Origin of the sequence: Gottfriedia sp. NPDC058432 (assembly GCF_042721555.1) — a bacterium.
In the GTDB taxonomy this organism is placed as follows: Bacteria; Bacillota; Bacilli; order Bacillales; family Bacillaceae_G; genus Gottfriedia.
This window is the reverse complement of sequence record NZ_JBHXLC010000012.1, coordinates 57672-115342: the sequence shown is the minus strand read 5'-3', so window position 1 is coordinate 115342 and position 57671 is coordinate 57672. Positions and strand designations below refer to the sequence as shown.

Below are 57671 nucleotides of genomic sequence, written 5' to 3'. Positions count from 1 at the left end.
TAGCTGTCGGATTTTGCATTAAATAATTTTTCTTTACAAATCCCATATCTGTCGCATCCACTTTTCCATCAAAGTTAATATCTGCTTCACGCTTACTTGTGCCCCAATAAGTTTGGATATAAAGTGCATCAAGAACATCGATTGCGTCATCTTTATTTACATCTCCAGCAATTGCAGGACTATAGTTAAGCTTCATGCGTTGCCCTATTAAACTACCGTTATCATTATCACTAATGTTAAAAGGTTTTCTTACTGTAAAATGTCCAGGAATATCCATAACAATTGTGAATGGCTTATTCGTAATTGGTAGTTTCGTTAAAGTAAAAGATGGCTGTTTTGAAATGACGCCATTATAAGTAATTCCATTCACATCAACCGCTTTAAGTGTTCCACCAACTGTAGTATGGTCAATTCCAAAATACGCTGCGCCATCTCTCATTAGCCCTTCTGCTAATACATCGCCAAACGTTTCAGAATAAGTTGGAATCATCGATACATAAAAATCTGCAGACTTTACTTGTACTACATTATTTGCTGTATCAGTATAATTTGTATTTGTACTTACAAGTGCAGTAGGTTCTTTAATGAATTTATCATCTCGAACTTTTAACGTAATATCCACTAATGGAATATTCCCCGACACCTTAGTCTGCTCAGGTAAAGTTGCAGTGATTTTCATATTTCTTTGTGAACCAGTTAATGAAAATTCTTGATTAATATTAACCTCCCCATATTTACTTGCTTCTGGATTTGGCTTTACATCAATCAGATCAAAATAAGTCATTAAATATTTAAAAGCAAACTCAGCTTTGTGAAGATCCTTTACATTATTTAGAGATAATGTATATTTAAACGTCTCACCCATTTTGACATCTTGTTTTTCCGGTTTCGATATTGCATATGGAGTCCCTTTTTTCGCAAAGAAGAATTGTTTAACGCTACGGAAATCCTTGTTTGTTGCTGCATCTAGACCATACATTTGCACCGCTAAAAGAGAATTTGATTCAATCATGGGAACATCAACTGAGAAAGATCCATCTTCGGCTACTGGCATAGACTTATATGTTCCCGCATTATATCCGTACATCAGCTTGTTAGATGCTTGAGTAAGATTGATTCCATTTGCATTCATATCATCATACTCTTTATCAAAGATTGATCCTTTTAACTGAATTGTCTGCTGGCCAGGTTCGTATTCGTAAACTCCATCAGGCTTATCCATTTTGACTGTTGGCTTTTCATTATCGATATAGACTGGGCTTTCAGTTTCGTACGTTGTTCCATCATCTTCAGTTGCGATTAACCTGATTTTATATGCTCCTTGAGGTGCCATTACTTTTTCATCTGCAATTGGATTTTTCTCGTCACCAGTAAGTGGGTAGTACGATCCATCAAATGCTCTTTGTAAATAATAAGTTACATTATCCATTAAAGGGATCCCGTCAATTTGACCAATATATCCTATTTCTTTATTAGTTTTAGAATCTTCTAAAACTAAATCGACATATCTCATATGAGATTTAAATTCAAACATCACGCTCGCATTATTAATTTGTGCTAAGTGGAAGCTATCGGTTTCTGTTGTAAAGACATTCGGTGATACAATCATCCCGTAAATTCCTTTTTCAACTGTTCGAACTGCGAATGGCACTTGATAGACTTCATCTGGATTCGATTGATTCGTGTAAGTAATATACCCTTCATAAGTACCTAAAGAAGCGCTTTTTGGGATAAAAATAGAAACGACAGATTGCTTTTTGGAAGCTGCATTTACTTTAATCGATTTATCGGTTACAATTCCTACTCCATTTGCATCAGCATCCTTCGAACCTAATCGATCCTTTTGAAACGCTACTTTTACATCAAATGTTTTAGCTTGTTTACTATTGTTATAGATTGTAAGTGTTCGCTTGTCTCCTATATTTTGTCCATTAGGTGCCATCGTACCAAAGCTAATTGCCCCAGTCTTTTCTTTAATTTGCTTTTCCTTACCATTTCGAATCATTGGTGTTTCATCAGAAACTTGAACTTCAACATCAGAATGAATTGCTTCATATGGATCCACTCGACCAGAACCAACTTCATAAACGCTGTATGGATCTTTTAATGGATCTGCTGTATTCATTAAAATTGTTTTGATATCAGCTGGTGTATAGTTCGGATTTTTTTGAAGTAATAAAGCTGCAATACCTGAAACATGCGGTGTTGCCATTGATGTTCCTGATAGTTGTTGGTATGCGTAATTATAGTTTCCAATATAATTCGGACCATTTATATAAGATGGTACTGTGGAAAGTATTTGTACACCTGGTGCGGTAATTTCTGGCTTAATATCATACGTTACTTTTGTTGGGCCTTTTGAGCTGAAAGATGCTAAATGATCTCCCTCTGATGAAACCACTTCCTTAACATCATCAAAAGTAAATGATGCCTCTCCATTTTTTAATTGATTATAAATTGCATTCCCTTCCTGTTTTGGTATGAAAAATGTAGGTAGATAATTAGGACTTTTCCCTAAAGATCCTAAAGAGCTGTAAGTTTGATCTGGATCATAGAGAATAACAGCTTTTGCTCCGTATTTTTTTGCAGTAGCTATTTTTGTACTTACATTTGCATAATAAATATTCGTCACGACGATCTTTCCAGCTACATTTTTGTTAGCAAAATCTGCTTCAAGGCCTTTACCCACATCAACAATTGGTAGTGATTGTCCTTTAAAACTAGATATAGGATTGTCGAAATTCTCTGCGTTTATTTCCATCTGAGATGCAGGCAAATCCCCTATACTAGTATGAAGTGTTCCTTTAGGTTGCAATACTGTTGTACGAACATCACTTGCTCCAACAGTTAAAGCAAGAGCTGCAGCTCCAGGAGAACCGACTGTATATGAATTTGGGCCTGCATTTCCCGCAGCAACAACTGCTGTTACACCTTGAAGTACTGCATTATTAATCGCAACACTTGTTACAAAAAGTGGATCGTTGTAATTTGTTCCTAACGAAAGGTTAATGACATCCATTCCGTCTTGAACTGCCTTATCAATTCCTGCCAAAATAGCATCTAATGTTCCTGAACCATATGCTCCTAATGCACGATACATATATAAGTCTGCATCGGGTGCTACTCCTACAAGCGCATTTGGTGAGTTATTTTTCCCTCTTGCCGCAATTGTCCCAGATACGTGAGTACCATGTTCCGTATAATAAGCATTGCCGCCATTTGCTGCCGGTTTTCCTGCCTTCACCCAGTCATCGTATGTAGTTTCCATAGGATCTGAATCGTTATCTACAAAATCATAGCCGCCCTTATAAGAGTCTTTTAAGTCAGGATGATTATAATCGATACCTGTATCAATTATTCCTACTTTAACTCCTTTACCTGTATAGCCTTCTTCATGAAGCTTATCAATTCCTAAAAATGGCATACTACTTGGCATATTTGAAGAATCATTAGAAACATTAGTAGTATTAGCTTTCATTTCTATAGGTGGATCGATATGTACTTCACTATCGCTCCAAACTGCTTTTACAGTAGTTGATTTCAACAATGATTTAACTTGATTCGATGGAAGAGTCATCGAAACACCGTTAAAGGCTGTTTTGTATGTACGCTTAATTTTATATTGCTTTTGTTTTAAGATCTTACTTGCATCATTTTTAAAGTTTTCATGTGAGGCTTCAACTAATTGATTAGCACTTGATGTAGATAAGCTTTCACCTTGAAGCTGAGATTCAAGCATCGCAATCTTGGATGGTTTTGTTTTAAATTCAACGATGACTGAGATTGGTTTATCAGTTTCTAGATTGACATCCGATGAAATTTGCAAACCAGTTTGATCACTTGTTTGAAGTTGCTTTAATGCTTGTCTCTGAGCTGGAGTAAGCTTTGATAGTACTTGCTCAACTAATGAAGTAGTTTGAGCATGTACATTTGATACAGCAGATATTGGTGCAAATGTACTACAAATTAGCCCCATACTTAGCGTCAATGGAGTGATACGATTTTTAATCTTTCTCATCTTTCTCATCTTTCTCATCCTTCTCTTCCCTTCAATGAAATAGTCCTACTCGTTTTATTATAAAAAGACTTTATGGAATTTTACTATTTTGAAAATTCTGTCAAATTAATTTTTTTATAAAAAAAGAACGATAACAAAAATTGTCATCGTTCTCATTTATATTTGAAATTAGTTACCTACCAAGTATTTGTAAATATTTTCGTTCATGCTCTGAATTAATCTTATCTCTATATTTCCAAAACATTACGAAAGCCTTACTATACGATTTAGCAACCCCTAGTTCAATTGCTGAGATAACAACATCTAAAATTTCATGCACGCCTTCGGTAAATTTATTTTTTGCACACTGATATAAAGCATGTGTATAGCAGAGCTGCAAATGCATTTGCTGCTTGAACGGTTCATTACTTAGAGCGTTTTCCTCAAAAATATGAATATATTGCTTTAACAAAACCTCAACATCGTCGATCCGCCCAAGTTTTAAATAGACTTCTAAAATTCTAGGTAATCCAGCAAACATGTCATCTCTTCCCTCCAACCAATTGAGGTAACGATCAACATATTCATAATAGCCAAATTCTAAATAAACGACAAACCGATTCCCTATAGCTAATTCCGCATAACATCTATTTACTTTTGAATATCGGTCTATTATACTCAAAACCTCTTCCAATGAGCCACCTAAACGAAGCGATGCGAATCCTTGATAAAGGAGTGCCCTTCCATAATATTCTTCCTCCTTAGCAATTTTCTCCAAGGCCTTAGCGTAACACATTACCTTTTCCCAATTCTGACGTATATAACAAGTTGCCATTATCCACAAATAAGTAGATAATTGCAATTCCTGTGGCAAATTATGAAAATGCCTTAAAACAAGTACTTCAGCATCAGGTCCCTGTTCCGTCAACCGAACTATGTAATATTTCCTATAGTAACTTTTAGCTAGTTGTGCTGAATGATGATCGGGTGTACTCTCAATAACACACTCATATAGTGGTAACGCCAGCAGCACATTTTTCTCTTCAAAAAGCTTTTCTGCGACTAAAAAAATATAATTTAAGTTCTTCTTAAGTATCTGTTTCGACCTTTCATCTAAAACTCTATTAAACATATTTTGAAGCAAATCTTCGTACCCAAGTGATGCGCACTTATATAAAAATTCCATACTTCTTCGTTTATCCATAAACTTATTTTCATTAAAACACTCTTCAATATAATCTGAATAAAAAGTACCTTCCTCCAGATTGAGGCCCGCAGTAATTGCATCCAAATTACGTAATGAAAGAGACTGTTTATGATTTAGAATTCGGCTTATTTCAGTCAAATGCATATTAGAATTTTTAGCGAGTCGAGTTATATTCCAGCTTTTTTCATTCATATGATCCATAATCGTGTGAAACAATTTTAAATTCAACTTACTTAGCTTCCTTCCATCATTTATTTTGAAAATCTATTTAAATTTGCCGAAACTTTCATATTATTAAATTTCTTCTCTATTAATTAGAAAGCTCTAATGAAAAACTGTCAAGGTGGCTTATGGACTAAGTATTTTTTTAAAATGACATTAATCACAGAAGCTCAAAGTCATTAATTTTTTCTTAACATACCTTAAAAAAAATAAAACGACTGTTCTATCAATAGGACAGCCGTTTTTTTTAATTCATTCTAGAACTCATTTTTACTTAACTAATTAATTGATAAATTTTAAAAATTACCCAAATAAAAATCACTAGCCAAACCATTAAAATTAATGATCCGACTATCCAATTTTTAGGTTTACCATTTTTCATCATTTCTTCTGCTTTCATTTCACAGTCTACTATTACATTGTCTGGTATCAGCTTTAAAGAAATATAAATACCTATTGGAATGAGAATTACATCGTCTAAATAGCCTAAAATTGGAATAAAATCAGGGATTAAATCAATCGGACTAAAAGCATATGCTACTACACAAACTATGAATACTTTTGCATACCACGGAACACGTTCATCCCTACAAGCAAAATAAAGTGTGAAGATTTGGCACTTTAATTTCTTCGCCCATATTTTTATTTTTTTTAGCATTTTATCTCCTATAAATTAGCGTTTATTTTGAATAATTATATCAAAAATTATTTATCAAAATTGTAAAAAGTCGGAAAATCTACTCTTAAATTAAAACAAATGTTTTACTACTAAATCTTGGGCAAAAATATAAACAAGCCATCCTAAAATTCCAAGCCCGATTGAACTAATTAAGTGCATTGAATGCTGAAGAGCCAATCCAATAATTAACAGCATCACGACCGTACCTGGGATTCCTAATACGACTCCATAAGCAAATTTACTTAATGTTTGCACTTGTTCGCCTTGAACATTGAGCCATATTAGACTTAATAAACTAACAATAGGTAATGCCGCAATCAATCCACCCTGTGAAGGGAATCGACGTGCAATTTCGGTTATAACCCCGATTATAATTGCTGAAGTAAATATTTTAATAATCGCGTACATTTTGAGCCCTCTCTTTCATTAAATTAAAGGCTTTTAAAATCGTTTCTCTTTCTTGTTCGGTCATCTGTTCAAAAAGAAGCTGTTGAAGTTTTTCTTCATTTAAACTTGAATTTTGTAACAAAACTTCTTTCCCTAAATCAGTAAGCATTAGGATTACTTTTCGTTGATCAATCTCACCACGAGTTTTATAAACGTATTCTTTTTCTAGTAAACGTTTAACATGTTCTGATGCTGTATTTTGAGAGACTGTAATCCCTTCAGCAATGTCCTTTATCCCAACTTCATCTTCTTTATCGATAATTTGTAAAATCCTCACGCTTTGGTGAGTAATATTTTCTTTATGCTTATATCGTAAAAGATAGTAAATATCTGTCCATAATTGGTTCAATTGTTTAATTTCTTTATCCATATTAGTTCTCCTTATATCGTATAATACGATTATATCTTATAATACGATATATGTAAATAATAGAGTTCAGGAAAGTCAGTGAAAAACGATAGACTGCAATTAAAAACTGAGAATGGCAATTAAAAATAGAGAATCGCAATTAAAACAAGAAATTACCCATACTAGTTAAGGTATTATGGAATTAAAATTGTTCAATCATTACTACTTTTAAATGGAAAACTAGCAAATATGCTCTCATTCTTTTCATATCGAATAAAAATTGATATTAATCTAATAATATTTTTTAAAAAATTTTAACTTATCAATTGAAATACCTCCCACTATGTATATCAACCTAGTTCAGAACTTTATAAAAATGTTCACAAATAAAAAAAGGGCGTCCCTGTGTCAGTTAACCTGACTTTTTGGACAGCCCCTTTTAATATAAAATGATTCTTAAATAGAAATTGGTGGCAATGTATTCCCTGTTTCAAGTAAGCTTTTTAAGTTACTTAAAATTGCTGGCCAGCCATTGTTTAATCCTTCAAACGTATCATCACGATCTACTAAGTCAGTAGGTTCAAGATTTTCATGTTTCAACGTTAATCTAACTGTTGACTCTAATTCTTTCAACACAAATGTAACGATTGATGGTTCTTTACGGTTCGTCGGATCATTTGTATGATTCCACGTGAAAGAAAGTAAACGAAATGGCTCACATTTTAAAATGGTTCCATAATCTGTAACTTCATCATTTCGTAAGTAAGAAACCGTTGAACCTACTTGCCAATCTGATTTAATTGCAGTTCCGAAAAAGTATTTTTCAGTATATCGAGAGTCCGTTAAAGCTTCCCATAGTTTTTCAGGTGTAGTTGCGATGTATGAGACATAAACAAATTGTGGTTTATTCATTGTTATAATCCTCCTCAAGTCCATTTTTTTAATACACGTGTTAGTATTGTACACGACTACTAATTCAGAAGCGTTATATTCTATTTTACATCATTGATTTATAACCCGGGTTTACTTTTCTCGCGAATTAATAAAGCACTTGCTAATGATCCAATAAGCAAAAAGATGGCAATGAACAAATCTACATCTTTGATACCAGCGTTGAAAGCACTAAAAACAATATTCTTAATGTGTTCATAAGCTGGCATTTGTTTGAATACTTCAGCTTGTTTACTCTCAAAAATTAGCGATCCAGCAAAAGCTCCAGATTTATGAAAAACTTCTAGCATTTGATGTTTAAATCCTGAATCAATATTTTGAATCGCCATAATATGTTTATCCAATGAATTGTTATATCCTTCTGTCAACTTAATTCCCAGCATTACTACACCAAATGAAATGCCGACTTGTCGGAATACGTTTAAAATACCGGAAGCCATACCAACCTGTTTTTTATCAACTGAACTCATTGCAGCATTAGATATTGGCGGATTTACTAAAGCATTACTAATTCCTAAAAGGACAAATCCAGGCATTAAATAGCTCCATTCAAAAGGAACTTTGATCATCTGACGCATAACAAGTATTCCAATTGCTCCAATAAATAGTGCACCACTAATCAACCAACGATTGCCGATTTTTCCAGAAATAATCCCAGCCAAAGGGCCTAATATGATGGTAAACCCACTAATAAGTAGCATTTTAACTCCAGTTTCAAACGCAGAGTAACCCATATAATTTTGCATAAGAATAGCTAAATAGGTGAATCCACCATATAGACCAGCTCCTAAAACAAAAGCCGCAATGTTGGCACCGTTAAATGACCAATTTCTAAAAATTGATAATTCGATCATAGGTTGTTTTACAATTCTTTCAGTAATAATAAATGCAATTAATAAAATTATCGATAAACCTAATAAAGTTAAAATATGCCAATCTGTCCACAAATAATTTTCATGCATTTCTTTTTGAATTAGAGCTAATACCGTCGTAAAAATCAATGCAGTGCTTAAAACAAATCCTAAAAAATCAATTTTTTCATTACTGTTCTTATTGCTTTCCTGAATGAAGAATAACCCTAATAGAATAGCTAAAATACCAAAAGGAATATTTACTAGGAAGATTGATCGCCATCCAAAACTATCAACTAAGGCACCGCCAATAAGTGGACCACCTGAGATAGCAACACCAACAACACTACTCCAGATACCTAATGCAAGACCTCTTTGTTTTTCAGGAAATGAAGCAGTAACAATAGTTAGTGATAAGGACATCATAGCTGCTCCACTAATTCCTTGAAAGCCTCGGAAAATGTTCAACCAAAGATCACTACTTGCTAAACCACTAGTAAGGGAACCTATCACAAAGATGGCTAATCCCAATAAAAAAACTTTTTTACGTCCAATGATGTCTCCTAATTTCGAGATTGGCAATAACATCGCAGCATATACTAAAGTATAAGCATTCAAAACCCATTGTAAATTTGAAAAATCAGATGAAAAATTTTTTTGAATCTCAGGTAATGCTACATTCACAATTGTAATATCAAGCATTGCCATTAATACAGCTAAACTAACCGTAATTAAAACCCACCATTTTCTATTCGTTTTTTCCAAAATAAAAACCCCTTTCGTGTTTTTGTGCACACAAATGCATATATTAAACAAAATGAAAAGCACCCTACTTTTCCAAATTCATGAGTGCTTTTATATTATTCGTTGTCTCTTCAAAAGTATCGACAATAAATTCTTTATTTGCTTTGTAGTAAATCTCCCGACCTTCTTTCCTTCTCTGTACAGAATTAAATCGATTCATTAAATCTAGATGACGTGAAATCACTGAACGATTTTGAGGAAAATGCTCAGCTATTTCTCCAATAGTCATTTCCCCATAAATAGAGAGGAATATCAACAGTTCGCTTCGGACTGGGTCTAAAATTGCCCTGAAAAATTCAATATTAATATTGTCTTCAATCATTTTTTTACACTTATTTGGATCATGAATTCCCATAATCTCACCACCTAATTTCTATTATATGCATCCGTGCGCACATGTCAACAAATTGATTTTTTGAGAAGATTTCTTCATACCGTGTTTATTAGTTAAGGAATTTAAAGTGGAATGTTTTACTCTGGCACAGAAGAAATTACTTTCAGTTAGTTCCTTGATCATTAATAATATCAATTATTAGTTGAAGCAGTTTGTAAGGTTTTTTCCGCAATATCCTCTTCATTTAAACTAAATAACTTTGAGCTTATGAAAATTAGGCACACCACTCCAAGTACACATCCTGCAAGTAAAAAGTAAAAAGATGCTCCAAAAAATTCTGATAAAACACCTGCAATAGTTGTACCCAACTGAATAGTTACACAAGCAATCATTCTGAATAGACTCGTACACCTACCTAAAAGATGATTGGGAACAATATTCTTTGCACAATAATCTAATTCATGTTTAGCTTCGAGAATTAGGAAGTAAAGTAATCTATTAATTGTCATTATTTTGTAACATTTTTCACAAACTAACATTTAAAAATAATGATATTATTCTTATGAAAAGAATTTGATTACAAATCTTTTCCCCTTTAAACCTTTTAAATCTTTAAGTCCCTTTTAAAATCTTTAAAATCTATAATTTCCCTATTAGCCCTATTGACTTGACACTCTCAAATAGGGCTCTTTTTTTATTTAAACAGATATTTTAACTTGAAAAAGACTATCTTTAAGTAACGCTTTTTCAACTAAAGCATTAGTTAGTTCAATATGAATCTATTTTTCAACCTCAAGTTGTAATCTTTTTAAAGCTGTTTCTCTCGCTTTGTATTCATAATAACCTTTTTTAACATTTAAGCTTCCCAAGTTTTCAATTGCTTCAATGTTTCCAAATCTTCCTAGCCCTTCGATTGTATGACCTCGTACTGTTTCATCTTCTAGACATCGACTAATATCTTATATGCTTCTGGCGTTTTACTTCTAGCTAATGTTCCCATTAACGTCTGTCTTGCACTTCCAAATGTTACGTTTTTACAGATTTCTTTCACCATCTCCATTATTACTAAATTAACCCTTTATTTTTATTCATACTGCCTAATAGAAAACCCACATTTTTGGTTATTTTATATAATTACATTAAATGAAATACCCCATACAATAATCTTGCAAGGTCAAATGAAAGCGCTTAATTAAAGATACACCTCGCAAATTAAAGAGGGGGGAATCACAAACGACAAATCATACATAGCTCCACCATGTTTCGCTTCTTTGCTCACCAATGAACAAATTAGTTTGTCAAATGCGGTCAATCATGAAATTGGTCTAATGAGCCTAAATACAAGGGATACGCCCTCTTGAGATGACTTTTTTATTATTCACCTTTTATTTGCCTAATTGCCCATGTGACTCGTTAACAGTATTTCACTAAAAGGTAAGCTTTTTACTATTGATATCTGCTACATGACCTTAAAAATGGCGTTATTAGGTAAAGTATGCATCAAGTTTTCGTTCCGACTTTCAGCTTTAAAGTACGTATTAAAAAATAGAGTTTTATCCAAATCAGGCTTTTCTCTTGGCCTTGTTATCGGATTGGAGACTCACCAAAAAATTGTTTCACTAGGAGGAAACATTCATGTCAACCAGCGTTGATGAAAAGAAGTTACTGGATCCAGAGTTTGAACACACTCCTGTTCCCAAAGAATACCGCAAAAAATTATCATCCGTTGCAGCTGTTTGGTTTGGTTTTCCAATGGTATTAACCAGTGCAGTAATCGGCGGACTTATCACTGCACAGCTTGGCTTTAAAGCCGGCGCCTTAGCAATGCTGCTTGGTAATCTCCTCCTTTTCGTCATGGTAGGCTTACTAAGCTATGATGCCGGCCGTTCGGGATTGAACTTTTCTCTGACCGCACAAAAGACATTTGGACGCTCGGGTTATTATATTATTTCCGGATTACTTTCTACAGTTGTAATCGGCTGGTTTGCTCTTCAAGTCGGACTTACTGGCGCTACAATGCATGGGTCATTTGGTGCTAATTTGTTAATAATGACCGTCATCGGTGGAATTCTCTATGTTGCAGTAACTTATATCGGTATTAAGGCTTTATCTTTCTTAGGGTGGATTGCAGCACCATTTTATTTTCTAATTGCCATTATTGCAATTGTTATGGCAATGAAAACCGGTAACTCTGATATTTTAAACTATCATCCTCAAGTTTCAAATGCAATGTCATTTGGAGCTGCTGTAACGTTAGTATTCGCCGGGTTTGCCGATTCAGGTACAATGACAGCGGACTTTACTCGTTGGGCAAAAAGTGGCCGTGAAGGGATTTTATCAACCATTTTCGCCTTTCCAATCGGGAACTTGATTGCCGAGCTTGTTGGAGGAATTATTGTAGCAACTGGAGTTATCCCAAATCCAGCTTCAACCGGTGGGGACTTCATGTCAGTATTAGCGGGACATGGTCCATTGCTTACCATCTTGTCTATCCTTTTTGTCTTTATCAATTTGGGTTCTGTCGGTACACATTGCTTATACAATGGCGCTGTAGGCTGGTCACATATGACTGGTAAAAAAATGAGACCTATCACGCTTATAATTGGTATAGTCGGTTTAATCGTTGCAGTTTCTGGAATTTATAATCACTTTTTCAACTGGCTCGTTCTTCTTGGGGTAATCATTCCGCCTATCGGAGCAATTATGATTATGGACCGCTTGGTTCTTCAAAAGAATGATTCGGCAAATTTAGTAAACTGGAGACCACTGGCATTCTTTGTCTGGATTTTGTCTTCGGTCATCGCATTATACTGTAACTTCTACGCACCACATCTTTCAGTAGCTTTTGTTGGCCTTGTATCTGCAGCCATTTTCTATGGGATAGGCAGCAAGTTAGTCAAAGGTCCCGACTCTATCCCTGAAATGAAATAGGTTGTATGAAATAAAAAGATATGAAAAAGCCGTCTCCTTTTTATAAAAGGTGAACTGCCCCCCAATTGTTAGATACGTCGAACAATTGGAGGTGCAGTTTTTTTATGGTGAAATTTTCTCCAGAAAAAAATTGCTAAATCCAGTGATGTTCGTCCTAGTATTCTTCACAATTTCCCAAACCAATTATAAAGAGTTATTCTTACATAAAGAAAGAGCACAATTCTTGCTACAGAATTGCGCCCGATTGTGGAAGATTTCTTTTGGTAATATTCTCACCCTTTGTGACCGCTTAGAAAAGCTCAAACAATTACAAAAATCTCATTTACTTATGATACGGCTCCCAGATATTAATACTAAACTACATCCTTTACAATATGCCCATCTGCCATTTAGGACAATAAAAAAACCTACTATTTAGCAGATTTTTTATTCAACATACGCATGCGTTAGTTTATTAAGATTTATTTCTTTTCATTTTCTTTTGAACTAAAAAAATTAAAGCACCTAGCATTATAAGAAAGACAATTCCTGCTACAATTAAATTAAAGGGACTGTATTTCCATCCGGCATACTCACCTTTTCTAATAGCTTTTATATATTTACCATCAGCTTCAACTGCTATTGCTTTTTTCGTACTAACACCTTTTATTGAATAATATTTTGTACCCCTTTCATAAACATTGGAAAAATTACCATAATAATTACCTTCAACATCTGCATACTTTGTAACTGACCCTATTTCTCTTCCGATTTCTGTTACATACTCATCGCTAATAACATAAGTGTAATCATTAAAAACAACAAACTTATATGCCCACTTCGCTAAAGTATTGTTTGGGTATAAAAATAAAATCATTAATGCCATAAATGTGATAAAGATTGGCAAGTACTTTCCTCTCACACTATCACTCCTAAAATATGTAATCAGTACTTGTTTTTAATTATCTACTCCGATAAATATGGAAATAGCATCCTTATTTCTTATTCAATAATTCACCCGAAATACCTTTAATCTTATTCCAAAAGACTCTAATTATCACAAAAAAAAACGACTATACAGTCGATCATGTTGTACAACTAACGCATCCGTTATAATAAGATTGATTTAATAAGCTTCATCCTTTTTCAGTAGAACGATTTTTTATAGCGACTAAGCATTCGCACGTATATTCAACTAACGCGCCAGTTAATATGGTTGAACCCGATAACATAACCACCAACTACATTAGCGATATTCTTAGGAACGCCTAAATCAATCAATTTATCAGTATCAGTTTTAGCTTCTTTTTGGCATCCACCAAGTATTAAATTAAACAACAAGATGTGAAAATTACTCTTTATAATATACTGCATAGTGAATAGGTTCTTCAAACCCTAACTTTTCTGCTAATCGTATTGAGCCAAAATTATCAATATCACATTCCCAACGAGGAGCTAAACCTTTATTTATACAATCTTGTATATACATTTTTGCAGCAATAAAGGCCAAACCCTTCCCTCTATATTCTTCTTTAGTTGCAATGTCTATTTCGGAGAATAATTCATTAGCAAATACAGATGTACACTCACATACAGACACTTCTTTATGTAAAACACAAATTCCAAAACCATTTTCTAAATAATTTGAAACAGAATCCCAGTAATGCTTATAGTAAATTGGTTTAAATCCAACATTTGACTGAAGTACATTTTCATCAATTTTTTTTAATGAGTAGTCTTGAGGTAATTCATAATTATCTAGTATTCCTTCTTTAAATTTAAACGTAAAAGAATATCGATCCAACTTAGTTAATTTGTTATTTAAAAGGTCATTAATTAATTGATTCCAAGAACCTGATGAAGAAAATAAAATAAAAGGTAATTTCTTCTCTTCTACTCTATCAATATAAAATTCCTTTAACCAATAGTTAAAAGAAATATTTGAAGTTTCTCCAATTACACAGTAGAATCCTGATTTCGTACCAATAAAAATGGAATTTGGAGTTTCGATATGATCAACAAATACCTCACCATCTACTATCTCTTGCAAAACTGAATAAACAAACGTAGGTATATAATTTATTGAAATAATTAATGGAAAAATATTTTTATATTCTTTATTATTTAGTTTAATCATTGATTCACCTTTCTTTATCGTCGTTTTTAAATTTCATTCATGCCAACAGTTGCTTTATGCCCATGCCATTAGTTTTGTTATCCTATTCGGCTAACAGAGTAAAATAATTCTTCCATTCTATTTCATTAATGATATCGTTACTACTTTTTTTCAAACTCTTTTTATAAGTAGTAAGATTAGAAATACCATTGTTCATGGCTTTAGCATAAAATGCATCTAAAATCTTGTCATCAATATACAGTTGCCCTTTTTTAATTTCTATTTTTTCTCCAGGTAATCCTACAACCCTTGCAACATTCTTGTTACCATTTTTAGGTGAAACATAATAAACAACTTCACCACGCTGAAATTTATTTTGTTTATAATAGGTTGTATCGACTACTAATGTACCTGCATACTCATGATTTCCTCGGTACATTTCATCGTATAAGTGTTCAATTTCTTTAAAACCTTTCGATTCAACAATTGGAACAGTTTCCAAGGTAGTCTTATCTTTAATTGTTTCTATTACAGTAGTCTTATCTTGAGATTGACACCCTACAAGAATGAGACACATTCCGATTATAAAAAGTAAATGCTTGATAATCCCCTCCTCTATTTAGAATATTCAATAAAATGGTATTATTTACCTTTTATTTTTCCTAAGAAGGAAATTTATAAAGCAATTAATCAGTAAATGAACTTAAAAGTGATAATAAAAATAATGATGAAAATTTTCAACTCTTCTAAAGTTCAATATTTCACTTACATTATTCGTGTCTATTATTTAATTTCTTATGCAACTTAACTGCCAAATACTTAAAAAGGAATCGATTTTCATCGATTCCGGAAATTTTGCTATTACTTATGAGTTAAGTGTTAATTACTTCTAAATGATAAAATAAATTTCTCCCCTACATTAATAATTTGTCTAATCGTAGAAAAACGCGGATGAATTTAGGGTTTACAAATATTAAAATACGTACCTGTTTGTGAAGTATATCACTTAAACTATACTGCCATTATGTTGAATAAGAATCTTTTCAGCAATTGATTTATTTCTAACTATTTACGATAAAAAACCAGAAAAGCCTTCTAACAGGTTTTCTGGTTTTTCACTTTTTTACTGAATATTAGTTTACCTGTACAGGATAAACCCGTTGATATGACTTTTTTATTCGGTCATATTAATCTAATATTTAGCCTATCAGTCTATTCAAATACTTGGCGTAGTTCAATCTGTCCTTCACCAAGACCATGTGGATCTGGTGCGCGCATCGCCCACTCAATGGCTTCCTCGCGAGATTTCACATCTATGAACCAGTATCCTGCAATCAACTCATTGACTTCAGCGAAAGGTCCCTCTGTAATGATCGGCGGTTCTCCAGGAACAGGGTATGTTATACGAATACCGTTGGAGCTTGGATGAAGTCCACCGACTGACACCAGAACTCCAGCTTTCTTCAGTTCTTCATTATATTTCTTCATCTCAGCAAACATCAGATCCATCTGCTCACTTGGCATTGTCCCTGCTTCAGAATCCTTTGAGGCCTTCACAACCATCATAAATTTCATTAGTAACTCCTCCTCTGGCTTAGCTCAATAAAAAAATCGACTTTTCAACCGACCAAGTTATTCAACAAACGCATTAGTTAGTTGAATAAGAAAGTCTATCAACACCTATGAAAAAATTAATTTATTGATAATATAAACAATTAATAACAAACTAAAATACTTTATAATTTCTTTGGTTTTCCATTTATCAAAAAAATAAACAGTGATAAAAACATAGAGTACTGACAATATTAACATTATGAAATCGGATAAATGAAAAAAGTATTGTAAACATGAAAAAACTATAATAATTACGAATACATGAAGACCTTCTAAATCTTTTTTACCTTCTTCTTTTACCTTATCACTCATAGCTTTTCACCTCAATTAAAGAGAACAAGATATCGAACTAAAGCATCAGTTAGTTGCATAAGGATTAAATTTAATACTCTACTACATTAAGCCATTGACCATCAGGACCAATTGTAATATGGGAAATTCTATTTATTTCAAACAATTTGTAAATGTGAACATTCTTCTTGTTTATATTTTTTAAAAGTTCTGTTGCATCGGTTTCTGAAAAAACCAGATGGTCCATTGTGGTAGACCGTAGATAAAATTCAAAAATATATTTATTCAGATTGTCTTTTACATAACCTAAATGACCTATTTCCCTTGGAAAAACTCGTGGTAAAGGGAATTTATTTAGTTCATTAAAGTCACTTGCTAATTCCTCTAATAGTTCTTGTTCGTACTCAGGTATAATCGCATAAATATAACATCCTTGCTTGTAGAACTTATTAAATGTATTAACAAACTCTTGTTCATCTATTTCTTCATCGAGTAATATTTCACGTACATTCGGAACATATTCCAAAATGAAATCACCCCTTTTTTATGATTATACAATTTGCTTTGAAATATTTCCTTTTGCAACTATCCTGCCATTTTGTTGAATAAAAAAATCGACTAAACAGCCGATCTTGTTATCCAACTAATGCAGTGCGTTAGTTCAATAAGAAAAACAAAGAACCTTCTATGGTGGACTTACCCCTGTCAAGTAGACACTAATAAAAAAGGTGTTTTAAGCAGCCTTAGCCCTGTATTCAATAGGGCTAAGGCTATTTAATTTCTTTTGAAATCTTTTATTGTTGTAGTACCAAATATATCGCTTTACCGCATGTTCAACCTGGTTCTGATCATTAAACTGATAGCGGTAAAAACACTCGGTTTTAAAATGACTGAAGAAGCTTTAAATGCATGCATTATCCAGACAATTTCCTTTTCTAGACATACTTGCGTTTATATTGTATCTTTTAAGTGTTAGGTTATATCTTTTTGAGGTGTATTGGAATCCTTGATCACTATGTAATAGGAGTCCGCGTACATCTCTTTTTTTTCCTGCTTTTTTTACTGTATCTAAAACTAGCTTTAAATCGTTTCTTTCGCTGATTTGGTAAGAAACGATTTCGTTATTATACAGATCTTGAATAACGGTAAGATATAATCGTTTCCCGTTAAATATAAGGTAAGTTATATCAGTTACCCATTTCTTATTCGGATCTTTTGTGTTGAACTCTCGATTTAAATAATTATTAGAGATAACGTATTTTTCCTTTCGTCCAAAATGCTTCCATTTTTTCACACGGATTTTAGCTTGAATTCCATTTTCCTTCATAAGTCTGTATACTCGCTTATGGTTTACTACCAAGCCGTGAACTTTCTTCAACCATCTTTTAACTCGTACATATCCAAAGCTCTCATTTATGTCTGGATCTTGGTGGCATTCTTTGATTTTAGAAACTATAAATTGATCTTCAATTTGCTTTGTTGAAAGACACTCTTTTTTTCTAGCCCATTTATAAAATCCACTTTTAGAAACCCCTGCAATCTTACAAAGTAGGACAACAGGATAACTTGTTTTCAGTTCATAAATAACACTATATTCTAAGGCTTTCTTTTTTGTATCATCTCCTTTTTCAAGGCTAAGAGCTTTTTTAAATATGCGTTCTCAGCTTCTAATCTTTGGATCTTCTCTTTATCACTTAATGGTTCAATCCTAGGTCTGCCTTTATTAAATCCTGTTGCCTTGCCACGTTTTTCTTCAAGTCCTTGGATACCTTCTCTTTTATAATGGTTAATCCATCGTTTAACGATTGAAATACCAATCCCTAATTCCTTACCAATACTATTAGCGCCCATTCCTTCTTCATAATACAGCTTAATCGCTTGAAGCTTAAATTCTTTATCATATGTCTTTCTAATTTTCCCCATAAAAATTCCCCCTATAGTAGACAGTACAGCACCTTTCTTTTAACTGTCTACTATAAGGGGATTATTACATGGTAGAAGGCTCTTTTATTATTCTCCAGTTTCAGCAAACTGTTTAATACGAAATCCAATTTGTTCACGAACTTCTTGGAACACATCCCATTCTTGACCAGCTGGATCATCAAATCCCCAATGAACACGTTTCACATGTGGTGGCGTTACTGGACATACATCATTCGCATGACCACATAAAGTCACAACTAAGTCTGCATTGTTTAAGATGTTATTATCGATTAAGTCTGATGTTTGATTACGGATATCAATTCCAACTTCATCCATTGCCTTGACTGCATTCGGATTTACACCATGAGCCTCAATTCCAGCTGATAGGACGTTCCATTTATCTCCTAAATATTGTTTCCCCCAAGCTTCTGCCATTTGGCTGCGGCAGGAGTTTCCAGTACATAAGAAGTAAATTGTTTTTTTATTATCTGCCATGTGTATTCCACCTTAGTTTAAATTTATATTGTTGTTTCTTTTGCAAAATATTTTCTTCTCATCCACAAGGCTGCGTTAACCAACGCAATCATTACGGGTACTTCAACCAATGGACCAATTACTGCTGCAAATGCTGCTCCTGAATTAATTCCAAATACTGCAACTGCAACTGCAATTGCTAATTCAAAGTTATTACTTCCAGCTGTGAAAGCTAAAGTTGTTGAAACTCCATAACTTGCTCCCGATTTCTTCCCTAAGAAGAAAGAAACAAAGAACATAATGATGAAATAGATTAATAAAGGAATTGCGATACGAACAACATCTAAAGGTAGCTCTATAATTACTTCTCCTTTTAATGAGAACATTACAATGATTGTAAAAAGTAATGCGATAAGTGTTATCGGACTGATTTTAGGAATAAATTCTTTTTCATACCAATCTCTACCTTTGGCTCTTACAAGAATTAACCTTGTAAATAGACCTGCTAAAAATGGAATTCCTAGATAGATGAAAACTGATTTTGCCACTTCTGGCATTGTAATATCGATAGACATACCTTCTAAACCAAAAACTTTTGGTAATACTGTTACGAAGAAATATGCGTAAACAGAGAAGAAGATCATTTGAAAAATGGAGTTAAAGGCTACTAATCCAGCCGCATATTCACGATCACCATCAGCTAAATCATTCCATACGATAACCATCGCAATGCATCGTGCTAAACCAATCATGATTAAACCAACCATATACTCTGGATAATCTCTTAAAAAGATAATTGCTAATAAAAACATTAATACTGGTCCAATTAACCAGTTTTGAATTAATGATAGAAATAATACTTTTACATCTTTAAATACTCTTCCGATCTCTTCATAACGAACTTTAGCCAGTGGCGGATACATCATTAAAATCAATCCGATAGCTAAAGGTATTGAAGTCGTTCCAACTTGTAATTTGTTTAGGCTATTTACAAATCCAGGTGTTGAAATGCCAAGAATTATCCCAATTGCCATTGCTACGAATATCCAAAGGGTTAAATATCTGTCTAAAAATGATAATCGTTTCATTCTCTTCTCCTTTTAAACACTAACAACAAGAATTAACTTTAGATTCAGTGGATGTTTTACAACAAGACGTATTTTCTATTTTTTGAACTTCACTATCTGCTTTAGTATAGAAGAATTCCCACTCATTTCCGTCTGGATCTGTTACCCAAAATTTATCTTGTACCGCATAGCAACAAGTTGTATCCATTTCTTCACGTGCGAAGAAACCTTCTTTTTCTAGTCTTTCCTTATGAAATAAGATTTCTTCAGATGTTTCAACTTGGAAACCAAAATGATTTACTTGATTACCCTCAACTTGATCACGAACATTTATCGTGAAATTAAGACCTGGATTTTCTAACAGAAACTTCGCATATCCTTCCTTCACTTTAATAGGTGCTAAACCAAATACCTTTTGATAAAAAACAATAGATGCCTCTAAATTTGTTACATTAACACCTACATGAACATATTTCATACAGAATTCCTCCCTTAATTTATAAATCAAAAAAAATTGATTTAATGATTAAAAAAAATTAACAACAACTACTGCTACGGTTACCGTTATCTGATTTTCGGAAAATACAACAAAGCTCTTCTGATAGCAAACTGTTAACTTCTGTGTCGTTTAAATCGTAATAGCTCCATGTACCTTTCGTCTCTTTGACAATGAGCCCTGCGTCCAACAAGATTTTCAAATGATAAGAAAGCTTTGATTGTGTCATATCAAACGTTTCGGTTAAATCGCATACACATGTACTTCCTCTTTGGCAGAGCTCATACATGATTTCTAGACGCTTCTGATCAGCTAACGCTTTAAATTTCTGCTCATATTTCTGGAACTGTTGTGTCATCTCAGTCATATGCTTTCTCCTTCATCAAATTTTCTTGATGAATTTAGTATATGTTAATTTACCAAATAAATGCAATATATTAATCAAAAAAAATTGATTTAATTAAAATTCCTTGTTCAACTAGACTGCCAGTTAGTTTAATAAGAAAATCAAAATTCTACTATAAAGTCCAATAAAAGTTAAAACGCTAAAAATAGAGAAAGATGCCTAAGCTAAAAACGTAAAATATGGAGGATTACGCCTTCTTTTTTTCAACTATAATCCCCCCTATTTTTAAAGTATTACTATTTTAATAAGCTATAAAAATAGTTAGAACTTTAAGTACTTTATGTTGCATACCAATTTTGGAAAGTAGTATCAAAAAGCAAAAAAAGAGAAATTGCCGAAACAATTTCTCTTTTTCATTCTATTAGCCTGCAAGATCATTCGAAGGTCTAGCAGTTTGTTCTCTTTTCCCTGGTTTAACAAAGATCATTGCAACCATTCCTAGTGTTACTGCGATTGATGCTGCGATAAACATTGCACTATATCCGTGTTTTGCTACTAGGCTACCTGTTAGGGTTGGTGCAATAATTGTTGCTAGGTTTGCGATGAAATGTGTTACACCACCAAATGTTCCAGCTTTTTTTGGTTCTGTATCTAATACGACTGTCCAATAAATCGAGTTTGGTAGATAGTTAAATGCATTACCAATACACATTAAGATTAGGACTGCTGTAGCACTTTGAACGGTTGGAATTAGCATGAAACAAATTGCTGTAAAGAATAAAGAAATAACTGTAAACCATGATCTAGCAATACGTAAATTTCCTGTTTTTCTAAGAAGTGAATCTGATATTTTTCCGCCTAGTAATCCTGTGAAAATAGCTCCAATCCATGGAATCATTCCAACAAATCCTAGTGATGCTAATGAAAAACCGAATTCATCTTGTAAATATTTTGGCGTCCAAGTAAGTAATAATATATTTACATATAAAAAGGCAAAATATCCAATTGCATTCATTACTAGATTAGGATTTTTGAAAAAATAGTACCATGGTGTAGATTCTTGTTCACTTTTTCCACTAACTGGATTATTCAAACGGATGGTCTCAAGTTCTTGTTTTGTGACATTTGGATTTTCTTCTGGTAAGTTTGTAAATACTTTAGACCAAATAAATGCCCAAATTAGACCAACTACCCCAAGAATAATAAATGTCACTTTCCAATTTGCAACTGATAATAGAGCAACTACGATTGGTGCAGTAATAAGTGCCCCTACAGGTGTACCTACTAAACCAAGTGCAACTGCAAACCCTCTTTCTTTCGGAGAAACCCAGTTGGCCATAGTTTTATTCATTGTTGAAAGGGTAGGTCCTTCTGCAAATCCGAATAAAACTCGGAAAACTGCGAAACCAGCTAAAGCTGATCCACCAAATAATGTTGCACCTAAATGACCAGCAAATACAGTACCTAATTCAAAAATTGACCAGGCAGTTGCGGCAAGTAGCCACATAAATCTTGGTCCTTTTTTGTCAGCGAAAGCTCCTCCAAATAATGCACCGAAAATATAGCCATATCCAAAGTAACCTAAGATTTCACCCCAGCTAACTGGACTTAATCCAAACTCTTTAATGATTTCTGCCTGTGCATATGAAATTGCACCTCGGTCAATATAATTAACAATCGTGATCATAATGATCATAAAAATGATAAAGAATCTATAATTATTTTTCATTAAAAGATAGTTCCTCCTATTAATTTTTTTATTAGAAGAACCCGCCATTTATTTATCATTTTCTACTACTTACACAATCTTTTTACCTTTTTTCCAAACAGATTTCACATGGTTAACACCGAATAAATATTGTAATTCTTGATAGTTTTTAACATTCCATAATACAATGTCTGCTTGCTTTCCAACTTCAAGTGATCCGATTTGATCTTGGCGATTAATAGCACACGCAGCGTTGTATGTTGCTGCAGTTAAGCTTTCAGCTGGAGTAAGTCGCATCGAAATACATGCTAAGTTCATTACAAGCGGCATTGAAGTTGTTGGTGAAGAACCTGGATTGCAGTCAGTTGAAATAGCTACTGCTACTCCTTCATCAACCATTTTTCTTCCTTTTGCAGCATCTTCACGTAAATAAAGTGCTGTTGCAGGAAGAAGACAAGCAATTGTTCCTGATTTAGCCATTGCAGCAATGCCTTCATCAGAAGCTTTTAATAAATGCTCGGCTGAAATAGCACCAACTTTTGCTGCTAATTCCGCTCCGCCATACGGTTCAATTTCATCAGCATGAATTTTTGGAATTAGATCATATTTTTTACCTGCTTCTAAAATTCGCTCTGATTGTTCTGGCGTAAATACACCTTTTTCGCAGAATACGTCATTAAATTCAGCTAATTTTTCCTCTGCAATGATTGGTAGCATGTCGTTAATTAAGTGATCAACAAAATCGTCTTCTCGTCCTTTAAACTCTTTCGGCACTGCATGAGCACCCATAAAAGTAGGAACTAATTCAACTGCATGCATATATTTTAATTTTTTCATAACTCTTAACTGCTTTAGCTCGGTTTCTAAATCCATACCATAACCGCTCTTACTTTCTACAGTAGTCACGCCATGTGTTATGAATGAATCTAGACGTCGCATCGTTTGTGCCATCAATTCTTCTTCAGTTGCTTCACGAGTCATGCGGGCAGTCGCATGAATTCCGCCACCCGCATTCATAATATCCATATATGTTGCACCTTCAAGACGCATTTCAAATTCGCGTTCTCGGCTTCCACCATACACAACATGTGTATGTGGATCCACTAGACCAGGAGTAACAAGTTGGTTTGATGCATCTACTACTTCTGCTTCATGAATTTTTTCTGCATAGCGATCTTGAATTTCTTTTGTTGTACCAACAGCTTGAATTACGCCATCTTCAATCCATAAGCTACCGTCTTCAATTAAACCAAGTTCTGACATTGCTTCCTTTGAGCGAGGTCCTTTCACTTCAGAAGCTAGCGTTGCTAATTGAGCTGTATTTTTAATCCAAATTGGTTTTGTCATTACTTATCAGTCCCTTTATCAAGCATTGGAATATTTACTCCTCTTTCACGAGCAGTTTGTTTAGCTAGCTCATAACCTGCATCAGCGTGACGAACTACACCCATTCCAGGGTCTGTTGTTAATACGCGCTCAATACGTGCTTCTGCTTCTTTTGTACCATCTGCAACAATTACGACACCAGCGTGTAATGAATAACCCATTCCTACTCCACCACCGTGGTGAACTGATACCCAAGTAGCGCCACCAACTGCATTAATCATTGCATTTAAGATTGGCCAGTCTGCTACTGCATCTGATCCATCCATCATGCTTTCAGTTTCACGGTTTGGAGATGCTACAGAACCTGAGTCTAAGTGGTCACGTCCAATTACGATTGGAGCTTTTAATTCGCCACTTGCAACCATGTCATTTAAGATTTTACCGAAACGAGCGCGCTCTCCATAACCTAACCAGCAAATACGAGAAGGTAAGCCTTGGAATTGAACTTTTTCTTGTGCCATACGAATCCAGTTACATAAATGCTCATTATCAGCAAATTCACGTAAAATAGCTTGGTCAGTTTTGTAAATATCTTCAGGATCACCTGATAATGCTACCCAACGGAAAGGTCCTTTACCTTCACAGAATTGTGGTCGGATATAAGCTGGAACGAATCCTGGGAAATCAAATGCATTTTCTACGCCTTCATCCTTCGCAACTTGACGGATGTTATTACCGTAATCAAATGTCACAGATCCTTTTTCCATCATTTCAAGCATTGCTTTAACATGAGTTGCCATTGAAGCTTTTGAACGAGCAACATAAAGTTCTGGATTTGAAGCTCTTAATTCTGCAGCTTCTTCTAATGACATCCCTGATGGAGTATAACCGTTTAATGGATCATGTGCTGACGTTTGGTCAGTTAATACTTCTGGAATAAAGTTTCTAGCAATCATCTCTGGTAAAATATCAGCTGCATTACCTACAAGACCGATTGATAATGCTTTACCTTCTTTTTTCGCTTCTTCAGCAAGACGAATAGCTTCATCTAATGAATCTGTTTTAACATCTGTATATCTAGTTTCAATACGACGATCGATTCTTGTTTCATCTACATCAATACCGATACAAACTCCGCCATTCATTGTAACAGCAAGTGGTTGAGCTCCACCCATTCCACCAAGACCAGCAGTAACAGTAATTGTACCTGCAAGTGTGCCATTGAAATGTTGTTTCGCTAATTCTGCAAATGTTTCGTAAGTTCCTTGAACAATACCTTGAGAACCGATATAAATCCAGCTACCAGCTGTCATTTGTCCGTACATCATTAAACCTTTTTTATCTAATTCGTGGAAAGTATCCCAATTAGCAAAAGCAGGTACTAAATTTGAGTTAGCAATTAAAACACGTGGCGCATCAGTATGAGATTTAAAAATCGCAACTGGTTTACCAGATTGAACTAATAATGTTTCATCATTTTCTAAATTCTTTAATGAATCAACAATCGCATCGAAGCACTCCCAGTTACGAGCTGCTTTACCAATTCCACCATATACAACAAGATCCTCCGGACGCTCCGCTACATCTTGATCTAAATTATTCATTAACATACGAAGAACTGCTTCTTGTTGCCAACCTTTTGTATTTAATTCCGTACCTCTATATCTAACTACTTTATCAACTGTAACCGTATTCATAATTTAATACCCCCTTGATGTGATATTTTCAGTCTAACACGAATTTTCCGATATTTTATTATAAAATAATGATTATTTTATAATTTATTTCACTTTACTTAACTTTAAGTTGTATTTTTATAAATTATCTCAAATCAGATTAATTATTTAGTCTATTTTACGATTTAGATCGGAATGCAGGAATGATTTGTAATAAATAATAAACCCAAAATTTAAGCCCGCATCATCGATTAATGAATAATCGTCGATACAGGCTACTATTAACTATTTTTATATAATTTACGAATCATTCTGATTTGGCCACGGTGATTGATTTCGTCCTCAAAAACATGAAACCATTTAAAGTAATTTGTAGCTTTATCTCTACCAAACTCTGTCTGCTCATATAGCCACTCATCTGAAAGTGTATTAAATTTTGCATAAGTTTCTTCTCGAACTGAGTTTAAAAGATTAATATAATAGTCTGCATCATTACCTTTAATTGTCTTCCTAGCATGATCATCTAAGTCTAAACCTGGTAACCATTTCTCTTCTTCTTCAGAATTTAAATCTCGATTTTCAAATGTATTAAGTTGATACCAATATTCAACACTTGCTATATGAGTTAACAACATCCCAATTGTATTACCTGTTGGAGTGTGCAGGTAATCTAACTCCTCCACTTTTATATCTATAATAGCTTCAAGAGTTGTATATCTTACATAATTCATCATTGAAATTAGAGTATTAAAATCTCCTTTTACGCCTTCTTGTTCGCCAACTAATAGTAATTTGTTCCATTCGTACATAGTTGCAACCCCTTTCATTTTTTTCTACTTAAAAATTTAATTTTATAATAATTTATTAATAGAAAAAAGTTAATTATGATGCATCTGCATGAAGACGATGCTTTTTGCAACAATTACATTGAAATAAATAACCTTGTAAATTACCATCATTTTTTAAAGCATCTTTAAATTCTTGAATTGATAAGCCATATTCTTCACTTAGCCTGTTTAAGTCTGTCTCTAATTCTTTTTCTAAATGTTTAACTTCTTCCCATCCAACATAATCAATAATCGAACAGAAATCTCCACAATGACTAAGCCAGTATTCTTGTTGCCACCCCGTATAACCAGGAGTTCGATAAATCAATTCATCTATAAATTCATCACTGTCAACTTCATCACAAGAATCAAAATCTTGAAACTCACCATCATATTTTTTAGCTGCTGAACCATCTGCGATACACCATGGACAAATTCCTTCAACATCTTCTTCTGAGTAAAATGAACCATCGTAAACAAAATTCCGTTTCTGCTCGCAAACAGGACAAACTGTCTCTTCTTCAACTATGACACCTAATTTTATTGGATTTGGATTGTATTTAAAAATTGGTAGATTCACTTATTTTCACCGCCTATTCTCTGTAATTATCGATCAAATTTATTATGGTTACATTATACTAATATGACAAAAAAAGACTACTATAGCAATAGCAGTCAATTTTGGGAATACTATAGTCTTTTAAACCAATTCCTACAAACCAGATCGATAAACTAAAGGAGTACATCCCTCAAGTTGTTTGAACTTTGCATTAAAATATGATTGGTGAGAATAGCCAATTAATCTTGAAATTTCATCTAGTGGTAAGTCTGTTTCATCTAATAATCGTTTTGCTTCTCGAATTCTCACTTCATGGAGCGTCTCTCTAAATGATTGATTGGATTCGGCCGCAAAGCGACGACTAAGTGTACTTTTATTAATTCGGAGTGCATCAGCACAATCCGTTAAACTCCATCCGGCATCCCAATAATTCGATTCAATTAATTCCCTTGTTTTCTCAACTAATGTACGATGTCCTTCTTGGGAAGAATCATGACCTTGTAGCAATAGACTTGTTGTAAAATCAAGCAATTCTTGAACAATTTGATAAATGATCGGTCCATGTACAATTTTTTGGAAAATATCATAATAGGTACCTTCCCAAGATGCATTTTGAAGATTATTTGATTTCATATATCTTCTTATTTGTGCAAGTACACTTGTTAATCGGATTCGTACAATTTCTGGATCTGGGTATGGTTGCTGAAAGGTTAAAAATTCTCGTTCCATCCAGTCTCGAATTGCTTTTGCATCTCTTCTTTCTAGCATTTCAATCCATTGGCGTTGCTCTAGAGGTGTAAGGAATGGATCCTTCTCTTGATATGTCATTGGTTCGTTTTCTGCCAAAATAATATCATAACCTTCAAAGAAGATTCTCCGTGTTAACTGAAGTGTTTGCTCGAAAATTTCTTTTAATGTTTCTTCCTGAGATCCGACTTTCATTACGATTGCAAGAGGCTCATCCATCATTTCTTTCCAACGAGCAAGAAAAGCATTATATTCGTCCTGCAATAACACTTCATCAACTTCATGTACACATAAAATAAAGTCAGATCCTACAAATAAACGATTTTTCCCTGTAAATGGATTTCGTTCTAACGCTTTATAGACAAGAGGGAGTGTCCCAGAATTTGGTGTCAAAAATGCAACCATTGTAATCGGACCATCATACATTCGTTCATTCAAAAAAAGGTCAGGATAATCTATATTAAATGAACTTATTTCTTCATTTTTGTTTCTAGTAAAACGTTCTTTGTTACGAATTTGATAGCGTAATTGTTGAATATGCTTAATTAAATCAGTAGGAGAAAATGGGCGAAACAATACATCCTCCGCTCGATATTGTAGTGCAAGATAGGCAGTTTGAAAAATTCGCTCGGATGAAATACCTAACCAACGAATTGAAAATTTTTGGATTAAATCACCAAATCTTTCACTCTCATTTTTCCAATGGTCCATATCAAATATGACAAGGTCCGGCTGCTGCTTTTGAATAGCCTTTTCAAATTCCCCCATCGTTTTCCAAGAAACAAGGTTAATACCAGTAAAGTGCGATTCCACGACCCACCTAATCCCTGAAGCTTCTAACTCATCTTTTGCAACTAAATGAATTTCCATCGTGATGTTTCACCTTCACTTCTAACTTTTTTATATCATAATAGCAAATTTATTTTGATTATGTAGATTAAAAACGCTTAATTAATCGTTTTTAATGAAATAGTATTTGAAGTGATTGTTAGATTTCAAATTTTCCTTCTAAAAAAAGTGCCTCAAAAGTGTGTAAACTTTTGAGGCACTCACAAACGAATTATTATTTCTGATTAAACGGTGTAACAGGAGGCATAATATGTACTTTTTTATTTGGATAGATTCTTGCAATCACTGTTGATTGTGATAATCGTTTAATATCCTTGCCAGGTAGCTCCATTGATACACCATTCAGTGCAGTCTTATAAACATGCCTAATCGTATAAGGAACATTTTGGTCTTCTAAGAGAGTTTTTATTTCTTCTTGAAATTTTGCATGACTTTCTTCTACTTGCTTAGTCGCTTCTTCTAAAGTAAGTTGTTTTCCAGCTGCCTCAGCTTCCTTTACAGCCACCACAGCAGGCTTCGTCTTGAATTCAATAATAATTGAAGTCATTTGGTTAGTTGAAAAATCAATTGATGGATCTACATAAAAAGAAGGGTTCATTGTAACATTCGCCACCTTTGTCTCATCTGAATTTTTAATTGTATTAAGTGTATTCCCATTACATCCGCTCATAATAAAAAGCATTAAAATTAATAAAATACTTCCTCTATAAAAATTCTTCATATTTACTACATCCCCTTCAAAAACTGTTTAATAAAAAAAGACAACCTATCAGGATTTTATCCTTTAGAGTGTCCTTTCAAACATTATTTTACGTAGGTAAACAAAGTGTAGAAGAATGGGCATTAGTTACATCCTATAATTATCATTCAAAAATTCAATATGATAATTAATAGTCCTTAAATATTGTTTTGTTGTATCTTTAGAAAGACTTTTAATCCTCTTTAGCATATGAACACTTAATACTTTTTCATTGTTATAAATTCTATATTTTTTTAAAGTTGAAAGTCTATAATTATATTGACTCGCTTTTACTTCATTTAGTTTTTTTACATTTATTAGATAATCTGTAAAGTTCATAATTGCCCCTCCTACTTGTATAGAACAACGATTTTTCGTAAAAAGAACTAGTCCTATTATTAAAACCTACTTAGGACTAGTTCTTTGTATCATTCTATTTGGCATGTCTACTAATTATACCTCTAAAGTTTTATTTGTTTGATGTTTCAAGATTCATTAGTACTATGAGAAAATAAAAGAAAAAAAGGAGAGCAAAATTCACTCCCCCTATTTATCATCACACTACCTAAAATACCCACCCAAACTGACTACGATAGCGTATACTAGAAGGCTTTGTCTCAATTATTCATTTAATTAATCCCTAACTCTAGTTTAATCTCATCAATCGTTTTTCCCTTATATTTTTTAACCGGTTTTGGTGCATCCCCAACCGTTGGATTTTGCATTAAGTAATTTTTCTCAAAAAAAGCAAAATCTTTTGCATCAACGATATTATCAAAATTAATGTCTGCGCTTCGTTTATTCGTACCCCAATATGTTTGGATGAATAATGCATCCTTTATGTCAATTACATTGTCTTTATTTACATCTCCTGCAATTGGTGCTTTAAAGTTTATTTCTGGATTCCAATGTGCAGTTGGCATTCCTTCGTCATTTAAAAAGCCCACATGGAATGGAACATACATTGTAAAATGACCTGGTAGATCAAGTGACGCTTCCAATTCTTCAATTGTAACTGGTAGTTTTTCTACAGTTGGTGAGCCGTATGTATTGATTACCCCTGGATATATATTTCCACTTTGGTCTTTTACAGATAGCACTGCACCGATTTTAGATGGATCTACCCTCCAACTTTCCCTCCCTTCTCTTTTTAATGATTCTGGGATTCCAAAACCTCCAGTAATTTTGGAATAGGTTGGTTGGCTCCAAATTGGAGTAATCGCTGAAAACATCGAGATAGTTTGGTTCGCATCATTTTCATACGATGCTGTTGGTGATCTGAAAGTTGATAGCATATTATATGAGTCATTTTTTACTTTTAATGTGACTTCTGCAAAAGATACATCACCAGTTACTTTACCTTCTGTCATTTCTACATTTACATTTAAATTTGTATATGAACCAGATTGAGCTGTGGTCGTTGAGATTTTAGCAGTTCCGAATTTTTCAATAGCTGGATTCAGTTTTACATCTACTAACTCCAGTTGGCCAGTAGTAAAACCGAAGCTTGTTATTATTTTCTTCGCATCTGTTAGATTACTAGCTTTTAAAGTTACCTTAACACTTTCACCTTGATTCACAATTTTTTTATTTACACTTCCATATACAATTGGAGTGCCTTCTGGGATGAAAGTATAGTACTTATAACGGTCACCGATTGCCGCTGAATTATATCCCGCAAGTTCTACATTAAAGCTTTTCGCACTTATTGGAATATTGTATGCGAAGTCTCCTTTTCCATCGACGTAAAATCCGTTTGTAAACAATGAACTATTATTTTTCTCCATAACAAAATTGCCAGATTGATCTATTGAGATTCCTTGCCTTTTATAGTCATCTTGTGTTTTATCAAACACTCTACCTTTAATTGGAAATGATGTCGTGCCAGGCTTATACTCAATTACTCCTTCTTCTAAATCTGTCGTAAATTTAGGAGGTGTAATATCAATCATCGTATGGTCAACCATCGTAAACGTTTTTCCTTCTCGATTTGTACCAATTATTTTTACTTTATAATGACCTGGACCATACGGTACCTTTTCCTTTATAGTTGAAATTGGTTGCTTCGGATTTCCAGTAAACGGTAAGTAATACCCTGTAAAAACACCATCAATATAATAATCTGTATTTTCATTGTACTGAGATGTATTTAGTGTTCCTAAATAGCCAATCTCTTTATCAGTTTCGCTGTCTAATAAAACAAAATCAATTGTTTCCATACTCGATCTAGCATTAAAAACTACACCTGTCGCGTAATTTAATAAAGGATAGAAATTATTGTAATCTGAAGTCTGCATCTTATTGTATGTTGCCATCGAATTAAATCCATCTTCTACATAATGGACACCAAATGGAAGTTGATATTTTTCAGTTGGATCAGCATTATTTGTAAACACAATATAACCTTCATATATTCCTTTTTCCGCAGATTTTGGAATGTTTAAATTCATTTTTATTGATTTTGAACTAATGCCATTTAACTTAACGGATGTAGGCCCTGCAATTGTTACATTATTTTTTGCAGCATCTTTTGAACCTCTAAGTCCAGTTTGAAATTTGGCTTCAATACTAAAGATTTTCGCTTTTTCACTTCTATTCTTCATAGTAATATTTCGTGTAGAAGTTTGATCTAAATCATTAAAACTAATTGAACCAAAGCTCATTGCACCCGTTAACTCGTTAATAGATTTTTCTTTTCCATCAATAATCATTGGCGTTTTATCAACAACACTAATTTCAACGTTTGAATGAATAGCTTCATAAGCATCTACTCTTCCACTACCAATCTCATAAACACTATAATCTTTCGATAATGAATCAGCCGTATTCATTAAGATTGATTTTACGTCTGCTGGTTGTAAATCTTTATTAGATTGGAGTAATAATGCTGAAACTCCTGCAACATAAGGGGTTGCCATCGATGTTCCTGATAAACGTTCATAGGCTATTTTATAGTCTTCCGACCTAGTTCCATCTGCTGTTTTATTATTAACATAAAACGGAACAGTTGAAAGTACAGCAACACCAGGTCCGGTAATCTCTGGTTTGATATCATAATTTACCCTCGAAGGACCTCTTGAGCTAAATACCGCTAATTCATCATCTGCCGTTTTTACTTTTGTAAATTCACCAAATGTAAAATCAGTATCCCCGGCTTTCATCGCTGTTGAAATTGCCATTCCGTCTTCATATGAAACTGAAAAACTAGGAATTGAATTGACCGATTCACCTAAATACGCTTGGATTAGTCCTTCAGCTTTATTCACTTCATTGTTATAAATAATTACGCCAGCTGCGCCTTTACTTTTAGCTAGTTTAATTTTATCTACAAATACAGTGTCTCCACGAGAGATAAAAGCTATTTTTCCATTTACATCTTTACCGTTATAATCTGTTGCCTTACCAAGCCCAACGTCTACTAATTTAAACGTTTTTCCTTTTAAAGTTGTTAACTCATCTGAATAATTTCTTGCCATCTCTCTAACAGCATAATTTTTGCCATTTTGTAATCCAGTAAACTGAAACATATTAATTGCAGTTGAGGAAGCTCCAACAGTTAATGCTAAAGCTGATGAACCTGGAGAACCAAGAGTATACATTTGGTCTCCACTATTACCTGCAGCAACTACAGTTGTTACACCACTTAAAACTGCATTGTTAACAGCAACTGATGTAGCATAAAGAGGATCATTAATTGATGCCCCTAACGACATGTTTATAATATCCATTCCATCTGCAACAGCTTTATCTAATGCAGCAATAATATTAGCAGTTGTCCCACTACCATATGGTCCTAATACTCTATAAGCATAAAGATCTGCTTCGGGAGCAGCGCCAAGTGTTTTATACTCACTATTAGCAACACCACGACCGCCTATTATTCCAGCAACGTGCGTACCGTGTTCTGTATAATATGTATTTGAGCCAGAAAGCTCAGGCTGACCAGATTTTTTCCAATCCGCATACGTTGTTTCCATCGGATCATTATCATTGTTAACAAAATCATATCCACCTTTATATGCGTCCTTTAAATCAGGGTGATTATAATCAATTCCTGTATCAAGTATACCGATTTTGATACCTTTTCCTGTATAACCCTCTTCATGTAAACGATCTAATCCATCATACGGTGTATAATTAGTGACATTAAACTCATCAGCTTTTAACTGCTCATTATTTTCTGCTTGTTTTGGTGGATCAATTGAAAACTTTTCATTTTTCCAAACGGCTTTAACAACTTTTGATTTCAAAAGATTTTTAATTTGATTTGCTGGTAAGTTCATCGCTACACCATTGAACGCATGCTTATAAGAGCGATTAATTTTAAAATTTACTTTTGATTTTTTCCCATCAATTAAAACCTTATTTACATCTGCCTGAAAATCTGCATGATCTTGATCTACTAGTTTAGAAGCTTCCGTTTTAGAAAGCTGCTTTCCTTCTGCATTTAATTCAAGTTGTGCAACCTTTTCGGGTTTATTGGAAAACTCAACGATTACATCTGTTTGTTCATTGGAATTTAAATCCATATGTGATATTTGAAGACCTTTCGACTCATTAGATGATAGCTCTTTTAAAGCTACCCTTTGTGTTGGTGTTAATTTTGTAAGAATTTCTTCTGCTTTTGAATAACTATCAGCTTTTGAAACATGACCTACAACTCCTACATTGGCTAAAATAAAACTTGATGATAATGATACGACAGTCATCCTTTTTAAGAACTTTCCTTTTCGTGAATTACTCCCCATTTTCTTCCTCCTATGTTTCGACTATATTCTCAATTATTCTGAAAATTCGGTCGGTGGTCAAACGGGTTATTTTAATGTGATGAAATCAACACTTTATTTAAAAATAGACTGTTTTCGACTTTTTTTGATATAAAAGTCAGTAAAAATTCACACAAGTTGGAAAATAACGTATTTAAAATAAAAAAGCCCTATTGAAGAATTCAATAGGAATTTTAAAAAGACCTTATCCAAGTTTGGATAGGTCTTCTATTAATAATACTTTAATTTAATTGATTCATCGTTACAGAAAAGATATAGCTTTGATACTTATCACAGCCTTCATACCTAAATCTCTTTCCGTCTTTTTTATATTCTCTACCATCTTCTTGAAAACCTAAATCTTGTAAAGCGTCTTTAATTGAACCATTTTCGTAATCTTTTCCGACTTGGAATTCGATACTCAAATTACTCACCCTTTTACTAGTTTTTATTATTTATTTTGGTAATTTTAGGGTGATTTTATACTTGAGAGTAATCATCTAATAATACTACTTTTGCTACGAAATCATGTTCAGAGTTTAGTGAATTACTTATTTCTAGAATGATATCATCATAATCTCTTTCGATACGTGGCCAACTAGTCGGTCTATAACCCGTACTCATCGTGCAACCTCTTTCTAAAATATCTCCAAACAGAAGCATCTGATTCTTCCATTGATGTCATATCTGAAAGTGGCTTTGATCCTAGTGTATCTTCATATGGACCCTTATATTTAATTTCAAAAGCTGCGTTTTGGTTTATCAAAAATACTTTTTCATCTTGTTCCGTACCATTAGATTCTGGATTACTATTTTCCCCTTCATTTACTATTTCTTGAACTGGATAGACTTTCCCAGTCCTTGATTTCCAAAGAGTGTTACTTTTTATTCTAGCTTGCTCGTTAGTTTCTTTTCTTTGATAGCCAATAAATCGTCCGTCATTATCCAGTTATTTATAGTAGTAATACTTACTCCAAAATAAATAGATAATTGTCCTGTTGTATATTCACTTACAGACTCATCTTGATTTGAGGCCACATCTGCTAACAAATTTAGTATTTCTCTGTAATAAGTTTTTAACAACTCTGAATCAGATAAAATCTGTTCGCTAAGCTTGCTATATTGTAGCTTGTTACCTTCCCTCTTATCTACATAGTTCACCAACACTTTAAAAAACAAAATCTTATCTTCTTCGTCATGCTTTTGGTATTTCCGACTTTACCTTCTAACTAAATTAAAAAATAATCATTTACTAATATAATAATTTCCATACTTTTTCTCCCTTTAGGCTCCTTTTTCTTGAGTTAATTTTAACCAAAAACATACATATTCTTAATAAAATTCGATTTTTTATTTACCAATTTTTAACTAAAATCAATACTTTTTAACTATTTTAAAGATTCTGAATTAATATTTCCTCTATATTTCCGCTTATTTTTGTCTCTCATAACGCAAGAATTGACGAATTTTGTAGTTTGATAAACCAGTTTTTCGGATGATACGATGAATTCCTCAATACCACATTTGTTAACCAAGGGGAGGAATTTTTAATGAACAAAAAAGTTTTAGCGGTTGGATTATCTGTAGGTTTGGCGGCAAGTAGTTTAGCGGTAACTAATACATATGCTGCACCAAAAAATGTATTGTCAAATTACAAGTACAACAAATCAGTAGGATCTCCTGAATTCGTTTCTGGACAGCTGACAAAACCATCAGCTAAGAATGCTGAAAGCGTTGTAAAAGCTTATGTAAATGCTAACAAAGATAAGTTCAAACTAGGTTCAAAGTCTGCAAATGAGTCGTTCATTGTTAAGTCTAGCAAAAAAGATACTTATGGTACCGCACTTCACTTACAACAAGTTTATAATGGTGTTCCTGTATGGGGATCTACTCAAACGGCTGTAGTTGGAGATAATGGTGCTCTAAATGTATTCTCTGGTACAGTAATTCCAAACTTAGATACTAAAAAAGGGTTAAAATCTACTAAAAAAGTTAACGCTAATAAATCTATCAAAATCGCAGAAACAGACCTTGGATATACTCCTGTCTATGAAAAAGACCCTACAGCTCAACTAGTAGTTTATACAAGTGGTGATGATGCTACATATGCTTATCAAGTAAACTTAAACTTCCTTTCTCCAAAACCAGGAAACTATAATTATTTCATTGAAGCTTCAACAGGAAAAATTTTAAATAAATATAATAGTATTGATACAATGGACAGCATCCATGCTGCTAGTAAATCAGCTGGAGCATCAGTTGCTAAACCATCAGTTACTGGTACAAATGTAACTGCAACAGGAAAAGGTGTACTTGGTGATACAAAAACATTAAATATGACTCAATCTGGTTCAACTTATTATTTACAAGACAATACAAGAGGAAACGGTATTTTCACATATAATGGAGCTAATCGTACTACTCTTCCTGGTACACTTTTGACAAGCACTGACACACTACTAAATAGTACAAGTGAAGCTGCAGCAGTTGATGCACATTATTATGCTGGAAAAACATACGACTATTACAAAACTGTTTTTGGACGTAATTCATTTGATGGTAATGGTGCTGCCTTAAAATCAACTGTCCATTATAGCCGTAGTTATAACAATGCATTTTGGAACGGTACTCAAATGGTTTATGGAGATGGTGATGGAACAACATTCACTTACTTATCAGGTGGACTTGACGTAGTAGCGCATGAGTTAACTCACGCTGTTACAGAAAGAAGTTCAAACTTAATCTATCAAAATGAATCTGGTGCATTAAACGAAGCTATTTCGGATATTTTTGGAACTGTAATTGAGTTCTATAATAATAACAATCCAGATTACGAGATTGGTGAAGATATCTATACACCAGGTATTGCTGGTGACGCTCTTCGTTCAATGAGTGATCCAACTAAATATGGTGATCCAGATCATTACTCAAAACGTTACACTGGAACATCTGATAATGGTGGCGTTCACACAAATAGCAGTATTATCAATAAAGCTGCTTACTTAATTTCAGCAGGTGGAACTCATTATGGTGTAACTGTTTCAGGCATCGGTATTGATAAATTAGGAAAAATTTTCTATCGTGCAAATACTGTTTACTTAACTTCTTCAGCAACTTTTAGTCAAGCACGTGCAGCACTTGTACAATCTGCTGCTGACCTATATGGTGCAAGTTCTGCTGAAGTAACAGCTGTTAATAATGCATTTGATGCAGTTGGTGTAAAATAAAGTTTGATTTATAAAGAAAAAGAAGCCTCATAAGTGTAAGTACTTATGAGGCTCTTTTTTGGGCGAATGGAGGCAGCGAATTCGAATGCTTTTTATTGAGAAACTTTCGTACCGTTCAAGAAATTGAGTAATTCATTAAATGTATTTTGGGCAGCTTTCGTATTCATTTGGAACTGGTATTCATGACCTAGTTTTCCTTCTGATTTACTATAAAAGACTTGCTTAACACCTGTTCTTTTTTCTAGTAAAGTTGCGAATTTTTTACCTTGTGATTCGAAGGAACCTGTATTTCCATCAGTTATAAATGTTGAAACAAATTTTTCTGGTACATTTCTTAAAAGGGATGTTTCCTTTGTCATCTTTTCATCTTCCCAATTGTATTTTCCAAAATAGGCCCATCCAACCCGTTTAAATACAAATTTAATAAATCTTGATGAAGCGTTTGTCTGAACTTCTTTCATATCATAAGGACCACAAAGAAGAATCGCACCACGGATTGTATTTGGATCAACACTTTGACCTATTTTAGCTGTATCGGAGTAGTGTTTATTCATTTGAATGCTTACAAATTGTGCTGTAAGCTGAGCTCCCGCTGAATCTCCAGCTATATAAATATTGTTTAAATCCAGTTCATATTTACCAGCATTTTTTTTGACAAATTTGTATGCTTGATCAATTTGTTGTAGAGGTATTGGATAAGCAACACTTGGAGCTAAGGGGTAATTTATATTCACTACATTATACCCATGACTCGCGATATATGTAGCATATTTCCGAACATCATTTTTATCTCCAGCTACAAAAGCTCCACCATGAATCCAAAAAATAGTTGGAACGTATTTCAAATCACCTTTATACTTAATCAAATCAAACGTACTGCTTTTATATTTTGATGAGTATTCAATATCAGTATCCATTGTTGTTTTTTGTTTTGCTATACCATAATCAGCTGCCTCTACTTCAATCCCACCGGCGAAAGACTTTTTCAAAAACCACGTAACAGGTCTTGGAGATAGAAATATCGATCCAACACCAACTATGATCAGTAAAAGTAAACATATTCCAATTATTTTAAATGTGCGCTTCATATTTGTCCTCCAGATAAAGTGCTATCTGAAGATTATTATTCGATTTTCCAAAAAATATCATACATTAAGTCAGATCTTAATCTAATTCTACCAATTATTAAAGTCAGTAATATCAAATCAAGCAGAGTTCACAAAGTGTTCGCGCTTTTCTAGGTTAATCTAATTTCGTTCACTTATTAGATTAATAACATTTTCTTAAGCGCATTGTAAATACCATGTTCATTGCAACTATCTGTGATTAAATTAGCTTTCTCTTTTACCGCAGTTTCAGCATTTCCCATTGCAACGCCAATTCCTGAATGTTCCATTAGTTCGATGTCGTTCATTCCATCACCGAAGAAGACAATATCTTCTTGCTTAAATCCATTTTCTTTAGCGATTTTCAAAATTGTCTTTGCTTTCGAACCCTCTCTAGGAATGACATCTGAGCCATATTGGTGCCAACTCACATATCGGAATTCGTTGATATCATATTTATGAAGATCTTCAGTCTTACAAAAAAGCATAGCTTGAATAATGGAATTTTCTTTCCAATACATTTCATCAAAATCAGGGATAATCAAACCTAAACTTTCATAAGAACTTGTTAATGACTCTCCAGGTTCTTCAAAATGTCTTTTTACTCCGTCCAATGTTTGGAACACAATCTGGTCATTGTTTTCCTTCGCAATATTAATTAGTTTCATAATCGATTCTTTTGAAAATACTTCCTCATGTGCTAATTCATGGCGGACATACCCTACTGACCCATTGCATAAAACATAAGTATCAATTTCGAGTTCGTCGACAATTGATATTGCAGAAGTGTAGTCTCTTCCTGTTGCGATTACGATTTCATGTCCATTTTCTTTAAGAGAAACTAAAGCTTGTTTCGTACTATCTAGAAACTTCATTTCAGTCGTTAATAATGTTCCATCAATGTCAAAAACTATAAATTTTTTACTCATTTTCTTTCCCCACATTTTTCTCTATTTTTTTTATCTTTAATTATGCTTTAAACAGAATCTCTTTCTACAATTCGATAAGGTATTTTTATTTTTTCTCTAGATTTCTTTATGACAAGGCTACAAGCTTGTTCACCGATTTTCGTTAATTGGTGATCCACTGTAGAAATTCCCATCCCGATACCAATTGGTTGATTTTCTTGACCAATGATTGCTAAATCAGTAGGGATTTTCACTTGTTGTGACTTTGCGTATAAAAACATGCCCCCTGCCACTTCGTCTCCATTTGCATAGATAGCAGTTGGCTTTTTTTGTAATTCCAGGAATTTCTTTGCAGCTTCATATCCGTCTTCTAAGCAATGACAATCTGATAGATGGTATTCAGGTTGAAGTTCACCAAAAATCTCATTGTAAGCAGTAATCATTTGTTTCGTGCTATTACTTTCTAGCCTAGCTGTTGTGAATGCTACCACAGCATGCCCTTTGTTTTTTAATAGTTGGAAAGCATCTAGATAAGAAGAATAGCGGTCCATATAAGAACAACCAATTTCTTTGTGTTGTGTATATTCACAAGCAACAATTGAACCATATTCGCTAAACGGAATGATTGTTTCCCAATCATTTGCTCGTGAAGTGATAATGATGCCATCATACAGCTTGCTTTTTAACTTTTGCAAATACTCCACTTCTTTTTCTTTACGATAATTTGAAGGAAGTACCGTTATCAAAAAATCTTTCTCTAATGCCTTGTTCAGTATTCCGTTTAATATTTGATCAAATGCTGGATTGTTGTTATATGGGAGAATAACACCAATTGTCCTTGTTTCTCCTCGAATTAAATCAATTGCATTTTTATTTGGTGTATAGTTCATTTCTTCAATAACTTTCAGAACTGCCTCTCGTTTATCACTAGCAACATACTTATAATTGTTTAAGACTCTAGAAACAGTAGAGACAGATACACCTGCTAATCTTGCAATATCGTTAATATTTGTCATCACACACCTCCAACACATATGAATTTTCAAGGATTTTTATGTTTTAACATTCATTTTGGAAAAAGCGTTTATAAAGGAAACAAGGTTTCCACTGTATGCCCATCTTACCGTAATCCTGTGTTCTCCTACAATGAATGTAGAATGTTCAAACTCTCTTCTTTCTCCTTCAAACCAGAAGGATTTTTCCAAATTTAATAGCTTATTGCTTACAATATATAATCTTTTATTGGTTAAATACAAATCTCCAAAGTAAATATTCTGTGTTCCATCAAAGATATCCAATAAACCTGTAACGGTAGACAATAGATGTTCATCGTATTTAAAATCAATTTTACTGTTCATCTTTTTTCTCCCTTCGTTGAAAATCGGCTTACTTTCAATCTAATTTATGAAATGGATTTCAAGTCAAGAGAAAAAATCAAACTAAATTTCAAGCCAGCTATCTGGAAGTAGATTAAGGTTAATAGCCATAAGAAATAGAGAGAATTGACAATCAAAAAAAAGTTGGAATCATCTTTTTTATTGATTCCAACTTTTTTATATACTGACTATTTTTGGCTGTTGTGTATCGCCTGCTTTTCCAAATACTTGTACATCTTTTTCATATTTTCTGGTGCGTCCAATGGGTCTTTTACAATCATTTCAATAATACAGAGTCTTTCAGAACATTCAATTTCAGCTTGGTTAATTGCCTGTTCAAGCTCTCCATTGGTACTGACAATCGCAGTAAACGCATTGCCCCCAAAGGCTTCAGCCAGCTTAGTATAAGACCACCTAGGGATTTTGTTGTATTTTTGATTTTTAGTTTTGACATTTAAATATTTTTCAATCGTATAACCGTCATTGTTTAAGACGAAAATGATAGGTTTACAGCCGTAATAGAGCATCGAGCTGATTTCTTGAGCAGTTAACTGTAGTGATCCATCACCTGTGAACAGTAACACCCGACGTTCTGGAGCCGCGATACTTGCACCGAACGTCGAGGGGGTTGCATATCCAATGGATCCCCAGCCTCCTTGCCCAATATATGTAACATTACTCGGCAGCCTCACCTCCGCCATACCATTGAAGAGTGTACCAATCTCAACAATCAAAATGTCATCCTTTTTCAGCATACGTTGAAGAAGTGGATAATAGCCGGCCGCTTTAAGTGGTTCATCATTACTTACATTGTTTTGATTGTATGGAAATGACACCTGTTTGAGTAATCCTTGACCTTTATAACCAACATTTTGTACTGCTTGAAGCATGTCGGTAGCAAGAACGTTTAGATATACTGCACCTGCAATTTTAACTAGGTCTGATTGGATATCGATCGTCACCATTGAATTCAGTTTTGCGGTAAAATTCGCTGTGTTGGTGTCCGCGGGTACCAAGCCAATCGCAATGATACAGTCTGCATTTTCTACCGTACTTTGAACTTCAGAACATCCAAACGAGCCTAAGTACATTCCGATATAATTAGAATGGGTTTCATCGAATGCCCCTTTACCAAACATCATGGAAACAACGGGTATATTCATTGCGTCAACTAGCTGCTTAACTGCAGCCTGAAGGCCAAAACGTATGGTTTTCACATCCACTAGGATGACTGGCCGCTTTGCACAATCTAGCAACTGACGGACATGTTCTGCTGCAGCCTGAAGAGATATTAAGTTAGACGTTTTTTGTTGTGGTGTTGGTTCTATCCGGTTCATAATCGGCTGATCAACTAAATCATCGGCCACAACGAGGTAAACAGGCTGTTTCTTTTCTTTTGCAATGCGAATAGCAGCCGGAATTTCAATCATGGCATTTTCAGGTGTGATAACGGCATTATAGGCCGTTATTTGTTTATACATATTACGAAATACATTAAAATCTCCATCCATTAAAGTGTGGTGCATCAGTTTGTGTTCTTTTTGATCTTTTTCTTTTGGCGAACCAACAATATGAATTATGGGAACATGTTCACTATAGGCTCCAGCTATCGGATTGCATGCGTTCAACTCCCCAACTCCAAACGTCGTAATAAGAGCGGAAATCCCGTTGATTCTTGCGTAACCATCTGAAGCATAACCCGCGTTTAGTTCGTTCCGACCTTCGATAAACTGGATTCCGTTATATCGCTCCAAAGTATCAAGTAGTGAAAAATTATAGTCTCCTGCGACGCCAAAAATTTTTGTAATGCCTTCTAGCTTCAAGCAATCAAACAAAAACTGTCCAACTGTTTTTTGGGCCATTCCAGAAAGCGTGTCGGGATTAACCGTATTCTTCATTTTATCCATTACACACTCACTCCTTTACCAGTGTTTATATCTTGTTCATTTTTCTAGTACCCTTTTTATTCGTACCCTTTCATTGAAGAGGCTATACGGATGTTTGGAATAAGGAATACTGTAAAGCCAATACAAAAGGACAAATTCGAATTAACGAATTTGCCCTTTTGTATTTTTTTCCACTTCAGATATTATGATCAACAAATAAAGTGATTTTTATTGAAAATTATACTGCTGAAAAAAGATGGTTATTGAATTGTATTTTTCAACATATTGTACATATTTGTAACATGTTCATCGACTTGATCTCGTGACATACGAAGTCGTTCAACTGATGTTCCATATCCAATTTCTTGTTTCCCTTCTTTTAATCCCTTGAAAATACCATCTGCGAATTCATCTAAAGGTTCGCCGTGAGTATGCAATCCTGTTCCTCCTAAATCAGTATTAACTGCCGGAGGAGCAACTTCAATTACTTCTACAGATGTTTCGGAAAGTTGATGACGTAAACTCATTGTAAAGGAATGAATTGCTGCTTTTGTAGCTGAATAGATTGGAGCAATGACCAAAGGAGTAAAAGCTAATCCCGATGAAACATTCATAATCGTTGCCGCTTCTTTTGTAGCAAAATATGGAGCAAACATCATAGATAGATGGAATGGTGCTTCAATGTTTGTTGTGATTTCTTTATTGAAATAATGCCAATCGTTCTGAGCATCTGCTTTTAAAACATTAAAACGTTGTTGAATCCCTGCATTGTTCACTAGCACATTCACTTCTGGATAATTCTTTGTTACCCAATTAAACAATGATACACGTTCAGACTCAGAACTCAAATCACTAACATGTGTAATAAGATCTGGAAATTTTTCTTTCGCATTTTTAAGGACATTTTCACGTCGTCCAGTCACTATGACTTTATTTCCCGATTTAATAAACCGTTCTGCAAAAGCTAATCCGATCCCAGTACTTCCACCTGTAATAAGGATTGTATTTCCTGAAAGTTTCATTTTAATTCCTCTTTTCCATATATTTTCCACTTGATATTATACTTTTTTCAAAAATCCGATTGATTTGTATAACGATTAATTTTCAAATCAATCCCCTCTAACGATTTGGTCATTAACGAAATTTCTTCAAGAACTGCCTGCTTATGATTCCTCATCATTTCAAGTCGGAGATCAACCGTTTTATCTCCTTCTACGACCCAATCAATATATTGCTTAATACTACTAATGGACATATGCGTATTTTTTAAACAAATAACGGTTTCAAGGAGTGACATTTGATTTTCTGAAAATAGCCTTCTACCTGCTTGATCACGCTCAATCAGTGGTAATAGCCCTTTTTTTTCATAATAACGTAAGGTTGATTCAGTAATATTGAACTTTGCTGCAGCTTCACTAATTGAACAATATTTCATTGGGACCCCCAAAAATATAGCTTTCATTGTCGACAAGAATATCATAAGACTTAAACTATGGTTTAAGTCAACAAAAGAAAAAATAAGATCGACTAGTTTGTCGATCAAATTTGTTTAATATACTCATGTGTGGATGAATACGACTTTACATTTTCATCCTAAACTATTAAGCCATTCTTTATAGAATCTTTGTTGTTCATCAATGCTAACAAAAGTCAAATTAAAGTCACAATCAAATAGTTCGACTAAATCCTCTGATTTGGCTTGTTTACCGGACTGTAATTTATAAGCTAAACGTCCATTCCCCATAGATAATGACATTGGAGATGGATAAACATCTAATGCAGCTCCATTGCAATGAATTTGAATGTTCATTTCTTCTAAATCTTGTCTCAGCATTAATAATGCATCAAAAAAGTTTTCGTTAATATAACAAAAGTCTTGGCCGTTTAATCCTATTCTTAACATAACCATATCTTCATTGTTTGGTGCTTCTTCAAATATTTCTAGTATTTCCTCGGATTGCTTCTTTCCTTGTGAAACAAATTTAATTATTTTCTCCTCTTTTATCAATTAAAAACACCTCTAGTATATGGCACTAAGTTCTCCAATATTTCATTCTAAATCTCTACCAATCGCTCTTCCTGCTTGTCTACCTGAAAATAAACAACCACCTAAAAATGTTCCTTCCATCGCGCGGTAACCATGTACACCACCACCGCCAAATCCAGCAACTTCACCTGCTGCATACAATCCAGGAATTGTATCTCCTGAAGAATTTAATACATTACCATCTAAATTTGTTTGAAGCCCACCTAGTGTTTTACGACTCACAATATTTAAACGGACAGCAATTAATGGACCGTTTTTAGGGTCTAAAATTTTATGAGGAGATGCAACACGAATTAATTTATCACCAATATAATTTCGTGCTCCTCTTAAGGCAGTGATTTGTAAATCTTTCGTAAATTTATTATCCATTTCACGATCACGTGCGATTAGTTGACGTTCGATTTCATCATAGTTTAGTAAATTTTCCCCGGTTATTTTATTCATGCCTTCGACAAGCTCTTCTAATGTGTCTGCAACGACAAAGTCCTCTCCTTTTTCCATAAAAGCTTTTACAGGTGCTGGTATCCCTGAAGTTGCCCTTTTCATCACTTGTTTTATGCTCTTTCCTGTTAAATCAGGATTTTGTTCCGAACCTGAAAGTGCAAACTCTTTTTGAATGATTTTTTTCGTTAAAATAAACCAGGAGTAATCATAACCAGTTTGTTGAATAGTTTCTAATGTACCTAAAGTATCAAAACCAGGAAAATTAGGTGCAGGAAATCGTTGTCCACGTGCATCTAACCAAATTGATGATGGTCCAGGAAGAATACGGATTCCATGATTGCTCCATACTGGATTCCAGTTTTTTATGCCTTCAGTATAGTGCCACATTCGATCACGATTAACAATTCGACCACCTGCATTCTCAGTAATAGCAAGCATTCGACCATCAACATGTGCTGGTACACCAGATATCATCCTTTTCGGCGGGGTACCTAGTCGACTTGGCCAATTTTGGCGTATTAATTCAAAGTTCGCTCCAATACCGCCACTTGATACTAAAACGGCTTTTGCCCCATATTGAAAGTCACCAATTATTTCACGAGAGCTATCTTCTCCTCGCTCTGATTTACTTGGTTCTAATAAAGAACCACTTACCCCGACTACTGCTCCATCTTGTGTTAATAGTTGATCTACACGATGACGGGACCTAAATTCTACTAAACCTTTTTTCATATGCTCGCGAACTCTTCGTTCGAAAGGAGCAACAATTCCTGGCCCTGTGCCCCATACTATGTGAAATCGTGGCACGGAATTCCCATGTCCCTCTGCAAGATATCCACCACGTTCAGCCCAACCGACGATTGGAAAAAATCTCACACCCAGGTCATAGAGCCATTGCCTTTTCTCACCTGATGCAAACTCGACATATGCCTCTGCCCATTTCTTTCCCCAATAATCCTCATCATCTTCTCGATCAAATCCCGCTGTTCCAAGCCAATCCTGCCAAGCTAATTCCTTCGAATCCTTAATTCCTAATCTACGTTGTTCAGGAGAATCTACTAAAAATAACCCACCAAATGACCACCAAGCCTGACCACCTATTGATGTTTTCGGTTCCTGGTCTAATAACAATACACTTTTCCCAGCATCAGCCATCTCAGCAGTTGCAACTAAACCAGCCAATCCTGCGCCAACAACAATCACATCGAACTTCTCCATCCAACTCCCCCTCCTTTTAAGCCTTCTAATCTATAAAATGATGAATTTTTCGGTACAAAAACAGTTTTCTAAATTTTCAGTTATCATTTAAATAATACAGCAAATAGTAAGATAATAAAAGGAAAGAAGGTTCATCAATCGTGAACCTTCCTCCTTATTTCTATGCTTTTGTTGTCCATAAACCTAATGTACATTTTTCTTTTTAAATCTTCCACCACGTACTTCTGCAATATCTGAAATAGCTAAAAAGGCAGATGGGTCAATGTCATCAACAATTGTTTTTAATTCTGCTTCCTCTAATCGAGTGATAACACAATAGATAACCTTTGTAGTTTCACCTGAGTATGCTCCAGTACCATTTATATATGTAACACCACGGCCCATTCTAAAAAGAATCGCTTCTCCAATATCATCATTTTTATCACTAATGATCCATGCTGATTTTGATTGTTCCAATCCTTCAACTACGATATCAATTGTTTTAAATGCGACTAAATATGCAATAATTGAGTACATTGCGCGATCCCAAGAGAAGATAAATCCAGCAGCTCCTAAAATAAATAAGTTGAAAACCATAATGATTTCACCAACGGAAAAAGGAATCTTACTATTAATAATAATCGCTAGAATCTCAATTCCGTCCAGTGCGCCACCAAATCGTATGGCTAATCCTACTCCGACACCTACGACCATTCCTCCAAAAATTGTTGCAAGTAGAATATCTTCCGTAAAAGCAGAGATATGGTGAAATCTGCTTGTTAAATATGAAAGAACAGTGATACCAAGAATGGTGGAAATTGCAAATGTTTTCCCAATTTGCTTATAACCCAAATAAAAAAAAGGTAGGTTTAGCACAAATAGAAATACCCCAAGTGGAAGTCCTGTAAGATGGGAAAACATAATTGAAATACCTGTTATTCCACCATCAATAACATCATTTGGAACTAAAAAAATTTCAAGACCAGTTGCTACAAGTAAAGCACCTACAAGCATAGCGATTGCTCTTTGTACAATCTTCATTTTGTGAGATTTACCGTTTGTTGCATGTATTGCTCCTGCCATCTCAAATACCGTCCTAACTGTTTTGTAAAATTTTTCTACATTTAATATTTGCTCTTATGCTCAATTTATACTAAATAAGTTCATTCTCTGGACATTCACAATTTGTTCAAATATAATTAGCTAGACAACTATTTTATTTAGCTAGCTAACTAATTTTTCGAGGAGACTTTTTTATGCGCAAAAAGCAGCCTTTCTTTTTTTTATTAAATCAAACTACACGTCAGTTTTCGAAATCATTTAATGAGCATCTTGTTCCTACTGGATTGTATTTGGCACAATGGTCCGTCATTCATTATATCCATTTACATGGACCATGTACTCAGCGAACAATTTGTTCGAATTTGAATATTGAACCACCTACACTGACACGTACACTACGTAGAATGGAAATTTTAGACTTAATTGTTCGCAAAGAAGGAACGGATAAAAGAGAAAAAATGATTCATCTAACTGATAAAGCTATAAATCAATTTGATAGTTGGAAAGAACAAATCATCTCATTTGAGAATGATGTTATTAAAGATATACCCGATGAAGAGCTTGATATTGCACTTCAAGTTTTTCAAAAAATGATGAACAATATGAAAGCGTCGGAGGTTACTAAACAGGGGGAATAAGTTTGAAAAACGAGCGTTTATGGACAAAGGATTTTCTAAGTGTAAGCTTAAGTGGATTTTTTGTGTTTTTAGTATTTTATACGTTGATGGCGACATTGCCGATTTTTGTGATTGATAATTTAGGCCAAGAAGATAGTAAAGTTGGTCTTGTAGTAACATGCTTTCTTATCGCCTCAGTTGCAATTCGTCCATTTGCAGGTATCTGGCTTGATACAATTGGTCGCAGAAAAATATTAATCATTTCATTAGTTTTCTTTACATTAACAACATTTTTATATCCTTTTATAAATAATTTTGCATTATTACTATTATTGCGTTTTGCACAAGGGATTGCTTTTGGCCTAGGAACAACCGCAACGGGTACAATAGTTGCTGAAATAGTTCCTGTATCACGTAGGGGCGAAGGTATGAGTTATTATAGTTCATCCATGATCCTTGCAATGGTATTTGGTCCTTATCTTGGTATAAATTTAATGAATCATTTCACCTTCCACATTTTGTTTTTTGTTTGTGGATTCTTCGCAATTATTTCACTTATATTCGGTCTATTCATTGCGATTCCTAAACAAACATTGAAAGCAAAAACTCGAATAAAACCATCACAATTAATTGAGCATTCAGCATTACCAATCTCAATTACTTCAGCAATTATCTCTTTTGGTTACAGTGGTATCATTTCATTTATCACATTATACGCAAAGAAATTAGGTTTTGTAGATGATGCGAGTTTCTTTTTTATTGTATATGCAGTTTTCATTTTAGGTTCAAGACCTTTCACTGGTAAACTATTTGATCGTAAAGGAGCAAATATAATCGTTTACCCTGGGATCATTTTATTTACGATTGGTCTAGTTGTATTGAGTTTTTCAACAGTACAAACAATCTTTTTATTTTCCGCTGCATTAATCGGTCTAGGCTATGGTTCAATCGTACCTAGTTTCCAAACGTTAGCGATTAACACGGCTGCCCCTGCTAAAAAGGGAATGGCAACAGCGACATTTTTTATGTTTTTTGACACCGGTATGGGGATTGGCTCTTACGTTCTTGGAATTATATCTGCAAAAAGTTCCTTCCATATTATGTACGTCATAACGGCAATTGCTGTATTATCAACGACTGTCATTTACTATTTATTGCATGATCGTAAACAAAGAAAAGCTACAAATATTGACAATGCGGCAGCATAAACTTAAAACCCACCAATATTTTTGGTGGGTTTTCTATGTTTACATCGTTATTCCTTTATCTATAACAATAATTTTAACTTTTACTTTTATATTCGATTTTTGGTATGTATCGAGCCAATGATTCTCATTTTTTTCCCAATCAGAATATTGAAATGAATGAGCTAGGATGCCAAATCCGACTGGATCAACTTTATCTTTTTGAAAAGATTGAACTAGATCATTTAAATCTTTTTGTAATTTTTTTTGTATTGCATTTTTCAATTCTTTTTCTGTTGCATTTGTCAATCCTATTGGGGATTCTGTAATCATAATCGGCATTGTCAAGTTTACATTAAAGGTATAGCGACCATTTGAATATTTTTTATCGATTTTCCGCTTTACATCTTTAATATAAAAACTAGTTTCTTCTTCAGTAAAAACATCATCTTGATCTCTTTTAAATTTTTTAAGATCCAATGCAACAACTAATTGCCCCACTAAATGATCTTTTAAAATTTTTAGCATTTGTGTTTCATTCATTGATAGGGTTCGATTATACAAATTATTTTTGGTTAATATTGTCGTTCCATTGACTACTAAATGGTCACCTTGTACTGTAAGTTCAGGTGCAAAAGGTGTTATTCCCTTCTCATAATACATTTGATGAAACATTCGTAAAGACGTTCTGAAAGCAACATTTCGAAAATCAGCAGTTTGTATTAATTGAGGAATATAGATTGGCAACTCTGGTTTATCCTTTGGTTTTAAATTAAAAACATCGGAAAGTGGACCATCTACAAAAATAAGATCGGCATTTAATCGAAACTTTGGATCTCGATAAAACATATCCATTATTGAAAACCAATTTTTATGTTCAAGAACCTTTGATCCAATTAAGATTGCTTGAATTTTACCACCACCAGTAACACCATTAGCTCGGGTATCAAAATAATTTCTTGATTCTTTAATAGAAAGAGTTTGTACACTAAAATGTTCAGTTTTCTCTTTTGTTTCTTCACTAAAGACTGGGCTTGCCATATATACTTCTACTTTATTTTCATCATTTACATCGATTCCTAAAATCATCGATAATGTGACATCTTCTATATTAATTTTCCCTCTGCAACCTGAAACGCCGATTACTAAAAAAATACTAAGCAAACATACTTGAAAATATTTCAATTGATTTTCACCTTACTTAACCTATTTTTTATTAAACCGCCCACCAATAAGAGGATTGGAATACCGATTATTATGCATGTTCCAGAAACCATTATATAATGTAAATGAATAGTCGTATTTGTAAACGTCGGTACTTGAATAAACGTAAGTATGAAAATTACGATAAAAAGAAAAATAACGATAAAAGGTTTTAGTTTAAATTTAAATAACTCTGAAAACCCATTCATCCCGGCCCAAATATACGTAACCCATGTTTTCGATATAATCATTAAAAATAATGAGAATAAAATGAAATCTAATCGCTCAACATATTGGAATTCCATTATACTTAAAATATCGATTACGGGCTCAAACGTCATTTTGATTTCATAAGGACTATAAATAACAAAGCAAATAATTGTTACAAAAATATATGTAAATGTTGTTAATGCATTTCCAATAATAACACCTTTAATTGCTTTTTCTTTCGACTTTAAATAGGGATAAAAAACTAGGATTAACTCAATTCCTAGAAATGAAGTTGTCGTTAATGGAATTGTCTTAAAAATCGGCATCCAGCCATTCTTTATAATTGGTAAAATAAAATTTAGATCAGCATCTTTAAGCGTGAAAAGTAGCATGAATAAAGTAAAAAAAGCAATTGGAAAAATTGCTTCTATATATTTTCCAATTAAATGAATTCCACCTATTATCAGCTGATAAGTTGGAAAAAGAAATAACACTAATAAAATATACCCTTTTGTTTCTTGAAGAATGTAGGATTGAATATATAAGATGGCTCTACATAATACGAGATACCCAGCATAAAGGAAATAGATCGCTTGTAAAAGGACTACAATTGATCCGATTATTTTTCCTAGATAAAAAGTAAAAAAACTTACGTAATTTAAATTAGGAGCCTTCTCTCTTAATTTAACAAATAAAATGCTAATAAAAGTAGAAATGATCCCCCCAAAAAGAATTGCGATCCAACTACTTGTACCTCCTTTTAGAGCTAGTTCTCTAGGAAGTGACAACATTCCAATCCCTACTTGTATACCAAAAATCATTAAAATAAATTGAAACTGTGTAATTTTTGACTTCGTAATAACCATGAAAGAATCCCTTCTAACATTCATTCTTCATTACGTTTATTTTGTTTTTTCCAAAGATAGTTTAAAGGTACCCTTATGAATGTATCTTTAAATGCATCAAGATTGATTGGGGAAAATGGTAATGTATAAGGTTTGTTATAGCTAGATAAACTCAATCCATGGATCATGAGAACCATAGTACTTACAATCAAACCAATTAAACCAAATAATGAAGCCATAATCATAATTGGAAATCGAATGACTCGTAAACTAGATGCCATTTCATAGTTTGGAATAATGAATGATGAAATAGCAGTTAGAGCTACAACGATTACCATAATATTACTAACGATTCCTGCTTGAACAGCTGCTTGCCCGATTACAATCCCGCCTACAATGCCAACTGTTGTACTAATAGGTGCTGGTAGCCTAATAGCTGCTTCTCTTAACATTTCTAAAGTTATCTCCATAACAATGGCTTCAAATAAAGGATCAAATGGAACCTTTGCCCTAGATTCCCCGATGGATAGAAGTAATTTTAAAGGAACGATTTCATAATTGAATGAAATAATTGCAATATAGATTCCTGGCAAAAAAATTGTTAAAAAAAATGCAACTACTCTAAGTAAACGATTAAATGACGCCACCATCGCTCTTGCAGCATAATCATCAATCGTTTTAAAAAATATTGCAAAATTAATCGGTAAAATAATAACTTCAGAGGATCGGTCTACGATTAAAACTACTTTCCCCTCAAGTAATGTCGTAGCTGCAACATCGGGTCTTTCAGTCGTAAAATATTGCGGAAAAGGCGAAAATGGGTTCCTTTCCATCAATTGCCCTAAATGGTTTGCATTTAAAACAGAATCAAGTTTTATCTTTGAGATATTTTGTTCTACGCCAGATAGTAAATCTTCATCTACTAATCCATCGATATACGCAATTGATACAATACTTTTATTTTCACTTCCGATTTCAACCCGCTTAATTTGAAAATCTCTGCTTTTAATAAATCTACGAAGTAACGCAATATTTGCTTGATCAGTTTCAACAAAGGATATTTTTGAACCTCTTAAAGAATTATCAATACTTGGAGGCGTATACGCTCTTTGTGGTAATTTTTCAGTCGAATAAACAAATGCGACTGGATCACCTTCTACTAGTAAAATACTTTTACCATCCAATATTGCTGTTTCAATATCTAAGATTTGATTAGTCCGAACAGTATTATTCGTTATGAATAATTCAATTTCTTCTGTATTTGAACTTATTGTATTAATAAATTGGGATATTCTTTGTTCATTGACTATACTAGACAAATAGCAAAGCGTAGCCTGTTTATTTCGAATTATCAAGTCTTTCGTTACTAAATCAGATGTAGGAAAGATTCTTTGAATAATGTTAAGATTTTCTCTTAAATTTCCTTCAGTATGAATAACGGAAGAACGCAAATTAAATTTTCTTAAACGCTTTTTTTGTTCACTAGAATAATCCACTTAATCTTCCAGCCTTTCATAAATTTCCAACTTACTTTCAGCTAATCAGTTTTATCATAAATCACCTATTTTATACTTGAAATGCTAGTTGGGAGATAGTTGGATTTCATGGAGAACTTTCGATACAATGAACTATAAATAGATGTGATGGAGGCAAAATATGGCTATGTTAGCAAATGCAAAATTTAACGAATATAAAACGTTAATATCTTCTTTATCTCCTTCACTTGAAACTAATATATTAAAAAGTGAAAAATTTCTAGTAGATAAAGATGAAAAGAAAAATTTAGAAATTTATTACGCTCCTTTTGAGTACATTAATGAACGAGCTAAAGTCATCATAGTAGGGATTACACCCGGCTTACATCAAATGAAACAATCTTATTCTACTGTGATCAGGTTTAAGGATACGGAGATGGATGACGAAGAAATTTTACATGAAGTTAAAAAGAATTCTAGCTTTGAAGGACCGATGCGAAAAAATTTAATTGCTATGTTAGATGAATTAGAATTACATCATTATCTTGGATTAAATTCAACTAGCGAACTTTTTAGTACAGCAAGTCATTTAGTCCAAACAACATCCGTTATTAAATATCCTGTTTTTTATAAAGGAAAAAACTATAATGGTTCAACTCCGAATATTTTAAGAACCGACCTACTTAAAAAGTATATTGTTAATACGTTTGCGGAAGAAATCATAAGACTAGAACATCCTCTCATTATCCCATTAGGAGTTAATGTTTCAAAAGTTTTAACCTATCTAACAACGAATGATTATTTAAACTTGGACTCAATTTTATACGGATTCCCACATACTTCTGGTGGAAACGGGCATCGACATAAACAATTTGCGGAAAACAAAGAAGACATGAAACAAAAAATTAAAGACTATTTTGAGAAATGAATGAAGGAGAACCAAAATGATTTTACATATTATCGAAAATAAAGATTCTATGCATCGATGAAGAAAAAACAAAATCAAAAATCGTTTATGAAGATACCGAAAACTTCGGTAAACTTTTCCCTCATCTATATGGACCATTAAACTTAGATGCTGTTTTTAAAGTTGTTGAACTTTACAGTGATGAAACTGGGCAATTTATATTACCAGATGAATTAATAGAGCAAGAATAACAAAAAACTCAGTTTCACATAGGTGAACTGAGTTTTTTTAGCTTCACTCATCATCTCGTAATAAATCACTTAAAAACTTTTCCCTGTTTTGTAAGAAATATTTAGTGATTTGATAGTGATCTGTATTTTCATAATCAATTCTAGAAATTTCTCCATGATCAAAGCTTAAAATATCAGCATTTGGATAACCAAGAAGAATTGGGGAATGCGTAGCAATAATGAACTGCGAATTTTCGTTTTCTACTAAATCATGTATTATTTTTAAAAATGATAATTGCCTAGCTGGCGACAATGCTGCCTCAGGCTCATCTAACAAGTAGATTGCCGTTTCATTAAATCGATTTAAAAACAGGGTCAAAAATGATTCCCCGTGTGATTGATGATGGAGAGACTGTCCGCCATAGCTGTTATATTTTTCATTTTTTGGATCTTCTAATTCATCTAAATAAGTAGCAAAATTGTAAAATGATTCCGCTCGTAAGAAAAATCCATTCGAAATTTTCGGCAACCAAGAAAGTCTTATGTAATTTCCAAGTTGTGACTCCGATGCAAAAACTTCATAATTATTATTACGTCCTCCACCTGCTGTATTAAAATCACATTTATCAGCAATTGCCTCCAATAAAGTAGACTTTCCAGAACCATTTTCACCTACAAAAAAGGTTACATTACTTCTTAGGTCCAAATCATCAAAAGATTTAATCGAAGGAATTGAAAACGGATATTGGCTAAAGGAATTGATATCATCGCGCAAAAGTGTAATTTTTTTTAGAAACATTTTCATCACCTATGAAGATTATACAGTAATTATGATCCTGATCTAAAACTTTATTGTGAGGAAGTACGTTTATTGATGAATTCCTGTTCCTAAACAGTAGATGGGGTATCTCAGCTGCGTTTTTTTATTGTAGTTGGCATAATCGGTCCATAATCAGCGGATTTTAAGAATTTTTTATTCGATATAGTAAGAATAAGAGCATCTTTACTTTAAAAGTGACTACCTCTTCCAACTTTCAATTCATAATACCTTAACCAGTATAGGTAATTATTAAGTTTATTTGCGATTCTTTGAATTTTAATTGCTGTTTTGCTATTTTTAATTGCGATTCTCTAAATTTAATTGCTGTTTTGCTATTTTTAATTGCGATTCCCAAATTTTATTTGCAGTACACCGTTTATTTGCAGCATTTCATATTTTATTTGCACTGAGTGGCTCTTTATTTGCGGTACTCTAAGACTTATTTGCAGCTCAATCCTTTTTGCTATTAAAATAAAAAAAGAGGGTTCTCCTAAGTAGTTAGACTACTAGGATTCCCTCGTTTTTTATGAAGGTCAATGAGATTAGATCAAAATACATTACTAAGAGCATCTCTATAAATCACAATTGCTCTTACTACGTGAAAAATAGCTACTAGAATAATCGTTACTTCATAAGCAGATACATTAACTAATTCGAAATTTTTGCGGAGTACAAATTTCCGAAAAAGTGCTGGGAATCCTTCATTCAGTTTTAAACAAATAAGATAGAAAACTAGAATGACAAAGTATAGGAAGAATCCCATGTCAGCATACTTCCAGTTGACTAAATCAGCAAATAAACTACATAACCAAATTATGAATACATTAACAACACAAGCTAGAATCCAATTGGAGAAAGAGGATGTCGTATAGATCGTTTTCATCAAAATCACTTCTCCTTTAAATCATCTGTAGTCAATTTTTACGCGTCTAGTCGTTCTTTTATGCGTGTATTATAGACTTTAAATTTTGTTTTTTTATTAAGTTTTGTTAAAGATATTCCACATAATTGTTCCGACTTTTAATTCCTTTCTCATGTTAAAATGAGATTATACTTACTACATGAAAAGGGATGAACTACTATTAATCTACAAGAAAAAGTAAAAAATCTGCCGTTATCTCCTGGCGTTTATTTAATGAAGGATTCAAAAGGGCAAATCCTTTATGTCGGAAAAGCAAAAAGCTTAAAAAAACGAGTTCAATCTTATTTTCAAAATTCCAAAGGACATTCACCAAAAGTGAAAAAACTGGTAACCCATTTAAAGGATTTTGATTATTTATTGACTGATACTGAATTTGATGCTTTCATGCTTGAGTGTCATCTAATTAAAGAAATTAAACCAATGTATAATCGTATGATGAAAAGTCCGCAATCATTTATTTACTTAGTCATCAACTTAAATAAAAAAGTTTCTTCATTTGAAATTAGCAACGAGCCGATTGAAAGCGAAAACGTATTAATATTTGGTCCTTTTACAAGTAGAAGTACTGTTGAAAGAGCAGTTACTGGTATTAAGGAATGCTTTAAAATTAATTGTGGCCATCTGGCAGTCAAAAATAGCGCATGTTTAAATTATTCATTAGGGACATGTAATGGAGTTTGTTTAGGCGGATCAGCGCTTGAAGAGTACAATCTAATAATTGATAAAGTTATTCGATTTCTTAATCGTACTGATATGAGTCTTCTTGAAGAAATGGAAAAGCTTATGTTAACAGCATCTGAACAATTTGATTTTGAGGCTGCAGCAAAATACAGAGATTGGATTGAAATGGTTAAGTCTTTAACTAATAAAGAAAAACTAATCGAATTTACTGAACAAAATCATAATATTATTACACTTGAACAATTAGAAAAGAACAAATTCAAGTACTTTCTAATCCATCGGACACAGATTTTGCATTGTGAATTGGTAGATATTGAAGACGATTCATTTGATGAGCTGATTGAACAATTGTATTCAAATTCACTTGATTACTTCAAAAATAATCATGTTCTATCTTCTAAAGATGTTAGCCGCGATGAAATCGACAAAGCTCAAATTATATACAGCTATTTAAATAGCAAAAATTGTAAACATCTAATTGTTCCAAAAAGATGGCTTAATCTTACAAGTACAAAATTAAAAAAAGAACTTCAAAAATTAGTTAACTTCTATATTTAAGACTCTGTTAAAGTACAATCGTGACGCGTGGAGAACAAATGTTAGGATAGTGCGACCAAGTATATAATCTGGTGGATAGGATATTATATTATCAATAAAAAGTGCTGAAACATCCCCCTATTAAACTAGATAATTTGCGGCAAAAATGATTAATTTATAAACATCCAGCCTTCTAATTTTTCCAATTGAACAACAAATAACAAAAATGGAGTCATAATGAAAACTATTTTAAAGTACGGCATAATTAGTTTAGTTATATTACTATTACTCGCATTTACAGGATTTTATATTTGGTCTCAACAGTCGTATAAGCCTTCAAAGGAGATGTACTCATTAGTCGGTAACGTGGATACTGATCATAAACACCATTGGGATATTTTTAAACCTCAGGAAAATAAAGAAACTGGAATCATTTTATATCCTGGAGCTAAGGTTGAGCCTGATGCTTACAGTTATTTTGCAAAAGGACTAGCAAAAGATGGCTATACTGT

Annotated in this window: 56 protein-coding genes and 1 pseudogene (2 of these 57 cut by a window edge); 8 read left to right on the top strand and 49 right to left on the bottom strand. The window is 33.5% G+C overall.

Annotated elements, in window-relative coordinates; all coding sequences use genetic code 11:
• From ACFWM3_RS14180 to ACFWM3_RS14140, 9 genes are all read right to left on the bottom strand, one after another.
• Positions 1-4027 carry the 5' portion of a S8 family serine peptidase gene (locus tag ACFWM3_RS14180; RefSeq protein WP_390311746.1) on the bottom strand. 77 nt of this gene lie to the left of the window's left edge, so the window shows 4027 of its 4104 coding nt (coding positions 1-4027); it begins with the start codon at positions 4025-4027; the stop codon falls past the left edge of the window.
• A 163-nt stretch (positions 4028-4190) separates the two neighbouring features.
• Positions 4191-5432 carry a hypothetical protein gene (locus tag ACFWM3_RS14175; protein WP_390311745.1) on the bottom strand — a complete coding sequence of 414 codons (1242 nt, stop codon included), beginning with the start codon at positions 5430-5432 and terminating at the stop codon, positions 4191-4193.
• Positions 5433-5700: 268 nt separating this feature from the next.
• Positions 5701-6084: a YkvA family protein gene (locus ACFWM3_RS14170; RefSeq protein WP_390311744.1), complete on the bottom strand. Its 384-nt coding sequence runs from the start codon at positions 6082-6084 to the stop codon at positions 5701-5703.
• Between the two features lie 90 nt (positions 6085-6174).
• Complete coding sequence (locus ACFWM3_RS14165; RefSeq protein ID WP_056473024.1) at positions 6175-6513, bottom strand: DUF3147 family protein; 339 nt, start codon at positions 6511-6513, stop codon at positions 6175-6177.
• Positions 6497-6922, bottom strand: coding sequence for a MarR family winged helix-turn-helix transcriptional regulator (locus ACFWM3_RS14160; protein ID WP_390311743.1), 426 nt, complete (start codon positions 6920-6922; stop codon positions 6497-6499). The genes ACFWM3_RS14165 and ACFWM3_RS14160 overlap by 17 nt, the downstream gene beginning before the upstream one ends.
• Positions 6923-7357: 435 nt before the next feature.
• Positions 7358-7813 (bottom strand): SRPBCC family protein, encoded by a 456-nt coding sequence (locus ACFWM3_RS14155; protein ID WP_390311742.1) that lies wholly within the window; start codon positions 7811-7813, stop codon positions 7358-7360.
• A gap of 98 nt (positions 7814-7911) precedes the next feature.
• Positions 7912-9468 (bottom strand): MFS transporter, encoded by a 1557-nt coding sequence (locus ACFWM3_RS14150; protein ID WP_390311741.1) that lies wholly within the window; start codon positions 9466-9468, stop codon positions 7912-7914.
• A gap of 64 nt (positions 9469-9532) precedes the next feature.
• Entirely contained in the window at positions 9533-9862 is a 330-nt protein-coding gene (locus tag ACFWM3_RS14145; protein WP_390311740.1) for an ArsR/SmtB family transcription factor, read from the bottom strand.
• A gap of 170 nt (positions 9863-10032) precedes the next feature.
• The gene (locus tag ACFWM3_RS14140; RefSeq protein WP_390311739.1) at positions 10033-10233 is read right to left on the bottom strand and encodes a hypothetical protein; all 201 of its coding nucleotides are present in this window, start codon (positions 10231-10233) and stop codon (positions 10033-10035) included.
• A gap of 1243 nt (positions 10234-11476) precedes the next feature.
• Here ACFWM3_RS14140 and ACFWM3_RS14135 point away from each other — a divergent pair.
• Complete coding sequence (locus ACFWM3_RS14135) at positions 11477-12772, top strand: purine-cytosine permease family protein (protein WP_390311738.1); 1296 nt, start codon at positions 11477-11479, stop codon at positions 12770-12772.
• A 454-nt stretch (positions 12773-13226) separates the two neighbouring features.
• Here ACFWM3_RS14135 and ACFWM3_RS14130 read toward each other — a convergent pair whose 3' ends face one another.
• The 25 genes and pseudogenes from ACFWM3_RS14130 to ACFWM3_RS14010 form a co-directional block, all read right to left on the bottom strand.
• Positions 13227-13673 (bottom strand): hypothetical protein, encoded by a 447-nt coding sequence (locus ACFWM3_RS14130; RefSeq protein ID WP_390311737.1) that lies wholly within the window; start codon positions 13671-13673, stop codon positions 13227-13229.
• 429 nt (positions 13674-14102) lie between these two features.
• Positions 14103-14888, bottom strand: coding sequence for a GNAT family N-acetyltransferase (locus ACFWM3_RS14125; RefSeq protein ID WP_390311736.1), 786 nt, complete (start codon positions 14886-14888; stop codon positions 14103-14105).
• 82 nt (positions 14889-14970) lie between these two features.
• Positions 14971-15369, bottom strand: a complete 399-nt coding sequence (gene lepB, locus ACFWM3_RS14120; protein WP_390311735.1) for a signal peptidase I — start codon at positions 15367-15369, stop codon at positions 14971-14973.
• A gap of 710 nt (positions 15370-16079) precedes the next feature.
• Positions 16080-16442 carry a YciI family protein gene (locus tag ACFWM3_RS14115; protein ID WP_056476508.1) on the bottom strand — a complete coding sequence of 121 codons (363 nt, stop codon included), beginning with the start codon at positions 16440-16442 and terminating at the stop codon, positions 16080-16082.
• A 421-nt stretch (positions 16443-16863) separates the two neighbouring features.
• Positions 16864-17298, bottom strand: a complete 435-nt coding sequence (locus ACFWM3_RS14110; RefSeq protein WP_390311734.1) for a hypothetical protein — start codon at positions 17296-17298, stop codon at positions 16864-16866.
• 207 nt (positions 17299-17505) lie between these two features.
• Positions 17506-17661 (bottom strand): annotated as a pseudogene (locus tag ACFWM3_RS14105) (IS3 family transposase); the annotation flags it as partial.
• Between the two features lie 12 nt (positions 17662-17673).
• A complete protein-coding gene (locus ACFWM3_RS14100; protein ID WP_390311788.1) occupies positions 17674-18426 on the bottom strand; it encodes an IS3 family transposase in 753 nt (250 codons plus the stop codon).
• A complete protein-coding gene (locus ACFWM3_RS14095; protein ID WP_390311733.1) occupies positions 18369-18695 on the bottom strand; it encodes a transposase in 327 nt (108 codons plus the stop codon). The genes ACFWM3_RS14100 and ACFWM3_RS14095 overlap by 58 nt, the downstream gene beginning before the upstream one ends.
• Positions 18696-18782: 87 nt before the next feature.
• The gene (gene arsC / locus ACFWM3_RS14090; protein WP_390311732.1) at positions 18783-19190 is read right to left on the bottom strand and encodes an arsenate reductase (thioredoxin); all 408 of its coding nucleotides are present in this window, start codon (positions 19188-19190) and stop codon (positions 18783-18785) included.
• A gap of 23 nt (positions 19191-19213) precedes the next feature.
• Complete coding sequence (arsB, locus tag ACFWM3_RS14085) at positions 19214-20257, bottom strand: ACR3 family arsenite efflux transporter (RefSeq protein ID WP_390311731.1); 1044 nt, start codon at positions 20255-20257, stop codon at positions 19214-19216.
• 19 nt (positions 20258-20276) lie between these two features.
• A complete protein-coding gene (locus ACFWM3_RS14080) occupies positions 20277-20714 on the bottom strand; it encodes an ArsI/CadI family heavy metal resistance metalloenzyme (protein WP_056472988.1) in 438 nt (145 codons plus the stop codon).
• A 58-nt stretch (positions 20715-20772) separates the two neighbouring features.
• Positions 20773-21090 carry an ArsR/SmtB family transcription factor gene (locus ACFWM3_RS14075; RefSeq protein ID WP_056473131.1) on the bottom strand — a complete coding sequence of 106 codons (318 nt, stop codon included), beginning with the start codon at positions 21088-21090 and terminating at the stop codon, positions 20773-20775.
• Between the two features lie 409 nt (positions 21091-21499).
• Positions 21500-22807: an MFS transporter gene (locus tag ACFWM3_RS14070; RefSeq protein ID WP_390311729.1), complete on the bottom strand. Its 1308-nt coding sequence runs from the start codon at positions 22805-22807 to the stop codon at positions 21500-21502.
• 69 nt (positions 22808-22876) lie between these two features.
• Positions 22877-24133, bottom strand: coding sequence for an imidazolonepropionase (hutI, locus tag ACFWM3_RS14065; protein WP_390311727.1), 1257 nt, complete (start codon positions 24131-24133; stop codon positions 22877-22879).
• A complete protein-coding gene (hutU, locus tag ACFWM3_RS14060) occupies positions 24133-25809 on the bottom strand; it encodes a urocanate hydratase (protein WP_390311726.1) in 1677 nt (558 codons plus the stop codon). Before hutU ends, hutI begins: the two co-directional genes overlap by 1 nt.
• Positions 25810-26069: 260 nt before the next feature.
• Positions 26070-26597 (bottom strand): DinB family protein, encoded by a 528-nt coding sequence (locus ACFWM3_RS14055; protein ID WP_390311725.1) that lies wholly within the window; start codon positions 26595-26597, stop codon positions 26070-26072.
• A 73-nt stretch (positions 26598-26670) separates the two neighbouring features.
• Positions 26671-27195, bottom strand: coding sequence for a CbrC family protein (locus ACFWM3_RS14050; RefSeq protein ID WP_390311724.1), 525 nt, complete (start codon positions 27193-27195; stop codon positions 26671-26673).
• 132 nt (positions 27196-27327) lie between these two features.
• Entirely contained in the window at positions 27328-28791 is a 1464-nt protein-coding gene (locus ACFWM3_RS14045) for a response regulator transcription factor (protein WP_390311722.1), read from the bottom strand.
• Positions 28792-28984: 193 nt separating this feature from the next.
• Complete coding sequence (locus ACFWM3_RS14040; RefSeq protein WP_390311720.1) at positions 28985-29491, bottom strand: protease inhibitor I9 family protein; 507 nt, start codon at positions 29489-29491, stop codon at positions 28985-28987.
• 126 nt (positions 29492-29617) lie between these two features.
• The gene (locus ACFWM3_RS14035) at positions 29618-29848 is read right to left on the bottom strand and encodes a hypothetical protein (RefSeq protein ID WP_056472965.1); all 231 of its coding nucleotides are present in this window, start codon (positions 29846-29848) and stop codon (positions 29618-29620) included.
• Positions 29849-30138: 290 nt separating this feature from the next.
• Positions 30139-34257 (bottom strand): S8 family serine peptidase, encoded by a 4119-nt coding sequence (locus ACFWM3_RS14030; RefSeq protein ID WP_390311718.1) that lies wholly within the window; start codon positions 34255-34257, stop codon positions 30139-30141.
• Positions 34258-34517: 260 nt separating this feature from the next.
• On the bottom strand, positions 34518-34700 hold the full coding sequence (locus ACFWM3_RS14025; protein WP_056472960.1) for a hypothetical protein: 183 nt from the start codon (positions 34698-34700) through the stop codon (positions 34518-34520).
• A 55-nt stretch (positions 34701-34755) separates the two neighbouring features.
• The gene (locus tag ACFWM3_RS14020; protein WP_156339692.1) at positions 34756-34899 is read right to left on the bottom strand and encodes a hypothetical protein; all 144 of its coding nucleotides are present in this window, start codon (positions 34897-34899) and stop codon (positions 34756-34758) included.
• Positions 34883-35041: a hypothetical protein gene (locus ACFWM3_RS14015; RefSeq protein WP_390311715.1), complete on the bottom strand. Its 159-nt coding sequence runs from the start codon at positions 35039-35041 to the stop codon at positions 34883-34885. Before ACFWM3_RS14015 ends, ACFWM3_RS14020 begins: the two co-directional genes overlap by 17 nt.
• A gap of 119 nt (positions 35042-35160) precedes the next feature.
• Positions 35161-35454, bottom strand: coding sequence for a hypothetical protein (locus ACFWM3_RS14010; RefSeq protein WP_390311714.1), 294 nt, complete (start codon positions 35452-35454; stop codon positions 35161-35163).
• Positions 35455-35825: 371 nt separating this feature from the next.
• Here ACFWM3_RS14010 and ACFWM3_RS14005 point away from each other — a divergent pair, with 371 nt between their 5' ends.
• Positions 35826-37502, top strand: coding sequence for a M4 family metallopeptidase (locus ACFWM3_RS14005; protein ID WP_390311713.1), 1677 nt, complete (start codon positions 35826-35828; stop codon positions 37500-37502).
• 92 nt (positions 37503-37594) lie between these two features.
• Here ACFWM3_RS14005 and ACFWM3_RS14000 read toward each other — a convergent pair whose 3' ends face one another.
• From ACFWM3_RS14000 to ACFWM3_RS13955, 10 genes are all read right to left on the bottom strand, one after another.
• Positions 37595-38590, bottom strand: coding sequence for an alpha/beta hydrolase (locus ACFWM3_RS14000; protein WP_390311712.1), 996 nt, complete (start codon positions 38588-38590; stop codon positions 37595-37597).
• A gap of 176 nt (positions 38591-38766) precedes the next feature.
• Positions 38767-39537, bottom strand: a complete 771-nt coding sequence (locus tag ACFWM3_RS13995) for a Cof-type HAD-IIB family hydrolase (RefSeq protein ID WP_390311711.1) — start codon at positions 39535-39537, stop codon at positions 38767-38769.
• A 47-nt stretch (positions 39538-39584) separates the two neighbouring features.
• The gene (locus ACFWM3_RS13990) at positions 39585-40532 is read right to left on the bottom strand and encodes a LacI family DNA-binding transcriptional regulator (protein ID WP_390311710.1); all 948 of its coding nucleotides are present in this window, start codon (positions 40530-40532) and stop codon (positions 39585-39587) included.
• Positions 40533-40568: 36 nt separating this feature from the next.
• Entirely contained in the window at positions 40569-40874 is a 306-nt protein-coding gene (locus ACFWM3_RS13985; RefSeq protein WP_390311709.1) for a hypothetical protein, read from the bottom strand.
• A 206-nt stretch (positions 40875-41080) separates the two neighbouring features.
• Complete coding sequence (locus tag ACFWM3_RS13980) at positions 41081-42799, bottom strand: alpha-keto acid decarboxylase family protein (protein WP_390311708.1); 1719 nt, start codon at positions 42797-42799, stop codon at positions 41081-41083.
• A gap of 239 nt (positions 42800-43038) precedes the next feature.
• Entirely contained in the window at positions 43039-43800 is a 762-nt protein-coding gene (locus ACFWM3_RS13975) for an SDR family oxidoreductase (RefSeq protein ID WP_056472937.1), read from the bottom strand.
• Between the two features lie 47 nt (positions 43801-43847).
• Positions 43848-44213: a MerR family transcriptional regulator gene (locus ACFWM3_RS13970; protein WP_082459519.1), complete on the bottom strand. Its 366-nt coding sequence runs from the start codon at positions 44211-44213 to the stop codon at positions 43848-43850.
• Between the two features lie 153 nt (positions 44214-44366).
• Positions 44367-44786, bottom strand: a complete 420-nt coding sequence (locus ACFWM3_RS13965; protein WP_390311707.1) for a hypothetical protein — start codon at positions 44784-44786, stop codon at positions 44367-44369.
• 42 nt (positions 44787-44828) lie between these two features.
• Entirely contained in the window at positions 44829-46487 is a 1659-nt protein-coding gene (locus ACFWM3_RS13960; protein WP_056472936.1) for an FAD-binding dehydrogenase, read from the bottom strand.
• Between the two features lie 183 nt (positions 46488-46670).
• Positions 46671-47549 (bottom strand): YitT family protein, encoded by an 879-nt coding sequence (locus ACFWM3_RS13955; RefSeq protein ID WP_056472933.1) that lies wholly within the window; start codon positions 47547-47549, stop codon positions 46671-46673.
• Between the two features lie 173 nt (positions 47550-47722).
• Between ACFWM3_RS13955 and ACFWM3_RS13950 the strand changes: the two genes are divergently transcribed.
• Both ACFWM3_RS13950 and ACFWM3_RS13945 read left to right on the top strand, forming a co-directional pair.
• A complete protein-coding gene (locus ACFWM3_RS13950; protein ID WP_390311706.1) occupies positions 47723-48166 on the top strand; it encodes a MarR family winged helix-turn-helix transcriptional regulator in 444 nt (147 codons plus the stop codon).
• Between the two features lie 2 nt (positions 48167-48168).
• Entirely contained in the window at positions 48169-49353 is a 1185-nt protein-coding gene (locus ACFWM3_RS13945; RefSeq protein WP_390311705.1) for an MFS transporter, read from the top strand.
• 39 nt (positions 49354-49392) lie between these two features.
• Here ACFWM3_RS13945 and ACFWM3_RS13940 read toward each other — a convergent pair whose 3' ends face one another.
• From ACFWM3_RS13940 to ACFWM3_RS13930, 3 genes are read right to left on the bottom strand one after another with little or no spacing between them, the layout of a single operon-like run.
• Positions 49393-50514, bottom strand: coding sequence for a Ger(x)C family spore germination protein (locus ACFWM3_RS13940; protein WP_390311704.1), 1122 nt, complete (start codon positions 50512-50514; stop codon positions 49393-49395).
• Positions 50511-51608, bottom strand: coding sequence for a GerAB/ArcD/ProY family transporter (locus ACFWM3_RS13935; protein ID WP_390311703.1), 1098 nt, complete (start codon positions 51606-51608; stop codon positions 50511-50513). The genes ACFWM3_RS13940 and ACFWM3_RS13935 overlap by 4 nt, the downstream gene beginning before the upstream one ends.
• Positions 51609-51628: 20 nt before the next feature.
• On the bottom strand, positions 51629-53083 hold the full coding sequence (locus tag ACFWM3_RS13930; protein ID WP_390311702.1) for a spore germination protein: 1455 nt from the start codon (positions 53081-53083) through the stop codon (positions 51629-51631).
• Between the two features lie 160 nt (positions 53084-53243).
• Here ACFWM3_RS13930 and ACFWM3_RS13925 point away from each other — a divergent pair, with 160 nt between their 5' ends.
• Both ACFWM3_RS13925 and ACFWM3_RS13920 read left to right on the top strand, forming a co-directional pair.
• Positions 53244-53990, top strand: a complete 747-nt coding sequence (locus ACFWM3_RS13925; protein WP_390311701.1) for a hypothetical protein — start codon at positions 53244-53246, stop codon at positions 53988-53990.
• A gap of 26 nt (positions 53991-54016) precedes the next feature.
• Positions 54017-54220 carry a DUF952 domain-containing protein gene (locus tag ACFWM3_RS13920; protein ID WP_390311787.1) on the top strand — a complete coding sequence of 68 codons (204 nt, stop codon included), beginning with the start codon at positions 54017-54019 and terminating at the stop codon, positions 54218-54220.
• 43 nt (positions 54221-54263) lie between these two features.
• Here ACFWM3_RS13920 and ACFWM3_RS13915 read toward each other — a convergent pair whose 3' ends face one another.
• Positions 54264-54998 carry an AAA family ATPase gene (locus ACFWM3_RS13915; RefSeq protein WP_390311700.1) on the bottom strand — a complete coding sequence of 245 codons (735 nt, stop codon included), beginning with the start codon at positions 54996-54998 and terminating at the stop codon, positions 54264-54266.
• Positions 54999-55566: 568 nt separating this feature from the next.
• Positions 55567-55905 carry a hypothetical protein gene (locus ACFWM3_RS13910; RefSeq protein ID WP_156339690.1) on the bottom strand — a complete coding sequence of 113 codons (339 nt, stop codon included), beginning with the start codon at positions 55903-55905 and terminating at the stop codon, positions 55567-55569.
• Between the two features lie 195 nt (positions 55906-56100).
• On the opposite strand from ACFWM3_RS13910, the gene ACFWM3_RS13905 reads away from it, so the two are divergent.
• A complete protein-coding gene (locus tag ACFWM3_RS13905) occupies positions 56101-57180 on the top strand; it encodes a GIY-YIG nuclease family protein (RefSeq protein ID WP_390311786.1) in 1080 nt (359 codons plus the stop codon).
• Positions 57181-57396: 216 nt separating this feature from the next.
• On the top strand, positions 57397-57671 hold the beginning of the coding sequence (locus tag ACFWM3_RS13900) for an alpha/beta hydrolase (protein ID WP_390311699.1). Its footprint extends 460 nt past the window's final position; 275 of the gene's 735 nt are visible here — the first part of the coding sequence; its start codon is at positions 57397-57399; its stop codon lies off the right edge, out of view.

Coding starts and splice junctions, on each gene's coding strand:
- ACFWM3_RS14170 (WP_390311744.1), bottom strand. CDS start 6,084: ATGCTAAAAAAAATAAAAATATGGGCGAAGAAATTAAAGTGCCAAATC.
- ACFWM3_RS14165 (WP_056473024.1), bottom strand. CDS start 6,513: ATGTACGCGATTATTAAAATATTTACTTCAGCAATTATAATCGGGGTT.
- ACFWM3_RS14160 (WP_390311743.1), bottom strand. CDS start 6,922: ATGGATAAAGAAATTAAACAATTGAACCAATTATGGACAGATATTTAC.
- ACFWM3_RS14155 (WP_390311742.1), bottom strand. CDS start 7,813: ATGAATAAACCACAATTTGTTTATGTCTCATACATCGCAACTACACCT.
- ACFWM3_RS14145 (WP_390311740.1), bottom strand. CDS start 9,862: ATGGGAATTCATGATCCAAATAAGTGTAAAAAAATGATTGAAGACAAT.
- ACFWM3_RS14140 (WP_390311739.1), bottom strand. CDS start 10,233: ATGATTGCTTGTGTAACTATTCAGTTGGGTACAACTATTGCAGGTGTT.
- ACFWM3_RS14135 (WP_390311738.1), top strand. CDS start 11,477: ATGTCAACCAGCGTTGATGAAAAGAAGTTACTGGATCCAGAGTTTGAA.
- ACFWM3_RS14125 (WP_390311736.1), bottom strand. CDS start 14,888: ATGATTAAACTAAATAATAAAGAATATAAAAATATTTTTCCATTAATT.
- ACFWM3_RS14115 (WP_056476508.1), bottom strand. CDS start 16,442: ATGAAATTTATGATGGTTGTGAAGGCCTCAAAGGATTCTGAAGCAGGG.
- ACFWM3_RS14095 (WP_390311733.1), bottom strand. CDS start 18,695: ATGGGGAAAATTAGAAAGACATATGATAAAGAATTTAAGCTTCAAGCG.
- arsC (WP_390311732.1), bottom strand. CDS start 19,190: ATGGCAGATAATAAAAAAACAATTTACTTCTTATGTACTGGAAACTCC.
- arsB (WP_390311731.1), bottom strand. CDS start 20,257: ATGAAACGATTATCATTTTTAGACAGATATTTAACCCTTTGGATATTC.
- ACFWM3_RS14080 (WP_056472988.1), bottom strand. CDS start 20,714: ATGAAATATGTTCATGTAGGTGTTAATGTAACAAATTTAGAGGCATCT.
- ACFWM3_RS14075 (WP_056473131.1), bottom strand. CDS start 21,090: ATGACACAACAGTTCCAGAAATATGAGCAGAAATTTAAAGCGTTAGCT.
- ACFWM3_RS14070 (WP_390311729.1), bottom strand. CDS start 22,807: ATGAAAAATAATTATAGATTCTTTATCATTTTTATGATCATTATGATC.
- hutI (WP_390311727.1), bottom strand. CDS start 24,133: ATGACAAAACCAATTTGGATTAAAAATACAGCTCAATTAGCAACGCTA.
- hutU (WP_390311726.1), bottom strand. CDS start 25,809: ATGAATACGGTTACAGTTGATAAAGTAGTTAGATATAGAGGTACGGAA.
- ACFWM3_RS14055 (WP_390311725.1), bottom strand. CDS start 26,597: ATGTACGAATGGAACAAATTACTATTAGTTGGCGAACAAGAAGGCGTA.
- ACFWM3_RS14045 (WP_390311722.1), bottom strand. CDS start 28,791: ATGGAAATTCATTTAGTTGCAAAAGATGAGTTAGAAGCTTCAGGGATT.
- ACFWM3_RS14040 (WP_390311720.1), bottom strand. CDS start 29,491: ATGAAGAATTTTTATAGAGGAAGTATTTTATTAATTTTAATGCTTTTT.
- ACFWM3_RS14035 (WP_056472965.1), bottom strand. CDS start 29,848: ATGAACTTTACAGATTATCTAATAAATGTAAAAAAACTAAATGAAGTA.
- ACFWM3_RS14030 (WP_390311718.1), bottom strand. CDS start 34,257: ATGGGGAGTAATTCACGAAAAGGAAAGTTCTTAAAAAGGATGACTGTC.
- ACFWM3_RS14020 (WP_156339692.1), bottom strand. CDS start 34,899: ATGAGTACGGGTTATAGACCGACTAGTTGGCCACGTATCGAAAGAGAT.
- ACFWM3_RS14005 (WP_390311713.1), top strand. CDS start 35,826: ATGAACAAAAAAGTTTTAGCGGTTGGATTATCTGTAGGTTTGGCGGCA.
- ACFWM3_RS14000 (WP_390311712.1), bottom strand. CDS start 38,590: ATGAAGCGCACATTTAAAATAATTGGAATATGTTTACTTTTACTGATC.
- ACFWM3_RS13995 (WP_390311711.1), bottom strand. CDS start 39,537: ATGAGTAAAAAATTTATAGTTTTTGACATTGATGGAACATTATTAACG.
- ACFWM3_RS13990 (WP_390311710.1), bottom strand. CDS start 40,532: ATGACAAATATTAACGATATTGCAAGATTAGCAGGTGTATCTGTCTCT.
- ACFWM3_RS13985 (WP_390311709.1), bottom strand. CDS start 40,874: ATGAACAGTAAAATTGATTTTAAATACGATGAACATCTATTGTCTACC.
- ACFWM3_RS13980 (WP_390311708.1), bottom strand. CDS start 42,799: ATGGATAAAATGAAGAATACGGTTAATCCCGACACGCTTTCTGGAATG.
- ACFWM3_RS13975 (WP_056472937.1), bottom strand. CDS start 43,800: ATGAAACTTTCAGGAAATACAATCCTTATTACAGGTGGAAGTACTGGG.
- ACFWM3_RS13970 (WP_082459519.1), bottom strand. CDS start 44,213: ATGAAATATTGTTCAATTAGTGAAGCTGCAGCAAAGTTCAATATTACT.
- ACFWM3_RS13960 (WP_056472936.1), bottom strand. CDS start 46,487: ATGGAGAAGTTCGATGTGATTGTTGTTGGCGCAGGATTGGCTGGTTTA.
- ACFWM3_RS13955 (WP_056472933.1), bottom strand. CDS start 47,549: ATGGCAGGAGCAATACATGCAACAAACGGTAAATCTCACAAAATGAAG.
- ACFWM3_RS13950 (WP_390311706.1), top strand. CDS start 47,723: ATGCGCAAAAAGCAGCCTTTCTTTTTTTTATTAAATCAAACTACACGT.
- ACFWM3_RS13935 (WP_390311703.1), bottom strand. CDS start 51,608: ATGGTTATTACGAAGTCAAAAATTACACAGTTTCAATTTATTTTAATG.
- ACFWM3_RS13925 (WP_390311701.1), top strand. CDS start 53,244: ATGGCTATGTTAGCAAATGCAAAATTTAACGAATATAAAACGTTAATA.
- ACFWM3_RS13915 (WP_390311700.1), bottom strand. CDS start 54,998: ATGTTTCTAAAAAAAATTACACTTTTGCGCGATGATATCAATTCCTTT.